This is a genomic window from Streptomyces sp. NPDC050759, assembly GCF_044456945.1.
In the GTDB taxonomy this organism is placed as follows: Bacteria; Actinomycetota; Actinomycetes; order Streptomycetales; family Streptomycetaceae; genus Streptomyces.
The window spans coordinates 54,701-110,449 of sequence record NZ_JBITGI010000002.1; the positions used below are offsets into that span (position 1 = coordinate 54,701).

51 protein-coding genes and 10 pseudogenes (1 of these 61 running past the window's edge) are annotated in these 55,749 nt (G+C 68.1%); 42 read left to right on the forward strand and 19 right to left on the reverse strand.

What is annotated here, in order from left to right; translation table 11 throughout:
* The 3 genes and pseudogenes from ACIBJB_RS05995 to ACIBJB_RS06005 form a co-directional block, all read right to left on the reverse strand.
* Nucleotides 1–664 carry the 5' portion of an XdhC family protein gene (locus ACIBJB_RS05995; protein WP_398926964.1) on the reverse strand. Its footprint begins 497 nt before the window's first position, so 664 of the gene's 1,161 nt are visible here — the first part of the coding sequence; it begins with the start codon at nt 662–664; the stop codon falls past the left edge of the window.
* Nucleotides 657–1,148, reverse strand: a pseudogene (locus tag ACIBJB_RS06000) (molybdopterin cofactor-binding domain-containing protein); the annotation flags it as partial. The pseudogene ACIBJB_RS06000 and the gene ACIBJB_RS05995, both read right to left, overlap by 8 nt.
* A gap of 194 nt (nt 1,149–1,342) precedes the next feature.
* Nucleotides 1,343–2,167, reverse strand: coding sequence for a helix-turn-helix domain-containing protein (locus ACIBJB_RS06005; RefSeq protein WP_398926966.1), 825 nt, complete (start codon nt 2,165–2,167; stop codon nt 1,343–1,345).
* A 903-nt stretch (nt 2,168–3,070) separates the two neighbouring features.
* Here ACIBJB_RS06005 and ACIBJB_RS06010 point away from each other — a divergent pair.
* From ACIBJB_RS06010 to ACIBJB_RS06105, 20 genes and pseudogenes are all read left to right on the forward strand, one after another.
* Entirely contained in the window at nt 3,071–3,373 is a 303-nt protein-coding gene (locus ACIBJB_RS06010) for a transposase (protein ID WP_398926968.1), read from the forward strand.
* Between the two features lie 39 nt (nt 3,374–3,412).
* A pseudogene (locus ACIBJB_RS06015) lies at nt 3,413–3,730 on the forward strand (helix-turn-helix domain-containing protein); the annotation flags it as partial.
* A 14-nt stretch (nt 3,731–3,744) separates the two neighbouring features.
* A complete protein-coding gene (locus ACIBJB_RS06020; RefSeq protein WP_398926970.1) occupies nt 3,745–4,659 on the forward strand; it encodes an NADP-dependent oxidoreductase in 915 nt (304 codons plus the stop codon).
* A gap of 470 nt (nt 4,660–5,129) precedes the next feature.
* On the forward strand, nt 5,130–5,336 hold the full coding sequence (locus ACIBJB_RS06025) for a hypothetical protein (protein WP_398926973.1): 207 nt from the start codon (nt 5,130–5,132) through the stop codon (nt 5,334–5,336).
* 136 nt (nt 5,337–5,472) lie between these two features.
* Complete coding sequence (locus ACIBJB_RS06030; RefSeq protein WP_398926975.1) at nt 5,473–6,117, forward strand: isochorismatase family protein; 645 nt, start codon at nt 5,473–5,475, stop codon at nt 6,115–6,117.
* 81 nt (nt 6,118–6,198) lie between these two features.
* On the forward strand, nt 6,199–6,951 hold the full coding sequence (locus tag ACIBJB_RS06035) for an SDR family NAD(P)-dependent oxidoreductase (RefSeq protein WP_398926977.1): 753 nt from the start codon (nt 6,199–6,201) through the stop codon (nt 6,949–6,951).
* Between the two features lie 47 nt (nt 6,952–6,998).
* Nucleotides 6,999–8,348: an FAD-binding oxidoreductase gene (locus ACIBJB_RS06040; protein WP_398926979.1), complete on the forward strand. Its 1,350-nt coding sequence runs from the start codon at nt 6,999–7,001 to the stop codon at nt 8,346–8,348.
* 21 nt (nt 8,349–8,369) lie between these two features.
* Complete coding sequence (locus ACIBJB_RS06045; RefSeq protein WP_398926981.1) at nt 8,370–9,464, forward strand: hypothetical protein; 1,095 nt, start codon at nt 8,370–8,372, stop codon at nt 9,462–9,464.
* Between the two features lie 49 nt (nt 9,465–9,513).
* Nucleotides 9,514–10,686, forward strand: coding sequence for a DUF5624 domain-containing protein (locus tag ACIBJB_RS06050; protein WP_398926983.1), 1,173 nt, complete (start codon nt 9,514–9,516; stop codon nt 10,684–10,686).
* Between the two features lie 61 nt (nt 10,687–10,747).
* On the forward strand, nt 10,748–11,608 hold the full coding sequence (locus ACIBJB_RS06055) for an alpha/beta fold hydrolase (protein WP_398926985.1): 861 nt from the start codon (nt 10,748–10,750) through the stop codon (nt 11,606–11,608).
* 298 nt (nt 11,609–11,906) lie between these two features.
* Entirely contained in the window at nt 11,907–12,785 is an 879-nt protein-coding gene (locus ACIBJB_RS06060; protein WP_398926987.1) for an LLM class flavin-dependent oxidoreductase, read from the forward strand.
* A 647-nt stretch (nt 12,786–13,432) separates the two neighbouring features.
* Nucleotides 13,433–14,074 carry a (2Fe-2S)-binding protein gene (locus ACIBJB_RS06065; RefSeq protein WP_398926989.1) on the forward strand — a complete coding sequence of 214 codons (642 nt, stop codon included), beginning with the start codon at nt 13,433–13,435 and terminating at the stop codon, nt 14,072–14,074.
* 8 nt (nt 14,075–14,082) lie between these two features.
* The gene (locus ACIBJB_RS06070) at nt 14,083–15,066 is read left to right on the forward strand and encodes an FAD binding domain-containing protein (protein ID WP_398926991.1); all 984 of its coding nucleotides are present in this window, start codon (nt 14,083–14,085) and stop codon (nt 15,064–15,066) included.
* Nucleotides 15,063–17,255, forward strand: a complete 2,193-nt coding sequence (locus tag ACIBJB_RS06075) for a xanthine dehydrogenase family protein molybdopterin-binding subunit (RefSeq protein ID WP_398926992.1) — start codon at nt 15,063–15,065, stop codon at nt 17,253–17,255. The genes ACIBJB_RS06070 and ACIBJB_RS06075 overlap by 4 nt, the downstream gene beginning before the upstream one ends.
* 369 nt (nt 17,256–17,624) lie before the next feature.
* Entirely contained in the window at nt 17,625–18,017 is a 393-nt protein-coding gene (locus tag ACIBJB_RS06080; RefSeq protein WP_398926994.1) for a nuclear transport factor 2 family protein, read from the forward strand.
* Between the two features lie 413 nt (nt 18,018–18,430).
* Nucleotides 18,431–18,742, forward strand: coding sequence for a zinc-binding dehydrogenase (locus ACIBJB_RS06085; protein WP_398926996.1), 312 nt, complete (start codon nt 18,431–18,433; stop codon nt 18,740–18,742).
* Nucleotides 18,743–18,774: 32 nt separating this feature from the next.
* Nucleotides 18,775–19,725 (forward strand): alpha/beta hydrolase, encoded by a 951-nt coding sequence (locus tag ACIBJB_RS06090; protein WP_398926998.1) that lies wholly within the window; start codon nt 18,775–18,777, stop codon nt 19,723–19,725.
* Nucleotides 19,726–19,870: 145 nt separating this feature from the next.
* The gene (locus ACIBJB_RS06095) at nt 19,871–20,446 is read left to right on the forward strand and encodes an SRPBCC family protein (protein ID WP_398927000.1); all 576 of its coding nucleotides are present in this window, start codon (nt 19,871–19,873) and stop codon (nt 20,444–20,446) included.
* Between the two features lie 5 nt (nt 20,447–20,451).
* A pseudogene (locus ACIBJB_RS06100) lies at nt 20,452–20,715 on the forward strand (IS110 family transposase); the annotation flags it as partial.
* Nucleotides 20,716–20,822: 107 nt separating this feature from the next.
* A complete protein-coding gene (locus tag ACIBJB_RS06105) occupies nt 20,823–21,698 on the forward strand; it encodes an aldo/keto reductase family oxidoreductase (RefSeq protein WP_398927002.1) in 876 nt (291 codons plus the stop codon).
* Here the strand turns inward: ACIBJB_RS06105 and ACIBJB_RS06110 are convergent.
* Together ACIBJB_RS06110 and ACIBJB_RS06115 are read right to left on the reverse strand one after the other, a co-directional pair.
* On the reverse strand, nt 21,606–22,016 hold the full coding sequence (locus ACIBJB_RS06110; protein WP_398928389.1) for a TetR family transcriptional regulator: 411 nt from the start codon (nt 22,014–22,016) through the stop codon (nt 21,606–21,608). The two genes, ACIBJB_RS06105 and ACIBJB_RS06110, sit on opposite strands and share 93 nt — an antisense overlap.
* Before the next feature lie 774 nt (nt 22,017–22,790).
* Nucleotides 22,791–23,675, reverse strand: a complete 885-nt coding sequence (locus ACIBJB_RS06115) for an aldo/keto reductase family oxidoreductase (protein WP_398927004.1) — start codon at nt 23,673–23,675, stop codon at nt 22,791–22,793.
* Nucleotides 23,676–23,768: 93 nt separating this feature from the next.
* On the opposite strand from ACIBJB_RS06115, the gene ACIBJB_RS06120 reads away from it, so the two are divergent.
* Both ACIBJB_RS06120 and ACIBJB_RS06125 read left to right on the forward strand, forming a co-directional pair.
* The gene (locus tag ACIBJB_RS06120) at nt 23,769–24,632 is read left to right on the forward strand and encodes a LysR family transcriptional regulator (RefSeq protein WP_398927006.1); all 864 of its coding nucleotides are present in this window, start codon (nt 23,769–23,771) and stop codon (nt 24,630–24,632) included.
* A gap of 253 nt (nt 24,633–24,885) precedes the next feature.
* The gene (locus ACIBJB_RS06125; protein ID WP_398927008.1) at nt 24,886–25,872 is read left to right on the forward strand and encodes a helix-turn-helix domain-containing protein; all 987 of its coding nucleotides are present in this window, start codon (nt 24,886–24,888) and stop codon (nt 25,870–25,872) included.
* A 730-nt stretch (nt 25,873–26,602) separates the two neighbouring features.
* Here the strand turns inward: ACIBJB_RS06125 and ACIBJB_RS06130 are convergent.
* Both ACIBJB_RS06130 and ACIBJB_RS06135 read right to left on the reverse strand, forming a co-directional pair.
* Nucleotides 26,603–26,836: a hypothetical protein gene (locus tag ACIBJB_RS06130; protein ID WP_398927010.1), complete on the reverse strand. Its 234-nt coding sequence runs from the start codon at nt 26,834–26,836 to the stop codon at nt 26,603–26,605.
* Between the two features lie 75 nt (nt 26,837–26,911).
* Complete coding sequence (locus ACIBJB_RS06135) at nt 26,912–27,580, reverse strand: transposase (RefSeq protein ID WP_398927012.1); 669 nt, start codon at nt 27,578–27,580, stop codon at nt 26,912–26,914.
* A gap of 35 nt (nt 27,581–27,615) precedes the next feature.
* Between ACIBJB_RS06135 and ACIBJB_RS06140 the strand changes: the two are divergent.
* Both ACIBJB_RS06140 and ACIBJB_RS06145 read left to right on the forward strand, forming a co-directional pair.
* A pseudogene (locus ACIBJB_RS06140) lies at nt 27,616–27,948 on the forward strand (transposase); the annotation flags it as partial.
* Nucleotides 27,949–27,965: 17 nt separating this feature from the next.
* Nucleotides 27,966–28,235 (forward strand): annotated as a pseudogene (locus tag ACIBJB_RS06145) (transposase); the annotation flags it as partial.
* Between the two features lie 173 nt (nt 28,236–28,408).
* Here ACIBJB_RS06145 and ACIBJB_RS06150 read toward each other — a convergent pair.
* Together ACIBJB_RS06150 and ACIBJB_RS06155 are read right to left on the reverse strand one after the other, a co-directional pair.
* Nucleotides 28,409–30,610: an NACHT domain-containing protein gene (locus ACIBJB_RS06150; RefSeq protein ID WP_398927014.1), complete on the reverse strand. Its 2,202-nt coding sequence runs from the start codon at nt 30,608–30,610 to the stop codon at nt 28,409–28,411.
* Nucleotides 30,611–30,836: 226 nt separating this feature from the next.
* Nucleotides 30,837–31,767, reverse strand: a pseudogene (locus ACIBJB_RS06155) (IS5 family transposase).
* A gap of 76 nt (nt 31,768–31,843) precedes the next feature.
* Between ACIBJB_RS06155 and ACIBJB_RS06160 the strand changes: the two are divergent.
* The 5 genes from ACIBJB_RS06160 to ACIBJB_RS06180 all read left to right on the forward strand — a co-directional run bounded on the left by ACIBJB_RS06160 (nt 31,844) and on the right by ACIBJB_RS06180 (nt 35,959).
* Complete coding sequence (locus ACIBJB_RS06160; RefSeq protein WP_398927016.1) at nt 31,844–32,686, forward strand: helix-turn-helix domain-containing protein; 843 nt, start codon at nt 31,844–31,846, stop codon at nt 32,684–32,686.
* Between the two features lie 49 nt (nt 32,687–32,735).
* A complete protein-coding gene (locus tag ACIBJB_RS06165; RefSeq protein ID WP_398927018.1) occupies nt 32,736–33,485 on the forward strand; it encodes a class I SAM-dependent methyltransferase in 750 nt (249 codons plus the stop codon).
* A 97-nt stretch (nt 33,486–33,582) separates the two neighbouring features.
* Nucleotides 33,583–33,759 carry a hypothetical protein gene (locus ACIBJB_RS06170; protein ID WP_398927020.1) on the forward strand — a complete coding sequence of 59 codons (177 nt, stop codon included), beginning with the start codon at nt 33,583–33,585 and terminating at the stop codon, nt 33,757–33,759.
* A 149-nt stretch (nt 33,760–33,908) separates the two neighbouring features.
* Entirely contained in the window at nt 33,909–34,121 is a 213-nt protein-coding gene (locus tag ACIBJB_RS06175) for a hypothetical protein (RefSeq protein WP_398927022.1), read from the forward strand.
* 599 nt (nt 34,122–34,720) lie between these two features.
* Nucleotides 34,721–35,959, forward strand: coding sequence for a pentapeptide repeat-containing protein (locus tag ACIBJB_RS06180; protein WP_398927024.1), 1,239 nt, complete (start codon nt 34,721–34,723; stop codon nt 35,957–35,959).
* Nucleotides 35,960–36,086: 127 nt separating this feature from the next.
* Here the strand turns inward: ACIBJB_RS06180 and ACIBJB_RS06185 are convergent, their stop codons facing one another.
* Nucleotides 36,087–36,350, reverse strand: coding sequence for a hypothetical protein (locus tag ACIBJB_RS06185; protein WP_398927026.1), 264 nt, complete (start codon nt 36,348–36,350; stop codon nt 36,087–36,089).
* Nucleotides 36,351–36,643: 293 nt separating this feature from the next.
* Between ACIBJB_RS06185 and ACIBJB_RS06190 the strand changes: the two genes are divergently transcribed.
* From ACIBJB_RS06190 to ACIBJB_RS06210, 5 genes are all read left to right on the forward strand, one after another.
* Nucleotides 36,644–37,039: a DUF2267 domain-containing protein gene (locus ACIBJB_RS06190; RefSeq protein ID WP_398927028.1), complete on the forward strand. Its 396-nt coding sequence runs from the start codon at nt 36,644–36,646 to the stop codon at nt 37,037–37,039.
* A gap of 166 nt (nt 37,040–37,205) precedes the next feature.
* Nucleotides 37,206–37,601, forward strand: coding sequence for a luciferase family protein (locus ACIBJB_RS06195; protein WP_398927030.1), 396 nt, complete (start codon nt 37,206–37,208; stop codon nt 37,599–37,601).
* A gap of 25 nt (nt 37,602–37,626) precedes the next feature.
* Nucleotides 37,627–37,833, forward strand: coding sequence for a three-helix bundle dimerization domain-containing protein (locus ACIBJB_RS06200; RefSeq protein WP_398927032.1), 207 nt, complete (start codon nt 37,627–37,629; stop codon nt 37,831–37,833).
* A gap of 282 nt (nt 37,834–38,115) precedes the next feature.
* On the forward strand, nt 38,116–38,322 hold the full coding sequence (locus ACIBJB_RS06205) for a DUF6207 family protein (protein ID WP_398927034.1): 207 nt from the start codon (nt 38,116–38,118) through the stop codon (nt 38,320–38,322).
* A 131-nt stretch (nt 38,323–38,453) separates the two neighbouring features.
* Nucleotides 38,454–38,933 (forward strand): hypothetical protein, encoded by a 480-nt coding sequence (locus tag ACIBJB_RS06210; RefSeq protein ID WP_398927036.1) that lies wholly within the window; start codon nt 38,454–38,456, stop codon nt 38,931–38,933.
* 836 nt (nt 38,934–39,769) lie between these two features.
* Here the strand turns inward: ACIBJB_RS06210 and ACIBJB_RS06215 are convergent.
* The 5 genes and pseudogenes from ACIBJB_RS06215 to ACIBJB_RS06235 form a co-directional block, all read right to left on the reverse strand.
* Entirely contained in the window at nt 39,770–40,456 is a 687-nt protein-coding gene (locus tag ACIBJB_RS06215; RefSeq protein WP_398927038.1) for a DUF402 domain-containing protein, read from the reverse strand.
* Between the two features lie 636 nt (nt 40,457–41,092).
* On the reverse strand, nt 41,093–41,293 hold the full coding sequence (locus tag ACIBJB_RS06220; protein ID WP_398928391.1) for a hypothetical protein: 201 nt from the start codon (nt 41,291–41,293) through the stop codon (nt 41,093–41,095).
* Nucleotides 41,267–41,518 (reverse strand): annotated as a pseudogene (locus ACIBJB_RS06225) (ATP-binding protein); the annotation flags it as partial. The pseudogene ACIBJB_RS06225 and the gene ACIBJB_RS06220, both read right to left, overlap by 27 nt.
* Before the next feature lie 49 nt (nt 41,519–41,567).
* A complete protein-coding gene (locus ACIBJB_RS06230; protein ID WP_398927040.1) occupies nt 41,568–42,611 on the reverse strand; it encodes a methyltransferase in 1,044 nt (347 codons plus the stop codon).
* Nucleotides 42,612–43,312: 701 nt separating this feature from the next.
* Nucleotides 43,313–43,428: pseudogene (locus ACIBJB_RS06235) on the reverse strand (DUF4235 domain-containing protein); the annotation flags it as partial.
* Here ACIBJB_RS06235 and tpg point away from each other — a divergent pair.
* Nucleotides 43,429–43,991, forward strand: a pseudogene (tpg, locus tag ACIBJB_RS06240) (telomere-protecting terminal protein Tpg); the annotation flags it as partial.
* 123 nt (nt 43,992–44,114) lie between these two features.
* Here tpg and ACIBJB_RS06245 read toward each other — a convergent pair.
* Nucleotides 44,115–44,546: a hypothetical protein gene (locus ACIBJB_RS06245; protein WP_398927042.1), complete on the reverse strand. Its 432-nt coding sequence runs from the start codon at nt 44,544–44,546 to the stop codon at nt 44,115–44,117.
* Between the two features lie 732 nt (nt 44,547–45,278).
* On the opposite strand from ACIBJB_RS06245, the gene ACIBJB_RS06250 reads away from it, so the two are divergent.
* Nucleotides 45,279–46,661, forward strand: a complete 1,383-nt coding sequence (locus tag ACIBJB_RS06250; RefSeq protein ID WP_398927044.1) for an SMI1/KNR4 family protein — start codon at nt 45,279–45,281, stop codon at nt 46,659–46,661.
* 69 nt (nt 46,662–46,730) lie between these two features.
* Here the strand turns inward: ACIBJB_RS06250 and ACIBJB_RS06255 are convergent, their stop codons facing one another.
* The gene (locus tag ACIBJB_RS06255; RefSeq protein WP_398927046.1) at nt 46,731–47,774 is read right to left on the reverse strand and encodes an Lrp/AsnC family transcriptional regulator; all 1,044 of its coding nucleotides are present in this window, start codon (nt 47,772–47,774) and stop codon (nt 46,731–46,733) included.
* 153 nt (nt 47,775–47,927) lie between these two features.
* Here ACIBJB_RS06255 and ACIBJB_RS06260 point away from each other — a divergent pair, with 153 nt between their 5' ends.
* Nucleotides 47,928–48,644 carry an SDR family NAD(P)-dependent oxidoreductase gene (locus tag ACIBJB_RS06260; protein ID WP_398927048.1) on the forward strand — a complete coding sequence of 239 codons (717 nt, stop codon included), beginning with the start codon at nt 47,928–47,930 and terminating at the stop codon, nt 48,642–48,644.
* Nucleotides 48,645–49,273: 629 nt separating this feature from the next.
* Here the strand turns inward: ACIBJB_RS06260 and ACIBJB_RS06265 are convergent.
* Nucleotides 49,274–50,707: an MFS transporter gene (locus tag ACIBJB_RS06265; RefSeq protein WP_398927050.1), complete on the reverse strand. Its 1,434-nt coding sequence runs from the start codon at nt 50,705–50,707 to the stop codon at nt 49,274–49,276.
* A 200-nt stretch (nt 50,708–50,907) separates the two neighbouring features.
* Between ACIBJB_RS06265 and ACIBJB_RS06270 the strand changes: the two genes are divergently transcribed.
* Nucleotides 50,908–51,570, forward strand: coding sequence for a TetR/AcrR family transcriptional regulator (locus ACIBJB_RS06270; protein WP_398927052.1), 663 nt, complete (start codon nt 50,908–50,910; stop codon nt 51,568–51,570).
* A 173-nt stretch (nt 51,571–51,743) separates the two neighbouring features.
* Nucleotides 51,744–51,830, forward strand: a pseudogene (locus ACIBJB_RS06275) (integrase); the annotation flags it as partial.
* Nucleotides 51,831–51,898: 68 nt separating this feature from the next.
* On the opposite strand, the gene ACIBJB_RS06280 reads toward ACIBJB_RS06275, so the two are convergent.
* Complete coding sequence (locus tag ACIBJB_RS06280) at nt 51,899–52,546, reverse strand: DUF6368 family protein (protein WP_398927054.1); 648 nt, start codon at nt 52,544–52,546, stop codon at nt 51,899–51,901.
* A gap of 538 nt (nt 52,547–53,084) precedes the next feature.
* Here ACIBJB_RS06280 and ACIBJB_RS06285 point away from each other — a divergent pair.
* The 3 genes from ACIBJB_RS06285 to ACIBJB_RS06295 all read left to right on the forward strand — a co-directional run bounded on the left by ACIBJB_RS06285 (nt 53,085) and on the right by ACIBJB_RS06295 (nt 55,274).
* The gene (locus ACIBJB_RS06285) at nt 53,085–53,396 is read left to right on the forward strand and encodes a hypothetical protein (RefSeq protein ID WP_398927056.1); all 312 of its coding nucleotides are present in this window, start codon (nt 53,085–53,087) and stop codon (nt 53,394–53,396) included.
* A 249-nt stretch (nt 53,397–53,645) separates the two neighbouring features.
* Entirely contained in the window at nt 53,646–54,698 is a 1,053-nt protein-coding gene (locus tag ACIBJB_RS06290; protein ID WP_398927058.1) for a hypothetical protein, read from the forward strand.
* Nucleotides 54,699–54,830: 132 nt separating this feature from the next.
* Nucleotides 54,831–55,274, forward strand: a complete 444-nt coding sequence (locus ACIBJB_RS06295) for a nuclear transport factor 2 family protein (RefSeq protein WP_398927060.1) — start codon at nt 54,831–54,833, stop codon at nt 55,272–55,274.
* Nucleotides 55,275–55,749: the final 475 nt, after the last annotated feature.

Below are 55,749 nucleotides of genomic sequence, written 5' to 3' on the forward strand. Positions count from 1 at the left end.
CCGCCCGCACGAGCGCCGCCGCGAAGTCGATCGCCCCGAAGACGATCATACGGGGCGGTTGCACACTGGACTCGACGAAGAGCGTCACACCGCCCGGGCAGTGTGAGCCGTCCTCCGAGATGTCGACCGTGCCGGTGCGACCGGTGTCCAGCAGCGATCGAGTCTCGTCGGCCGCCGTCCGGTCCAGCTGCGGACCGCCGCCGAGACCGCCCTCGTGCGCCCCGTCGGCACGGACCAGCAGCGCGTGGCCGAGCAGTTCGGCCGGCCCCCGGACCGCACGGGCGACGGCAGCGGTCTCCCCACCGGCGGCGGCCGAGAGCGCCGCCTCGAACACCTGCCGGCCCGGCGCGTCCCTGCGGATGGGGCTGACCAGGACATCGATCACCCCGCCGCAGGTCAGACCCACCGAGAAGGCGTCCTCGTCGCTGTAGCCGAACTGCTCCCGCACCACGCGGCCGTCCTGGAGCGCCTGGACGCACAGGTCGTACACCGCGCCCTCCACACAGCCGCCGGAGACCGAGCCGACAGCCGTGCCGTCGGCGTCGACGGCGAGCGCCGCGCCCGGTGGGCGGGGAGCGCTGCCGCCGACAGTCACGACCGTGGCCACGGCGAAGTCACGGCCCTCCGCCGCCCACCGGTGCAGTTCGACGGCGATGTCAAGCATCTCGGCCGGCCATCAGTATGCGGTCGGGGCGGATGGGCAGGTGCCGATGGCGTACGCCGGTCGCGTGCCAGACCGCGTTGGCGATTGGCGCCGCGGCTCCTACGATCCCCATTTCGCCGATGGCCTTGATGCCGACTGGGCCGTCCGGGTCGGGGTCGTCGACCCAGTCCGCCTCGATGACGGGGACGTCCGCGTTCGCGGACAAGTGGTAGCTCGCGAGGTCCGCGCCGACGTGTCCACCCGTGGCCCGGTCCCTGACCGCCTCCTCGTGGACTGCCATGGACAGGCCCCAGACCATCCCGTCGACGAACTGGCTGTGTGCGGTCAGCGGGTTGACGAGCTGGCCCGCGGCGGACCTCCCGAGCATCCGCCGTACTCGGACCTCGCCGGTGGTGACGTCGACGGTGACCTCGGCGCACTGTCCGCCGAAGGAGTACCGCTCCTTGCTCGTCAGCCTGCCGATGGCCTCGGCGGTGCTCGAGCGGCGTTTTTGGCAGCTCTTCAACACCACCGCCCTGACCATCAGCCGTGGGGTCAAGGACGTCCGCCCGCTCGTCGAAGCACACGGCATGTGCATTCCTTCCGCAACTGCTCGTTTTCGCACACCCGTCGACATCGCCAGATTCCTGGAATCAGACAACACCGAGATCAAACCAGCGTGTTGATTCCCGGCAAGCCTTAAGCGCCTACGGCTGCCAGGAGTTGGAGTTTTTCGTAGTCCGGTGAGCCGGGTACGGCGGAAAAGACCAGCAGCTCCTGAAGCTGGTCGGGGTCCACCAGCCGCTGGCAGTACAGCTCCATCTCGCCCAGCTCCGGATGCCGGTAGCGCTTGAGGTCGTTGTGGTGGGTGACGTCCACCTCGTGCAACCGCCAGAGTTCGGTGAACTCGGGGCTGACCTCCAGCAGTGCCGCGACGATGTCGCGGGCCCTGCTCTGAGGGTCCGCCGTGTACGCCACCCGGATCTCCACGGTGAAGACTCTGCCCCGCAGTTCGTGGTCCTCGGCGGGGTAGAGCTCGCGTTGGGCCGGGTCGGTGAACCAGCGATAGACCAGGTAGCGGGACATTCCGTTGAAGCGGGTGTAGTCGCCCAGCAGAGCGACCGCCGGGCGGTTCTGGAGCAGGGTCTCACCGAAGCGGGACATCACCAACGCGGGTGTGTCCGAGAGCCGCTCGACGATGCGCGTCATGGTCGGGCTGACGTGATCTTCGCGCAGTACCCGCCGCGGCGCAGGGTGCCCGGCGAGGTCGAAGAGGTAATCCCGCTCACTCAGTCTGAGATGCAGTCCCCGGGCGAGCGCGGCGAGCACCTGCTCGGACGGCATCGGGCCACGCTGCTGTTCGATCCGGCTGTAGTAATCAACCGACACACCAGCCAGCGCCGCCACCTCCTCACGCCTCAGCCCACCAGTACGACGCCGAGAACCGCGGGGAAGCCCGACATCCTCCGGTTGCAACACCTCCCGGCGTGCCCGAAGAAAATCGGCCAACAATGCCCGGTCCATCTCAACCTCCGCGAAGGATACGCATCCGGGTCCCCGTACTGATGGAAACGCACTGCCTTCATGTGTCTTTTCTGCTTTCGCCCGAGAGGTCGCGGTGGCGTCGCTTGGCACGCGAAGCAAGCCATGCTCTTTGTGGCGCCGGGTGCATCCGCAGGCTGTTGATCGTTGACGGTTGAAGTGCAGCCAAGGATAGGAACAGCCGCGCGAGGAAAGCGTGTACTTCTGCGACACCAGATGGGATTCCGGCGACATCTTGAGGGAGACCTGTACCCCTGCCGGAATTCAGTGCTTCCACGGCCGACGGCTTCCAGGGAACGATGTGCTCGGTGACCCTGCAGGACACCGCGGTCAACGAACTCTGGGGCTCCTCCCCCGTGAGCACCCGCGCAGTCGGGAGAACATGAGCACGATGAGAATCAGGCTGTACGCCGGGCTGCGCGGCGCAGTGGCCCTGCAGGACCCACACGATCAGGGCGGTGACGCGTACGTCTCGGCCGGCACCTACTTCATGCACCATGTCGCGACGGAGAAGCACTCCACACCACGCCCGAGATCGGCACCCGTCTTCATCTTTCCCGGCGACGCCCTGCGCTCCCTGTCGCCGGGAAACCACGCGCCGGGCAGGCCAACTCGCCCGCGGCGCAGATCCTCATGGCACACACCAGCATGGCCCAGCGGACCGTGCGCGACCTCAGCCCGGCGGGCGCGCACGAATCCCGCAACGTAGTGCTCGAACTCTGCCGAAGAACTGGCAGGTCGGCGCAATCCACCGAACCGGAAAAGGCCTTGCGCGCAGTCGGATCACCTTAACTTGACCTCAGGCCTGCGGCGTGGTCGTGAGGTGGTGCCTTGCTCCTTGAGACACGAGACACTGGATCCTGGGGATCCGAGAACGGGCATCTCGTGATCACGAAGCGCTATACGCCGCAGTTCAAGGCGGACGCTGTCGCGCTGTACAGGTCGCGGCCCGAGGCGACGATCCGGCAGGTCACTGCCGGTGTGGGAATCAACCCCGAGACCTTGCGTGACTGGGTCGGGGCAGCTGGCGCGAGCCGGCCGCGGTGGCACCGGGCGGAGGTGCCGACCGAGCCGCCGACACGATGGGAGACGGAGAACGCCGTTCTGTGCCAGAAAACGTTGTGTGACGACAAGCGACTCATCCCTCCCCATCGCGTGGTTTGCCACGGACAACTTGTCCGTGGATAAGTACGGCCTTCATCCGGGTTGTGGGTCACGCGATGCTTGATCAGTCGCACACGGGAGGTTGAGACAGATCGGGCATTGTTGGCCGATTTTCTTCGGGCATGCCGGGAGGTGTTGCAACCGGAGGATGTCGGGCTTCCCCGCGGTTCTCGGCGTCGTACTGGTGGGTTGAGGCGTGAGGAGGTGGCGGCGCTGGCTGGTGTGCCGGTTGATTACTACAGCCGGATCGAGCAGCAGCGTGGCCCGATGCCGTCCGAGCAGGTGCTCGCCGCGCTCGCCCGGGGGCTGCATCTCGGACTGAGTGAGCGGGATCACCTCTTCGACCTGCCACCTAATCAGGGTCACCAGTCAAACCATCGAAGGAGACAGCAGCTATGAAGGCCATCGTTTTCGACACGTTCGGCGGCACGGAGGTCCTGCACGAGGCGGAGACCGACATCCCCGAGCCCGGCCCCGGCCAGGTCCGCGTACGCGTCCGGGCGGCCGGCGTCAACCCCGTCGACGGCAAGATCCGCTCCGGGATCATGGAGGCCATCTTCCCCACCACGCTGCCCGCCGTCCCCGGCGGGGAGATCGCCGGGGTCGTCGACGCCCTCGGCGAAGGCGTCGACCTGCTCAAGGTGGGCGACGAGGTGCTGGGCTGGTCCGACACCGGCGCCTACGCCCAGTACGCACTGGCCGACGCGGCCGTCCTCGCCCCCAAGCCGGCCGGCCTGGACTGGACGCACGCCGCCGCGCTGCCGGTGGCGAGCGACGGCGCCGACCGGGTCCTGGACCTGCTCGACGTCAAGGCCGGCGAGACCCTGCTGATCCACGGCGCGTCCGGCGCACTCGGCACCGTCGCCGTCCAACTCGCCGTCGCCCGCGGCGCACACGTCATCGGCACCGCCGGCCCGGCCAACCAGGAGTACGTGACCTCCCTCGGCGCCACCGCGCTGGTCTACGGAGAAGACTTGGTCGAGCGGGTCCGCGCTCTCGCCCCGAGCGGCGTGGACGCCGTGTTCGACGCTGCGGGCAAGGGCGCGCTGGAGGACTCCATCACCCTGCGCGGCGGCACCGACCGGATCGTCACCACCGCCGACTTCCGGGCCCGCGAACTCGGTGTCGTCTTCGCCGAGGGCCCGGCGCGGCGCTCGGCCGCCCGGCTGGCCGAACTGGCCCAGCAGGCCGCCGACGGCGCACTGGTGACCACGGTCGGCGCGACCTACCCGCTCGCCGACGCTGCCAAGGCCCAGCAGACCAGCGATGCCGGCCACAACCGCGGAAAGCTCGTCCTCACCGTCGACTGACCCCCTCTCCCACGAGCCGGCTCTTGCACCTGCGAGACCGGCCCCGTACGGCCGCCTGCAACCAGCCGGCGGGCCCGTGTCCGCACGCACCCGTCGTGCGTCCAGACCGCACCCTTCCGTATCCCTTCCGCGTCGAAGGAATCGCTCATGCTCACCACCGACCTGAACCCCTGTGGCAGCCCATCCGCGCCGGAGACATCCGGCTGCCGCACCGGCTCCCCATGGCCCCGATCGGGTACATACCGAGCCGCGACCGGGGCCCGAATCCGGTCGACACCGCCTGGGAAGGAGGCAGCCATGTGTACGTCCGGGTCGACTTCCGGGCACCGCATGGTGCAGCTGGACGAAACTCCTGCATGGCGGCAAACAGCCGTTTGGCGATCTCCTCTTCTGCGGCCACGGCACGGAGCAAAGTCACGGAGGAGTCGTTGCCACCGCTGAGGGTCATGCGTCGGACGCAGGACCGGCCGATGCGCGTCGGCAACGACTTGGGATCGCCGGCCACCTCTGCCATCAGCCCCAGCTCGGCGAAGGCGGCCCGTGCGGTGGTGACGATCGCGGCCCCGCGTTCTGCAGGGGCCCGTCGGCGCTTCGCCGGCGGCTCGACGACGCTCGCGGTGTTGCTCCCTGTCGGCGATGGTCCCTCCATACCGAAAGCGCACATCCAGATTCAGTGATCGTCTCGAAATTGGGCCCGGGGTCGGCGCACCTCCGTCAGTGACCAAGCGGTCACCCGTGCGCCACGGGCACCTGCCCACCGCTGCGCGATCAATGCGCCGCTGTCCTCCTCTTCGATCAGAAAGAAGTTCCGTCATGACTCCTGAGCCCCTCACCCCCGCCAACACCACCGTCGTTCTCGTCGACTACGCCGTCGGTTTCGCGAACCTTCTGCGCTCCCACAACCTCGCCGAACACATCAACAACGTCGTGGGCCTGGCGAAGACGGCGAAGTGGTACGAAAGCGGTCTGGTCGTGACCAACGGCCAGTCGAGCAAGCCGTCCGGCCCGCTGTACCCGGAACTGATGGAGGCCATCGGTGACCAGCCGGTCATCGAGCGTGCCGTCGACTTCAACTCCTTCCTGGACGAGTCGTTCGCCCAGGCGGTCCGGGCGGAAGGCCGGGAGAACCTGGTGATCGGCGGCATAGCCACCGACGGATGCGTGCTGCAGACGGTGCTGGGCGGCCTGCGCGAGGGCTACCGCGTGCACGTGGCCGTCGACACCTGCGGCAGCCCCTCGCTCGAGGCCCACAACGCGGCGGTGCAGCGCATGGTCCAAGCCGGCGCGGTACCGGTCACCTGGTTCTCCCTGGCCGCCGAGTTCCAGCTCGACCCCAAGTTCCACGACGCCCCGCACCGCATGCGACTGATGCAGGAGAACGTGCCGTCCATGGGCATGAGCGCCCGGACCTTCTTCCACGCCCTCGAACTGGGCAAGCGCGCCGCCACGGCCGTCTGAACCCCCTGGGGGCGGGCTCCGGCCCGCCCCCACCCCCACCCTGCGGGGGCCGCCCCCGCCTTCAGGAAAGGGAGCTCGCCCGTGAACGACATACAGGGGAACTTGCCGCTGTCCGGACGGACCGTCGTGGTGGCGGGAGCGACCGGCGGCATCGGAGAGGGGATGACTCTCGCGCTGCTGCGCCAGGGAGCCACCGTCGTAGCTACCGGCCGCAGCGAGGAACGACTGGCCGGCCTCGTGGCTTACGCCAAGGGCGCCGGTGAGGGCACCTTGATCACCCGCACGGTCGATGTCGGTGACGCGGACAGCGAGTCGGTGCGCGCCCAACTGTCCGCGTACGGTGCGCTGGACGGCGCCGTCATCACTATCGGCGACTGGGGCAGCCCGGAGCGCACCGGCATCCTCGAGACATCCGACGCCGAGTGGCAGTCGATGATCGCGTCGAACCTGACGAGTCATTTTCACGCGTTGCGAGCGCTCACCCCGCTGCTGTCCCGGGACGGTGCCCTGGTGCATCTGAGCGGGTTCAGCGCGGAGATCCCCTACCCGTTCGCTGCACTCGTGGGCGCGACCAACGCGGCGAAGAAGTCGCTGGTGAGCTCCCTCACGGCGGAACTGGGTGGCGCCGGTCCCCGTGTCCACGAGCTGATCATCGGGCCCATCCGCACCCGCCCGCGTGCCGCGATAGGAGCGGACAGCCCCGCTTGGTTCAGTGCCGAGGACCTCGGCCGGCACGCGGGCCGCCTCATCGCCGGCGACGGCTCACACACCAAAGACCCGCTCCAGTACCTGGTGACCCGCGCTCACGGTGTACAAACCACACCGCCGAAGTGACGGATGCACGCAAGCCCCTTCATCCACACGGACAATGCGGAGCACCGATGCAGACCACCGCCGGCCCACCGCCCGCACCCAAGCACACATTTCCCGAGAGCCTTGCCACGGTCACCATCCGGCCCGGCGACCGTGACTACGACGCCGTACGGCACACCTACACCCGCCTCGGATCCCCAGCTGCCGTGATCCGCGTCCGCGACCACCAAGACATAGCGGACACACTGGCTCATGCCCGCACCACCGGGGTTCCCGTGACCGCCCGTAGCGGCGGCCACGGAATCAGCGGCCGTTCCACCAACGACCAAGGCATGGTCATCGACCTCTCCCGGCTCAACACCGTGGAAATCCTTGACAGCCGGTCGGGCCTGGTACGCGTGGGAGCGGGAGCCCGTTGGGGAGACGTCGCCGCAGCACTCGCACCCCACGGCCTGGGGCTGTCCTCCGGAGACACAGGAGACGTCGGGGTCGGCGGACTGGCCACCGCCGGCGGTATCGGCCTCATGTCCCGTCTGCACGGTCTGACCATCGATCACATGCGTGCCGCCGAACTCGTCCTGGCCGATGGGTCTCTCATCCGCACCGACACCGAACACAGCCCGGACCTGTTCTGGGCCGTGCGCGGGGCGGGAACCAACTTCGGGGTGGCGACGGCCTTCGAGTTCCAGGCTCAGCCGGTGCGCGATGTGATCGTCGCCATGACCGTCTACGACGCCGCCGACACCGCCGCGTTCCTCACCCGGTGGGCGGCAGCAGTGGAGGCGGCCCCCCGCTCGCTCACCAGCTTCCTGACGCTCGTCGCAGGTCCCGGCGGGAGAGCAGCTGTGGCCCAGGCGATGACCGTGTACGCCGGCACCGACGGGACGCAGGCCGGCGCGGCTCTCGCCCCCCTGTTGTCGGCCGGGCCGGTCCTGCGCAACCACGCAACCGTCACTCCCTACCACCGGCTGCTGCCCGCCGGACACGAGCCGCAGCACGCGCAGCAACCGCTCACCGTGTCGCGCTCCGGACTCCTGGACCACATCACCCCGCCTGCCGCCGAGAGCATGGCAGCGCTCATGAAGGCGGCCGGCATGGTGCAGCTGCGCTCGGTCGGCGCAGCGGTCAACGACACACCGCCCACCGCCATGGCCTACGCGCATCGCACCCAGAACTTCTCCCTGATGGCCGCCACCGTGCCCGCACTGCGCGACGGCCTCGACGAGCACTGGGAACGGCTCCAGCAGCATGTGAACGGGCTCTACCTGAGCTTTGAAACACGTACCGGATGGAGGCAACTGCAGGACGCCTTTCCCGGCCCGGTACTCGACCGGCTCGTCTCACTCAAGGCGCAGTACGACCCCGACCACGTCTTCGACAACAACTTCGCCCTGCCGTCGGTGCCGTTCCCGCACTGAAACCGAGGAGATGACCGCCCGATGTCCAGCACACACCTGACCGAAATCCAGTCCGTCCCCACCTCCGGTGCACGAGGCGTCGAGCCCTTCGACCTGGACGGCATGCATCTGCTCGCCATACCGCAGCTCGCCTATGACATGCCGGACACCCCGGCGGACATGAACGGAGGAGACAGCGACACGGATCTGCTGTTGCTCAAGCGAGGGGAGCGAGGATACGAGCCGTTCCAGCGCGTACCGGCGCCTGGTGGCGAGGACGCGGAGTTCTTCCGCATCGGCGACCGTGCCTTCCTGGCCGTGGCCAGCATCCGTACGGGCAACGGCCCGTACCGGTATGCCACCTCGTCCCATGTCCTCGAATGGAACGGCACCTCCTTCGCCGAGTTCCAGTCCTTCGACAGTTTCGCCGCCAAGCAGTGGAGCCACTTCACCATCGGAGACCAGCATTTCCTGGCCCTCGCCCAAGGGGTCATCCTTCCGGAACAGGAGGCCGACAACCGGCCTTCGCAGATCTTCCTCTGGGACGGTGAACGCTTCGCCCACTTCCAGGACATCGACTCACGGTGGGCCTACAACTGGCACGCCTTCACCGTCGACGGTCACCATTTCCTGGCGCACGCCGAGCACGTGGGTCCGTCGGTGCTCTACCGCTTCGACGGTGAGGAGTTCCGGCCCCACCAGGAGCTGGCCGACCGGCACGGCCGCGCGTTCGCACACTTCACCGCAGACGGCGACTTCTTCCTGCTGGTGGCCCGGCTGCAGAGCGACTCGCAGCTGCTGCGCTGGGACGGCACCCGTTTCGTCGTCCATCAGACGCTGCACGGATCGGGAGCACGTGAGTTCGCCGTCGTGCCAGGTCCGGACGGGACCGTGTACATCGTCCGCGTGAACTTCGTGCTGGGCACACCGGCAGAACCGACCACCGACCTCGACTCCGAGATCTACCAGTGGCGAGACGGGCAGCTGGTGCAGACGGAGACCTTCCCCACGACGGGTGCCACCGACGTCGCCACCCTGCACGACGACGAAGAGGGTCTGCTCATCGCCGTCTCCCACAGCCTCACTGCCGACGTGCGCTTCGCCGCCCGCACGGTCCTCTACCGCTTCACCCTCTGAGTTCTCCGATTCCTGTGCCCGCTCCTCCAGTCAGCGACAAGGAACGTCCATGACCGCCAACGAAAGCCCCGAGCTCGTCGACCTGTTCACCACTTACACGGCCGGTCCCACCAGCATCGGCTCCCACCTCACCCGTACCGCCGCCTCCGACACGGCCGACGCGCCACTGATCGTCGCCACCGGCACCGACTTCGCGCTCTACCCCGGCGGCGGCAAGCCCCCCACGGTCGAGGGCTTCCGCTTCTCCACCAAGGGCTTCAAGGAACTCGCCGGGATCTCCCACCTCGGCCCCGCCCTCGCCACCCTGTTGCAGCTGCGGAAGAAGTACGGCGCCCTCGGCTGGCGCGCGGACGCGGAGCGGCTTCTGGCCCAGGTGCGGCGCAGCCGGGAGGCGAACAGCGTCGAGCTGTGGCGCGACACCATTGCGGTCGAGACCTACCGCGGCCGTGAGCAGGCCATCACCGACATGGCCGACTACACCTTCGCCGTCACCGACCGCTTCCTCAGCGCGGCTCTCGATGACGAGAGCCGTCTCGATCCCGCCACCCTGCGCGGCGAGTACCTGGAAAAGGGCAGTGCCGAAGGGCACGGAACCATCATTCACATGATGATCGCCACGTTCTTCCTCACCGGGTTGGACATCTCACACCGGATCATCAGCTGGTTCCGTGAGCAGGAGATCGACTGGAGCCAGGCCATGGCGGTCATCGCCGGCAAGCAGGGGCGTCCCACCGCCGGTGTCACCTGGAACACCTCCAGCGTCGCCACCATGCTCCTGGGCGCCTCCGGCTACCAACTGCCTCTCGAACGCCTCTACATGGCACCCCATGCGCCCACCTTCACCACGCCGCTCAACGGTGACCTGTCCGAGGTGGCAGCTCTGGAAGAGCCGCTGCGCCAGATCTGGTCCAGCACCCGCGCCACCGTGGAACTCGGCGATCTGATGTTTCCCGGACTGCCCCGCTACACCCCCGGACACCTCACCCTCCCAGACGTCTCCGACCCGTCCGTCGACGAGATAAGCGAGATGCCCGTCATTCACGGCGCGGACGACTGGCGCGCCATGACCACCCGCCTGCGCATGGTGCTGGAGGACCCGAGGCAGCTGCTGTCCGGCTCGGTCACCGACTTCGCCGTCAGCCAGCTCGTCGCCGCCGACAACAATCCGGCCAAGGTGACCGTACCCGGCCTGGACAACGTCACCTACCCGACCGGCCTGTGATCACCGCAAGCGGAAGGTCCCGTGCCGCGGTACCTTCCGCCCGAAACCAGGAGCACAGCACATGCCCCCGTTGACCTTCGACCAAGCCCACCATCTCGACGTGGACGGCGGCCGGATCGCCTACTACGAGACGGGCACCGGCCACCACCCCGTCGTATGGGTGCACGGCCTGCCCCTGGACTCCCGCTCTTGGGCCGCCCAACAGGAGTACTTCGACCCTCACGCCCACAACGTCTTCCTCGATCTACGCGGCTACGGGGCTTCCGACAAACTGCCCCCCGCCGTGGACAGCGTCACCGCGCTGTACACCGCCGACCTCGCCGCCCTCATCACCCACCTCGGCCTGCAGAGCCCCACAGTGATCGGTTTCGCCTCCGCAGGGCACGTCGCCCTGAGATTCGCCGCTCAACACCCCCAGCTGCTGGGCAAGTTGGCCGTCCTCAACGGCTCACCCAAGTTCCGTCGCAGCGACGACTGGCCGTACGGTTTCGACGACATCGGCATCGCCCACTTCACCGATGCCGCCCGTGACAACGGAATCGCGGGAATCACCGACGCAGTCCTCGACCCGAACCTGGTCTTCGCCGATATCGGCCCTGACCGCGCCGCGGAACTCGGCTCGTGGTTCCGCGACATGAGCCACAACGCGGGCGTTGCGACCCTGCTCGGCTTCTTCAACGACATCTCACTCGACGACGACCGTCACCTGCTGCCCGCCATCACGGTCCCCACCCTGGTGATGAGCAGCACGATCGGCCAGGAGGTACCTGCGAGCGTCTCCCTCTACCTCCGCCGGACCATCCCCCATGCGCGTCTGGCCGAGCTCCCCGGCGCCGACCACTTCGCCTTCGCCACGCGCCCTGACCTCGTCAACTCCCTACTGCTCTCTTTCATCGACGATCGCCCCGTACCCGGCCGATGATCAGTGACTGCTGGTCCGTCCGCCTGCGGTCTTCGTCGAGGTCGACTCCGCGGAGACGGTTTCGAGAGCCCCACATCCCTCCTGGCAGAAGCATCCGAGCTCTACGGCGGCGTCATCCTCGGCCCGCCGCGCTGAACCGCTCACTGACCCGAGTGCCCGTGCCGGGACACCCGCCACCCCTGGCTGCCGCCCGGTCTCGAAGGCGCTGCCTCCGAGGCGACGGCGGGCCCGTTTCCTTTCCCGCTCCCGACCACCGCGGCCGACGTCGAGCAAGCGCCGGTCGCTTAAGGAGACTTTCATGCCCCTCCCTGTCCTGTTCGGCGCAAACGTAGAGCCAAACACCCTCCCCGTCGGCCGCTCCAGTGAGCAGGCACTACTCATCGACCGCCTCGGCCTTGACCTTCTCACCATCCAGGACCATCCGTATCAAGCGGCGTTCGACGACACCTGGACACTGCTCACCTTCCTGGCCGCGCGGACGCGACATGTCACGCTCGTCCCGACGGTCAGTTCCCTGCCGTTGCGTCCGCCGGCGGTACTGGCGAAGGCTGCGGCGACCTTGGACAGACTGACCGGCTCCCGGGTCCAGCTCGGCCTGGGTGCCGGCGCTTTCTGGGAAGCCATCGAGGCCATGGGCGGCTCCCGTCGCACGCCCAGAGAGGCCGTCGACGCACTTGAAGAGGCGATCACCGTCATCCGGGCCATGTGGAGTGGCGAGCGCAGTGTGCGGACGCACGGCGCGCACTACTCGCTGGCCGGCGTCCACCCCGGTCCGGCGCCGAGACCCGGTCTGGGGCTGTGGCTGGGCACGTACGGGCCCCGCACGCTGGCTCTGACCGGTGCGAAGGCGGACGGCTGGCTTCCCTCGCATGCCTACCTCGGACTTGACGCGCTGCCCACGGCTGTCCGCCGCATCGACGACGCAGCTCTGGCGGCGGGCCGCGATCCGGACACGATCCGCCGGGTCTACAACATCGCCGGGGTCATCCAACCGGAGTCGGCCGGCCCGTTCCAGGGGCCCGCCGCCCAGTGGGCCGAGCACCTTGTCGCGCTCGTGCGCACCGTCGGAATGAACGGTTTCGTCATCTGGCCCGAACGAGACCACACCCGACAGATCAGCGCGTTCGCCGCCGAAGTCGTACCCGCAGTCCGCGAAGCCCTGGCACGCAAGACCTGACCACTCCCTGCGCTCGGGCCGGGCAGCACCCTGACACAACGGCACCGGCTGTACCCGTCACAGTCCTTCCCTCCCCAGCGCAGTGTCTTGCTTCTCACCGGCCACCGCTCTTCGCCGAAATGACCGTGCGGCCGCGCGACGCTGCCCAGTCCGACGCCCTGCTCGCGGCGCGAGGCGTCGCCTCGGAGCACCGCAGCGCTCTGGATGACGTGGAACGAACATCCGGTGCCGTGGGACGACAGGCGGGTCATCTCTCCTGCATCGCATGGTTTGCCACGGACAACTTGTCCGTGGATAAGTACGGCCTTCATCCGGTTCCTGGATCACGCGACGCTTGATCAGTCGACCACAGGAGGACGTATGTGGAAGCAGCCATCCGCCCGCCGCGCGTGTCCAGTCAGCCGAGAACGCCGGCGCTATCGGTGTGGGCAGTGCTGAGCACCAGTGAACACCGCAAGACGCAAAGACCGGGCAGCGGTGCAAGGCAGGGTGGGAGGCAGGAGGATGGCACCGCCGCCCACGGCCCTCGATGGACCAGCCATGACCATCCTGCAGCCCCCCCTCGAACCGAGGAACAGGCACGCCGCTCCCCGAACCCACACCGAAAAAACTCCACAGCTCTCACCCTGACGCGAAGGAGAGTGAGCGTGTCCGTCGAAAATCCCGAGCCTGACAGATCTGTCACTGCCGAGGCCACTTCGGCACCGTCTCGGCGCACGTTCATCACTACGGCCACGGCCGTGTCAGGGGCCGTCGTCGCCGGCGGACTGGTCACGGCGCCGGTTGCCCTCGGTGGCCGGGAGGCAGTGGCCGCCGAAGGGCCTCCTGGCGGCACCGTTCACCTGTCGATCAACGGCGTCCGGCACGCTGTCACCGTCGACAACCGCACCTCTCTGCTCGACCTGCTGCGCGAACACCTCGACCTGACCGGTTCAAAGAAAGGCTGCAATGCCGGAGCCTGCGGCGCCTGCACCGTCCTGGTCGATGGCCACCGCGTCAACTCATGTCTGACCCTGGCCGTCCGGCTGGACGGCGTCGAGGTCACCACCATCGAGGGACTGGCTGACGGCGACCAACTGCATCCGTTGCAGCAAGCGTTCATAGATCAGGACGCCTATCAGTGCGGCTTCTGCACCTCGGGCCAGATCGTGTCCGGTGTCGGCTGTATCAAGGAAGGCCACACCGGAACGTCCGACGAGATCCGGGAGTGGATGAGCGGGAACCTCTGCCGCTGTGGCTGTTACGTCAAGATCGTTCGCGCGGTCGAGCAGGCCGCGGGCCAGAACTGAGGTGGCCGATGCACCCCTTCACCATCACCAAGGCATCCGACACCACGGAAGCCCTCGAGGCCGGTGGGCGCGGCGGCCGGTACATAGCCGGCGGCACCACCCTCGTCGACTTGATGCGCGAAACCGTGGAGCGCCCTGATGTCCTGGTCGACATCACCGCTCTGCCGCTGCACGATGTGGACCGCACCGAGGACGGCGGCTTACGCATCGGCGCCTTGGTCCGCATGGCGGAAGCCGCAGCTCACCCCGCCATACGTGACAGCTACCCGGTCATCTCCCAGGCTCTGGAGCTGAGCGCCTCCGCCCAGCTGCGCAACATGGCCACCATCGGCGGGAACCTGATGCAGCGCACCCGCTGCACGTACTTCCGGGACGTGACCGCCGACTGCAACAAACGCGAGCCGGGTTCCGGCTGCGCCGCCTTGAACGGCTTCAACCGCAGCCATGCGATCCTCGGCACCTCCGACCAATGCGTGGCCACACATCCGTCCGATCTGGCTGTCGCGCTCGCCGCGCTGGAGGCGAGCGTCCACCTGATGGCTCCGGACAAGGGCAGGCGCACCATCCCCTTCACGGACTTCCTGCTGCAGCCCGGCAGCACACCTGACCGCGAACAGGCGCTTCAGCCAGGCGAGTTGATCACGTCGGTGGAGATTCCTGCCCTGCCCCGCCCGCTGAAGTCCGGGTATCTGAAGGTCCGCGACCGCCAGTCCTACGAGTTCGCGCTGACCTCGGCAGCGGTGGCCCTCCACATCCGCGGCGGGATGATCCTCGATGCGAAGGTCGCCGTCGGCGGTGTGGGCACGGTGCCCTGGAAGCTGCCGGCCGTCGAACAAGCCCTTATTGGCGAGCGTCCCTCCGACCGGCTGTGGCACAAGGCCGCCGGCCATGCGGCCGAGGGCGCGCACCCCCTCAGGCACAACGGCTTCAAGGTTGAGCTCCTCAAACGTACCGTCGAGCAGCAACTGCGCACCGTCGGAGGCACCTCATGAGCCAGCCACAAGCCGCCGTCGGCGCGTCCGTGGCCAGGGTGGACGCACGGCTGCGGGTCACCGGGAAAGCGAAATACGCCGGCGACAACAACCCCGACGGCGTCGTTCACGCAGTCATCGTCGACAGCAGCGTCGGCCGCGGCCGCATCACCGCCGTCGACGCAGGTCCCGCCCTAGCCCAGCCCGGTGTCCTTACGGTCATCAGCCACCTCAACGCGCCCAGGCTTCCGCCCGTCGAAAGCAACGGCTACCCACCAGGCGAGCCGCTGAGGGCCTTCCAGGACGACCAAGTGCGCTTCTTCGGACAGCCCGTCGCGGTCGTGGTGGCAACGACGCTCGAGGTCGCCCAGCACGCCGCGAGCCTGATGCAGGTCACCTATCACGCCGAGCGCCCCTCGACCGACATGAGCGCGGCGCCTCCCGCCGACGACCCTGAGACCTATGCACGGGGCGACGCGGACCAGGCACTGAAATCCGCTGACGTCCAGCTCGGCCTGGCGTACCGGATGGCCCGCCAGCACCACAACGCGATGGAACCAGCCGGCATCGTCGCCCGCTGGGACGGGGACAAGCTCACCCTCTGGGAGAAGACCCAGGCGGTCCAGTTCGCCACGTTCAACATGGCAGGCGAATTCGGGATACCGCCGGAGAACATTCATGTCATCTCGCCCGTGCTCGGCGGTGCCTTCGGCAACGCCTTCCGTACCTGGGTGCACTCCGTCATCGCGGTCATGGCCGCCCGCCAGGTGGACCGTCCCGTCAAACTCGTCCTCACACGCAGGCAGTTGTACTTCGGGATCGGCTACCGGCCCGCGTACTCATATGGGCTTCGGATGGGCAGCGACCGGCGGGGCCGTCTGACCGCTGCCGTGCACGACGTCGACTCCGAGACATCCAGCTATGAAACGCACCTGGAGGACACTCTCGTCCCCGGGCGGATGCTCTACAGCACGCCGAACGTCAAGCAGATCCACCGGTCCGTCCCCCTGGACGTCAACACACCGACGTGGATGCGTGGCCCGGGATACTCCAGCGGTGCCTACCCCTTGGAGTCGGCGATGGACGAACTCGCCCATGAACTGGGCATGGACCCGATCGAACTGCGCCTGCGCAACGAACCCGTGGACGACCAGTCCAACGGTCTTCAGTTCTCCACCCGCCGCCTGCGCGAGTGCTACACCACCGGCGCCCGAGAATTCGACTGGAAACGGCGGAGCTTGAAACCCGGCTCCAGGCGCGACGGCGACTGGCACCTCGGCATGGGCATGGCCGCCGGCGTATATGACACCCAGCGCGCCGCAGCCCAGGCTTCCGTGCGGCTGAATGCCGACGGCACCGCCCTGGTCCAGTCCGGGACCAGCGACATGGGGCCCGGCACCGCCACCTCCATGACACAGGTCGCCGCTGACGCCCTGGGCCTGACCATGCGCCGGGTGATCTTTCGACTCGGCGACTCGACCCTGCCTCCGGCCCCGGGACACTTCGGATCGCAGACCATGGCGAGCGTCGGATCCGCCGTGCAGGACGGTTGCGACAAGCTGCGGAAAAAGGCCATCGCCCTCGCCGTCGGAGACGAGGGCTCTCCGCTGCACGGGGCCGACCCCGCCAATGTCCAGGTGCGCGGCGGCCGGCTGTACGTAAAGGACGCCCCGGGGAGGGGGGAGACGTACCAGCGCCTGCTGGCCCGCAACAACTCCACCTACCTCGAAGAACTCGGCTCATGGGCTCCGCCGGAAGGACCCGCAAGGTACTCCCTGTACGCCTACGCGGCGACGTTCGCGGAGGTCGCCGTGCACTCCCGGCTCGGCCTGGTGCGGGTCCGGCGCATGCTGGGCGTCTACGACGCCGGCCGTATCATCAGTCCCGCGCTCGCCGACAGCCAGGCACTCGGCGCAATGATCGGCGGATTGGGCGCGGCCCTGCTCGAACACACGATCACCGACCATCGCGACGGCCGAATCGTCAACGCCAACTTCGCCGACTACCTCGTTCCTACGCATGCCGACATACCCGACATCAGGGCGATCTACCTGGCGGGCGGCGAGGACCGCATCGCCGACCCGATCGGGGTGAAGGGACTCGCCGAGATCGTCTGCATCGGTGTCACGCCGGCCATTTCCAACGCCGTCTTCAACGCCACGGGCCGACGCATCCGCCAGTTGCCCATCACCCCCGAGCTCCTGCTCTGACCCCCAGGGCTGATGCGTTCTCAGCCGGCGAGATGAGCAGATTGCTGCGTATGCGCCGCAGCGTGTGGTTCGCCCGTTTCGGCAAGGAGGGACGCGACTCCTGATGATCAGGGGTGCCGAATCCTTTGATCACGAACAGGGGCCGCGTTCGCGTGTCATCTTCCCTGATCGGTGTCCTGCAGCGCCACCACGAGGACATCGACTCCGCTGGCCCGGTCCGGAGTCGCAGCAGTTCACCGCCCTGGCCGAAGTGCTGGGGCGGATACCCGATCCCCGGCGGGTCCGGGGCCACCGTTACCGCCTAGCCCCGCCTGATCACCAGGCCTTCTTTTCCGTATCCGATTCCCCCATCCCCGCAAGGAGCGCACCATGTCCGACTCCCCCGACCTCGCCCTCATCCGCCGGGTCTACGAATCCCGAATGGCGCCCGAGGTCATCAAGGAGGTCATGCCCCCGGACTTCGTCTGGGACATCACCCCGGGCTTTCCGAACAGCGGCGTCTACCACGGCTGGGACAGCGTGGCGAAGGACTTCTTCGGCACGCCGATGCCGAACATCGCGTCCTTCGGCCCGGGGCCCGAGGAGTTCTACGCGGACGACGAAGGCCACGTCTTCGTGTTCGGGCACTATCACGCCGAGACCAAGAGCGGGGACAAGGCCGATGTCCGGTTCATCCACCTGTGGACCGTCCGTGACGGCAAGGCCGTCAGCATGCGGCAGGTCGCCGACAGTCACATCCTCCAGGAAGCCCTCAAGGGCTGAGACGCCATCCGCCTATCGATCACGGGGATGGCTTCGTCGAAAAGGTTCCTGATCGGGTGATCGCGCGAGGACCGACGCATGACAGCGGCCTCTTGGTAGTGACAGAGCACCCCGGCCGTTACAGTAAGCGACGTTCGCGCCGGGACCGCGAGCACACTGCAGCTCACCGACGCCGATTCCGACAACCTCCACGTCCTCGGGTGTACCGCACCGGTCCCAAGCCGACTGCACCGGCAAGACGTCCGCCACTTGCCGATGACGTGGAATGAACATCTGGCGCGCCGTGACGAACAGGCGGGTCATCTCTCCTGCATCGCATGGTTTGCCACGGACAACTTGTCCGTGGATAAGTACGGCCTTCATCCGGATTCTGGTTCACGCGATGCTTGATCAGTCGAGCACGGGAGGACGAGATGACTCGGGTACTGCCGGCCGACTCACTTCGGGTACGCCGGGAGGTGCTGCAGCCGGAGGACGTCGGACTTCCCTGCGGCCGGACCACGCTGCTACGCGATCCGGCTGCAGTAATCGACCGGCGCGGCGTCGACCTGTTCCTCAACAGCGACGCCGAACAGCTGTCGCGGCTGGTGGCGCTGATCGACTCCGGCGAGCTGCGCGTCGACGTCGCGCAGCGAGTGCCGCTGGCGGAGTTGTCGGCAGTCCACGCCCAGGCCGCCGCGGGCGAGCTGCACGGCAAGGTCGTCATTGTCGCGCCCGCCACCTGACACCGACCGACCAGCCTCGAAAGGAAACGACCATGACACTGTCCCTGGATCCCGAGATCGCCGAGGCGCTGGCCCCGATGGCCGGCACGATGGCCGAGGTCAAGCCGCCGCCTGTGGGCGACATCGCAGGCCGCCGCGCCATGTGGGAACCGATCATCGGCGCCGCGGGTGGCGCGCAGCCGATCCCGGCCGACGTGACGACTCGCGAGCACTACGCGACCGCCGACGACGGCGCACAGATCAAAATGCGCTGGTACGTCAAGGACGGCGCGACGCCCGGGCCGGCCGTGCTGTTCTTCCACGGCGGCGGATACATCTTCGGCCACATCGACCTGTTCGACGGCCCGGTCTCCCGCTACGTGTCCTCCAGCGGCGTGCCGATGCTGTCCGTCGAGTACCGCCGCGCCCCCGAGCACCCCTTCCCGACCCCGCTCGAGGACGCCTACACCGCGCTGCGCTGGCTGCACGAACACGCCGCCGAGCTGGACGTCGACGCCAACCGCATCGGTGTGATGGGCGACAGCGCCGGAGGCGGCATGGCAGCGGCCCTGACCATCCTCGCCCGCGAGCGCGGCGGCCCGCAGATCGCCCGGCAGATCCTGCTCATGCCGATGCTCAACGACCGCACCAACACGCCCGACCCGCACATCGAGCCCTACCTGCTGTGGTCCTACGACGACAGCCGCACCGCATGGCCGGCACTGCTCGGCAAGGCCGCCGGCGGTCCCGATGTCCCGCCCACGGCAGCTCCCGCACGTCTCGAGGATGCGACCGGCCTGCCGCCGGCCTACATCGAGGTCGGCCAACTCGACGTGTTCCGCGACGAGGACACCGCCTACGCGACCAAGCTCAGCCGCGCCGGTGTGCCGGTCGAATTCCACCTGCACCCCGGCGCCCCGCACGAGTTCGACTCCATCGCCTTCACCTCCGACGTCGCGCGACGTGCCATCGCCGATCGGGTCCGGGTGCTCAAGTCGATCTGAGCCGTGACCAGCGGCCTGCTGTCACGCACGCCTACATAGGGGTGATGAGGAGACGTCTCCGTTTCAGGTGGCGGCGACAAGGCGCGCAATACAGAACCGTTAATGCTTCACAGCGGATTCACATCACCAAGACAGGAGAACATCGATGTCCGACAAGAAACCGATCGCGGGGACGAAAACGACCGAGCCCCAGGGGGTCGCAGCGGTCCAGGCGATACCCCTCCTTATCGGCTCAACCGACAACACTGTTCCGATCACAGTCCAGCGGCGAACTTCGGTGGCGCCCGCCAACGCGTTCCGATTGATCGTTCCCATCGACCTGCCGAGCGTTTTTCACCGGGTGGCACCCTTTCCCGGTGTCAAAGGTGTGGCAAACCAGACCGAAGCATGGGATCACGTCGGTCCCACCAGGAACCCGCAGTTCGACGACGGGTCGCAGGCCGACGAACAGTTGATCGAGTACACGGAAGGCTCTAGCTTTGCGTATCAGCTGACGGGATTCACGAACATCCTCTCCCGACTCGCGGCCGGCGTTCGAGGTGAATGGAACTTCAACCCCGACGGCGATGGCACCCTCATTCGGTGGACCTACGAATTCAAGCCTCTTCCGGGTCGTCGCTGGATTCTCGCCGGTCCATTCACTCCCCTCTGGCGCCGATACATGGTGGCCGCCCTCGCGAGGTGCGTGCAAGTGATCGAATCGGAAGAAAACCGCTCGTAGGCGTAGTTGGGGTCAGGACAGTAGCCCGCATCCTCATCGACGCCGGCGACGCCAGCACCTTCCCGACCGCCGCCCACCTGGCCTCCTACGCGGGCCTGGCTCCCGCGACCAGAAGTTCGGGCTCCTCGATCCCCGGTGAACAGCCCTCCCGCCGCGGCAACAAACAGCTGAAGCGGGCCTTCTTCCTCTCCGCGTTCGCCTCCCTGGCCGACCCGGCATCACGGGCCTACTACGACAAGAAACGCGCACGTCCACGTCGTCCCACGGCAGATCAGACACACCGCCATGCTGCCTGGGCTCACGTCTCTGATGCAGCCCGATTCCCTTGATGAACCACATAGGGGCACCCCCCACGTGCACGACGAAAGGCAACAGCATGAGCACACCCTCCCTCTCTCTTCCCGGCGGCACCTGGACTCTGGGTGACCTGACCGTCACCCGGTTCGGCTACGGCGCCATGCAACTGGCCGGTCCGTGGGTCATGGGGCCGCCCACCGATCGCGAGGGCGCCCTGGCCGTTCTGCGCGAAGCGGCGGTCGACCTCGGTATCACCCACATCGACACCAGCGACGCCTACGGGCCGCGCGTCACCAACGAGTTGATCCGCGAGGCACTGCACCCCTATCCCGAGTCGCTGCACATCGTGACCAAGGTGGGCGCGACCCGCGACGAACAGGGTGGCTGGCCCACTGCTCGGCGACCCGAAGATCTGCGCCGCCAGGTCCACGACAACCTCAGGTCCCTCCGGCTCGACGTACTCGACCTGGTCAACCTCCGACTCGGGAACGCCGAAGGTCCCCAGCCCGGCTCGCTCGCCGAGGCGTTCGAGACGCTCGTGGAACTCCAGCAGCAGGGCCTGATCCGCCACCTCGGGGTCAGCAACGCCACCGAGGAGCAGGTCACCGAGGCGGTGAGTATCGCGCCGATCGTGTGCGTGCAGAACATGTACAACCTCGCCCACCGCCACGACGACAAGCTCATCGACCGGCTCGCCATCGAAGGCATCGCGTACGTGCCCTTCTTCCCCCTCGGGGGCTTTACCCCGCTCCAGTCCTCGGCGCTCTCGGCGGTCGCCGCTCGATTGAAGGCGACACCGATGTCCGTCGCACTGGCCTGGCTGCTGCAGCGATCACCGAACATCCTGCTCATCCCCGGCACGTCATCGACAGCGCACCTGCGCGAGAACATCGCCGGCGCGGGACTCTCCCTCTCGCATGAGGACTTGACCGAGCTGGACGACATCGGCCGCTGAATGCCCCGTAGCTGAACGGCCCACAAGCCACAAGGAGTCGTTGCCGCCGCTGAGGGTCATGCGTCGGACGGAGGACCGGGCGCTGCGCGTCGGCAACGACATGGGATCGCCGGCCACCTGTGCCATCAGCGTGCGGGGACTGGGCACCGCGGCAAGGAACAACTGCTCCTTGGACCCGAAATGCCGTATCACCAGGCCGTGCGTCACCCCCGCCCGGCGTGCTACCTCAGGGGCCCCTCGGCAGTCGACGATCTTGCCGCTCGCGGTGTTGCTCCCTGTCGGCGATGGTCCCTCCTTCCCGAAAGCGCACTTCCAGATTCAGTGACCAGGGCACTCACCGTCTGGTCAGCCGGTCCGCTGCCGGTGAGTGAGACCTTTTCGGTGATCGTGTGGCGGGTGACGCCCGATGCACGCTCCGAGACGGCCGACGCGTTCTGGGGCGCGACCGCGACGGCGGTGACGAGCAGCGCGGCGGACGCCGCGCCCACGATGCAAAGGGCCACTGGGTTTCGGGGCTTGGTCGAGGACATGGAGAATCCCTGCTGTCTTGGCCGAGCGCGCTCTCGGATGAGGCCTCAGCAGGCGTCGCGGCTCACGGCGAGTGGGGTGTTGGTCGAGCCGTGGCTACCGGTAGGCAGGTCGGCCTGTCATCGGAGCGGCCGCAGGAGCGGCCTGAAAGGGGTGGGGCGGCGGTCACGCACCGGTAGTGGTGGACCGTGTGCCTGATCTCGGTGCCTGGGGTGATGGCCGGCCACCAGTTTCTGCAATGACGCGATCTGTCTTCGTTGATGGGGGGCGTGGTGTCGCGGCCCCAGCTCGCGAGCAGGCCGACGTCAGCGCTGGTCATCGTGGACTGTTCGTTGGCGGCCTGGGCTCACCACTGGGCCGTCGGCATGCTCGTGAACGCCGGTGCCTTCATCTGCCCTCAAGAAGGCGGTCGACCACGCGAGGAAAGGGCGGAGTGGTGGCGTGCGCCGACCATGCCGACCGGGACGCGCAACAAAGTCACTGCCGTCCCGGCCGGCATGCCGTTTCGCGGCTCCTGCTCCGGATCCGCGGCTCGACCTCACCGGGCGGACGCCCCGGGCAGGTTCAGCGGCCGATCTTGTCCAGCTCGGCGAGTTCCTCCTCGGAGAGCGAGAGTCCCGCACCGGTGACGTTCTCGCGCAGGTGGGCCACCGACGAGGTGCCGGGAATGAGCAGAATGTTCGGTGACCGCTGCAGCAGCCAGGCCAGGGCGACCGACATCGGCGTCGCATCCAGCCGGGCGGAGACCGCGGTCAGCGCCGCGGACTGCAGCGGGGTGAAGCCGCCGAGCGGGAAGAACGGAACGTAGGCGATGCCCTTGGCGGCAAGGTCGTCGATCAGTTCGTCATCCTGGCGGTAGGCGAGGTTGTACATGTTCTGCACGCACACGATCGGCGCGATCGCCTGCGCCTCGGCGACCTGCTCCGGCGTCGTGTTGCTCACTCCCAGGTGCCGGATCAGGCCCTCCTGCTGGAGTTCGACGAGGGTCCCGAACGGCTCGGCGAGTGAGCCGGGCCGGGGGCCCTGGGCGTCGCCGAGCCGGAGATTGACCACGTCGAGAGCGTCGACTCCGAGGTCCTCAAGGTTCTCGTGTACGGCGCGGCGCAGATCCTCGGGCCGCCGGGCAGGGGGCCAGCCGCCCTGCTCATCGCGGACCGCGCCGACCTTCGTCACGATGTGAAGTGATGCGGCATAGGGGTGCAGCGCTTCACGGATCAGCTGGTTGGTGACGCGTGGTCCGTAGGCGCCGGAGGTGTCGATGTGGGTGATGCCCAGGGCGACGGCCTCACGCAGGACGGCGAGCGCGCCGTCGTGATCGGCGGGCATGCCCATGACGCCGGGGCCGGCGAGCTGCATGGCGCCGTACCCGAAGCGGTTGACGGTCAGGTCGCCCAGGGTCCAGGTGCCGCCGGGCAGTGACGGGGAGGGTGTGTTCGTGGTGTCGCTCATGCCGTCGATGGTCACTCCCGGACAGGAGTCGCATCCAATACCGATACGGTGCCCTGTCATACCCAGTGGGTATCACCGACGTATGCTGGGGTCATGGACACCTTGGACACCCGCGAGCTGAGGTACTTTCTGGCCGTCGCCGAGGAACTGCACTTCGGCCGTGCCGCCAAGCGCCTTGGCATGGCGCAGCCACCGCTGTCCCGGGCGATTCAGCAACTCGAGCGGCGCCTCGGCGTCGCCCTGCTGCAGCGCAACCGCCGCGGCGTCGCCTTGACCGACGCCGGAGAGATGCTGCTGCACGAGGGCCGCGCGGCCCTCGACGCGACCACCGCCGCCGCCCGCCGCACCCGCCGTGCCGGCGGCGCCGACCGTCCGGGCAGCTCCCGCAACCGCCTGGTACTGGCGGTGAAGGCCGGCTCATCCCACGAACTGTTGCACAAGCTCCTCGACGCCTACGCGGTCGAGCCCGACGCCGCCGAGATCGAGGTACTGCCGAGCGGCACGTGCGAGCAGGGCGAGATGCTGCGTGACGGCCGCGCCGATGTGGCGCTCATGCACGCGCCGTTCAACTCCCTCACCGGGTTCGACAGTGAGGAACTGATGACCGAAGGGCAGATCGCCATCTTGCCCGCCGGGCACCCCCTCGCCACGCACAGGACACTGTCCCTCGCCGACATCAGCGACATCCCCGATCTTCCGCTCGCCCGCTGGGCCCACGACGGTGCCTACCCACCCGGCCCGGGCCCCGAGATCCGCGACCAGACGCAGCTGGCCCAGTTGATCGCCCTCGGTCGCACCGTGGCCGTCTTCCCCGACTCCGCCCGCTCCTGGCTGTGGGCCGAGCACACCGCCGTCCCCCTGACCGACGCACCCCCCGTCGTCACCCACATCGCCTGGCCCGCGCACAGCCGCTCCCTCGCCCTCGCGGGGCTGATCAGCACAGCCACCCGGCTATGACCGGCCTCGGAGACCGTCGGATGACTCATCACAGCGTCCCCCTTTTGCCTTCATGGGACCGTGAAAATTCAATGGCCCTGTTCCGCAGTCGGCAGCGCACCAGGCAGTGGACGCCTTGCCGAACCGTGCGAAACGGTGTTCACGGCATTTGGAACTCGGCACGGCAGGCACTTGAACCGCAGCGGCGTCGGGACAGAACATGTACGCCACAAGAAAACGTGGGAACAGCGAACACGAGGTGGATCGACCGGAGATGAACAGCACTGGATCGGAGACCGACCTGGTGCCCGGGGCGTTCGTCGTGGATTCCAGGGTCCCGGGTGCCGTACCGCGAGGATTCGATGCCTTCCGTCGTGGATGGCAGACGCAGATCGGCGATTTCTTTCCCTTGCCGGCCTTCAGCCCGGCCACGGTCGCCGACTTCCGGATCAAGGGACGCGTCGCCAGGGTGCGCGATGTGGTGATCGCTGATCTCCACATGGCGTCGGCCACCCGGATCGCGGACCCCCCGGGCGGCGATCGGGACCTGGTGGAGCTCCACGTATTGCGGGGCGGCACATGGACGTTGGGCGGCCTGCCCGACCGCGACGAGCTCACCGTGCCGACCGGGCAGTTCCTCCTCCGGCACTTCGGGCGGCGGATGCCCTTCGAGACGGCGCCGCACACCACGGCGCAGTTCCTTTTCCTGCCCTCCGCGACGCTCAGATCCCTACTCGGGAACCGGACTGTCATCGGGCCGGCGGACTCAGCCGAGATGCGCCTGCTGACGGCCCACATGAACATGATCCAGAAGACGGTCACCGAGCTCGGCCCGGCCGGTGTGCACGCCGCCCACAGCACCCTGATCGAACTGGCCAAGGCCGTTGCGGTGCGCCGCTTCGACGACGTGGAACCGCAGCTGGCTCCCGCGCTCGTCCGGGCCGCGAAGGACCTCGCCAACAGCCACCTCGCCGATCCCGAGCTGTCCCCGACGATGCTGGCACGCGAGCTGAAGGTCTCTGTACGCACCCTGCAACGGGCATTCGCCACGGTAGGAGAGTCGGTGACCGCCTACATCCGCCACCGGCGGCTGGAAGAAGCCCGGCTCGCCCTCACATCGCCATCCGGCCGGTGGAGCATCTCCGGAATCGCCGCCCGCTGGCACTTCGCCGACAGCAGCCACTTCATCCGCGCCTTCAAGAAACACTACGGCCAAACGCCCACCGAATACGCCCGCTCGACCGGATCGGCCGCACGCTGAACCGACCTGAAGCAGGGGCCGACGTATGAACTGACCGATGACGCCGGGAAGTTGACCGGACTGTATTTACCAAATGTCACCAGCCCGCAGAACACCACGAGTTAAGGACGCTGTTCGCCTCTACGCCAGTTTGAGATTTGGCGTTCGCGACGCGTCCCAGCCCAATGAGCACCGTGCATCGTGAAGTTGCAGGTCTTGTGTCCTGAACATGAAAGGGAGTTGGTTGTAGGACAGCTTTCGGAAATGACGCTGTGCGGGAGATGAAGGATTTGTGGCCCTTTGAACGGCCGAGCGGTACGCCGTTCCAGGAGGATCAGGGTGGATCAGGAATTCTGACGCACGTGCTTCACAGCGACACTCCACGGTTCCCGTGGACGGTCCCCAGCACCACGCTGACCTGCGAGGTCACCGGCATCACAGAGGCGTCGGTTTCGGCCGGAACGAACCCCACCAGCGTCCCGGACCGACATCAGCCCATGTCAGGGCACACAAGAAGCACCTTGGCGCGCGCCACGGCATTGACCACGTCCCCCGGCGCGCACCGAAGGTGCGCTGGATCGCTGACCCGAGAAGTCAGAGCTTCCGGCGGCGATAGTGGTCACCTGCTGACAGCTTCGGAATCGAGCATTCCCGGGCTACCTAGCTCCCATTGAACTCGTAACACGATCTTGCTGGCGTGTGGCGGTGTTGAGTAGGTTGCCGGTGCCGAGGTCGTTCACGGGCTACGCCGTCATCCCGGGATGAAGCTCGGCCACCAGGGTGGGACATTGCCCTTGCACAGCGGGGCGGGGTAGGCGTCCGGCATCCCGAGCCAGGTGACAAGGAACCAGGTGAACCACAGGGTGAAGATGAGCCCTGCAGTCAGGGTTGTCCTGCGATGACGTGTTCCGATGGTGCTGTGCAGGATCACCCACGGAACCGCAGCGGCGATCCATATGAGAGGGGCGAGAAACAGCAAGGTCATGCCATTGATTTACGCCGTTGCCGATGTCACAAGCAGCCCATGCATTCCCTATGGCAGCAGTGGACACCACCGCGGTCAGTCCACCGACGAGGACGCCGAGGCCAGTTTCTCTGAACCAACGGCTCGGAGGACTCGACGGCACGGCTGCCATGATCGTCTCCCCGCCTCGCCGTAGGTGCGGAGGGTACCAACGTTCTGAAATAGCCCGCTGGGGTCCTGGCCTGCTCTGACACCGGTCAGTCGTTTTGTGCTTCCGAAGTCGTCGCCAGCAGATGAGACTGCAGGCCGGGAGACGAAGACGTCGTGGAGTTCGGTGAGGCGTTCCCAGCGGACGGCGAGGCGTTTGAAGTGGTGGAGCAGGGCTAAGGTCTGCTCCACGACGTAGCGGTGCTTGCCCATGCCCTTGATGTTCGGTGATCCCTTGCGGGAGATGACGGGCAGGATCCGTCGGCGACGCAACTCGTCGCGGTGGGCGTTGGAGTCGTAGCCCGTGTCGCCGAGCAGGGCTTCGGTCCTGCGGCGGGGCCGGCCGGGGCGGCCCGCGACGGGCGGGATGCCGTCGACCAGGACGAGGATCTGGGTGAGGTCGTTGACGTTGGCCGCGGTCGTGATGACCTGGAGTGGGGTGCCGCGTCCATCGCAGATCAGGTGGTACTTGCTGCCCGTTTTCCGCCGGTCGACCGGCGACGGACCGGTGTCGGCGCCCCCCCTTTTTTCGCGCGGATGTGAGAACCGTCCACGCACGCACGTGACCAGTCGAGTTCGCCGGCCGCGTTCAGCTTTGCGCTGCGGGAGAAAACCACAACCGCCTGACCAGCGAGGCGTCGTTCGCCGCGCTCTGCGGTGCGAGCCCCGTCGAGCATTCATCTGGCAAGAGCCTGCACCGCCGCCTCAACCGCGGTGGTAACCGGCAGGCGAACGCGGCGCTCTACCGCATCGTCCTCACACGCCTGCGACGCGAGGGACGAACCCAGCGCTACCTCGAACGACGCAGCACCGAGGGCAAGACCAAGCGTGAGGTCATCAGGTGTCTCAAGCGATACGTGGCGCGAGAGATCAATCAGCACATTCGGGCCGTCCCATTGCCACGACCGGAACCAGTGACCGGTTGACCGCACATAGGGGCATCAATCTGAACACGCACGTCAGCCGCGCCATGCGGCAGCTGATCGACGCCCGATTATGGCTGACGGTCTTCCAACTGCCGCCGTATGCTCCCGAATTCAATCCGGTCGAGGGCGTGTGGTCGCACCTGAAGCGGTCCCTGGCCAACCTCACCAAACACAGTCTCGACCAGCTCACCGCGCTAGTGAAGACCCGGCTCAAACGCATACAGTACCGATCCGGCCTCATCGACGGCCTCATCGCCAAAACCGGCCTCGACTTCCAACCGCCGTAACCTCAGCGGTTGAAGATCTCTAGTGTAGGTTCACATGTCAGATGGCCATTCCTCATCGGCGATGGCCCTTGTCCAGCCCGTGGGACGCCGATGTGAGACGAACGCTGAGTCCGCCCCCTCTATGAACCTGCCGCTCATCTATGCACCGTCACGCTCCAAAGCTGGTGTCGCGGTCATGAAGAGGGCTCAGGAGTGCGCGCGAGATACTCCTGGAGTTCATGGTGCCGGAACTGGTAGGCGACACCGGCTGCCCTGAGCAGGCCGGCCTGGTGACACCACCATAGGAATCGGCCGAGGCCCGTTGGCAAACGTCCTCTGGTGGACATCAGCAGGGCGAGATGCCTCACTCCCGCGAGCCCCGCTGATATTCCGAACCCGGCTCCCATGGTCAGAGCGCATGCGAGCACAAATCCGGGCGCCAGCGCCTCTCTCATGATCAGTGCGAGTGTGCAGCCCATGGTGAAGGCGGATGCGATCCCCAACCAGAGACTGTGCGATATGAGCTTGCGCGGGTCGGCGACGTAGTCGACGTTCTCCTCCACGACCGGACCATTGCGCAGGGCTGTACTGATGAGCCCCAGGAATGACAACGTCAATGGCAGCGCCACCGCCAGGACCGCCCATCCCACCGCCCTGATGAGGACGGCAGTTCCGACCAGCCCGCACACCGCCAGCCACGACAAGATCCACCCGCATCCCGCCTGGAACAGATCGATGCGGGCCGGCTTGGGCCAGATCTGTGCCCAATTCACGCTCAGCATCGCGACGGCCGAGACTGCTGCGACGGACAGGGCGCCGAGGTACTGCCAGGACATCCGGTCCGGCGCCTGGAGCAGCATGATCGAACCACCGGTCAGCCAGATGACAGCGACGGCTGCGAGGGTGACATATCGCGGCCGGCGGCCTGCGAGCGGCCACAGTTCGTGGAGGACGATGTCGGTTCCTGGCAGGAGGCGCCCGCCGACGGACCGCGAGGTGGCCTCGTTGTCCCCGAGGTAGCCGGCAAGTGTCGCGAGCCACATGTGGACCCGCCGGGGTGTGTAGGCGGTCTTCCGGCCTTCTCGGCCCGCCTTGACGGCGGCCGGGATGAACAGGCTGAGCAGATGATCTCGGATCTTGTCCTCGTCATCCAGCTCCGGGCGCAGCAGATCGGATGGATCGCGGATGTACGTCCGGGGGCCGTACTCCTGATAGACCGTCACGGCCAGATTCAACCGCCACGGCGTGGCGAGGCTGCGAGCCAAGGCCCCGTCCGGGTGGAAGTCGATTGCGTCAAGGACGTGTTGCCAGCGCGCTATGCCGTGCCGTCCCACCTGCGATTCCACGAACGTCAGCGTCTTGTCCGTGGTGACGGCCTGGATCTCCACGCTCGCCGCGTCCTCCATGGCCATCGTCACGGTCTCCAACGCCCTGTGGTGCTCGGTGCGACAGGTCACCACCAGCCCGGGGCTGCCCTGGGCGCTCTGGAAGGCGTTGAGAGCCTCAAGAGCCAGAACCGCTCGGGACTCGCTCTCAGGCGACGGGTCGCGATCCATCTCGTCCAGACCGTCCAGCACCGGCGTTATCAGCCGCGCCTCGACCAACGCGGCTGCTGTCCGCCGACGCAGTCCGTATGTCTGCGTCAGATGCTCGACTAGCCAACCGCCGATCGGCCGACGGCTGTCCCACGAGGAGGCGGACAACCGTACGGGGATGGGATCCGTGTCCTTGCGATCCGCCAGCAGCCCGCTGATGAGCGTCACCAGCAGGACCGTCTTGCCTGCTCCTGGCGCTCCCGTGATGATCAGACGTCGCGAGCGCAGGGTGCGGTAGTAGGACACCACGTCGTTCAACGTCCCGGCGTGCAGGGCGCCTTCGGCGTCACATCCTGGGGTGGGCCGCAGGACGAAGTCGATGTCGATGGTTCTCATGTTCCGACCGATGAGCCGGGCCAGTTCACGCCCTTCCATGTTGGCGACCTTGTTCGCCAGGCGTGGAGCCCAGTAGAGAGGATCGGTCGACTGCCAATGAAATGCCTGCAAGGACAAGTTCCCGCTCCACAGAGCGAGTGCCAGCGCGAGCGATGCGAGGACGGCGCTCAGCGGGTCGACCTGGCCGACGGAGGTGACCCGTAGTCCTCGCCACCCCAGCCCGACCGCGAGTAGGAGCAGGACCACACAGCCGAACCCGAATGCCCATCCCCAGCGACGATCTGTTCCCATGACCGGCATGGTGGCAGATTGCTGGGCCCAGCCCGAGAGCACAGGAGTCGTCACCTCAAGCCACCGGGTTCCGGGCGGCCACAGGTCCCGCACCGTATGTTCGCCAACTGCCGCCGTACAGCTCAGAAAGGACAAGGAAGTGAGACGAACACGCGAGAACTCCCACTGAGACATCCAGCATCGGAGCTGGTCAACGCTGTGCCAGGGGCATCGGAATCGAGAACCTACAGATCATGTAGGGTCTCAGATTTCGCCAAATCTCACGGTCGATGGCCAAGCGACAGCAGATCTGACACGAGTTTGAGATTGGCAGGTCAGGCCCTTCACTCATATGAGTGAGCAGGGTCTGATACCGCCCCGCTACGGAATCTGCGCCGAGGACTAGGAGTTGTCCGGTCGATCATGTTCGGAGCCAGATGACGAGTGCTGCCGCGGTTGCTGTTCCGAGGTAGACGTAGCCGCGCTTGTCGTATCGAGTGGCGACGGCTCGAGCGTTCTTGAGCCGGTTGATGGACCGTTCGACAGTGTTGCGTTTCTTGTACCGTTCCTCGTCGAAGCCGGGTGGCCGTCCGCCGCGTGAGCCTTTGCGCAGGCGGGCGGCTTGACTGTCGGTCTTCTCCGGGATGCTGTGCCGGATACCGCGTCGTCGCAGGTACTCGCGGCAGGGCCCGTTGCTGTATGCCTTGTCGGCCGCGAGGCTGTCGGGCTTCTTGCGTGGCCTGCCCGGCCCGATCCGCGGCACTCGGATCTTCTCCAGAACGACCTTGAACTGAGTGCAGTCCGCTTGTTGCCCTGGGGTGACGATAGGGACAGTGGGCGGCAGCGGCCGTCCGCACTCAGGTGCAGCTTGGTGGTGAACCCGCCGCGCGAGCGGCCCAGGCCCTCACCTCTTGCACCACCTCCACCAGGCGGGCGACGAGGCTCTGCCGCGGCGTCTCGTCCTGGTGTTCTGTCCGCACGTCCCCTTTTGCGCCGGGAGTCGGCGGCGGGTCGGTGCGAGCACCGGCGGCGTGTTGATGCGCCCGAACGATCGTGGAGTCGACCGAGACGTCCCAGTCGATCTCCCCGGACGCGTCGGCCTCGGCCTGGACCTGCTGGAGCAGGCTCTCCCAGGTTCCATCGGCCGACCACAGCCGGTGCCGTTCATAGACCGTCTTCCACGGCCCGACCCGTTCGGGCAGGTCACGCCACTGCACGCCGGTCCGCACCCGGTGCAGAATCCCGTCGATCACCTGCCGGTGATCCCGCCACCTGCCGCAACGACCGTTGCTTACCGGCAGGAACGGCCGCAACCGTTCCCACTCGGCATCCGTGAGATCACCCCGCCCCATGTGCAAATCAACGACCCAGGCAGGGAACAGTCACATAATCGACCGGACAACTCCTAGCCGCACCTAGCATGGACGTATGCGATCCGGCGCGGGGGAACGTGACGGTACGGACATGTGGGAGGTCGCTCTTCCGGAGCGGCCGCTGCAGGTGCCTGGGGTCCAGATGGCCGGCTTTCGGGACCGGGGGGTGGTGCCGATCGATCTGAGGGTGATTCCGCAGCCCGCGGTGAGTCTGGCGCTGGAGTTCGGTGCGGGGATGCCGTTCGTGGAACAGGACGGTGGGTGGCAGTTGCGGGGAAGTATCGTTGCCGGGCTCGGGGCCGGGGCGTCCGGCGCGGTGCGGGTGCGGGGTGGGAGTTACGAGGGTGTGCAGGTGAGGCTGTCACCGCTGGTCGCGCGTGCGGCGCTGGGGGTTTCGCCCGCCGAGTTGGACGGGGCCGTGTTCGGGCTGGAGGAGCTGTGGGGTCGGGAGGCCTCGCGGATCCGGGAGTGGCTGGACAACGCCTCCACCTGGGAGCAGCGCTTCGCGCTGACGGACGCGCTGCTGGCCCGGCGGATCGCCGAGGGGCCGGCTGTGGACGCCGAGGTGGGGTGGGCGTGGCGGCGGATCGTCGCGAGTCAGGGTGTGGTGAAGGTCGAGGGCCTGGCGACTGAGGTCGGCTGGAGCCGGAAGCGCCTGTGGGCCCGGTTCCAGGCGCAGATCGGTCTGCCGCCCAAGCGCGCCGCTGATCTGGTCCGGTTCGACCACGCCGTGCACCGTCTGACCGCCGGTGAACCCGCCACTCTGGTCGCGGCGGAGAGCGGCTACGCCGACCAGTCCCACCTGCACCGCGACATCGTGGCGCGGACCGGGGCGACCCCGGTGACCGTGGTGGGTGACCCCTGGCTGGAGGTCGACGACGTGGCCTGGAGCGACTGACGGAACATTTCTTCAAGACACCGGCCGCCGCACTGGTGATGCTGCGCGTATGTCGAACCCACACGATCTTCTCCCCCGCCCCCGCTACGGTGTCGACGCTCCGGCGTTCCCCGCCCTGACCGGCGCCGTTGGCGTCGCCTGCTGCCTCGCCGCCACCCGGTGGCGGCCGAGTCGACGTGGACGAGCCACCACGGCCGCCGTCGGCGCGGCGGTGCTCGCGTCCACCGGGGTGTACCTGCACACCACGCTGCGCGGCAAACTCCGCTTCTGGGAGCGGGAGCTGGACCGGATCGGCCTGAAGGGCGGCGAGCAGCTGCTCGACCTCGGCTGCGGTCGCGGCATGGTGCTGATCGAGGCAGCGACGCGGCTGCCGAAGGGACGTGCCCACGGCGTCGACCTGTGGACCGGCGACCAGAGCGGCAACAACCCCGAGGCCACCCTGGCCAACGGCGCGGCGGCCGGGGTGGCTGGCCGGGTCGAGGTGCACACGGCCGACATGACCGAGCTGCCGTTCGAGGACGCGTCCTTCGACGTAGTGACGAGCGCGATGGCCATCCACAACATCCCCTCGCGCGAGGCGCGCCGCAGTGCCGTGGACGAGGCGATGCGGGTGCTGCGCCCCGGCGGGCAGCTGGTCGTCGCGGACTTGTGGTGGGCGCTCAAGGACTACACAGCGCACCTCGGACAGGGCACGCTGCGCCCGCTCGGGCCCGGGTACTGGTACGGCGGGCCGTGGTTCGCCGTCACGCTGTTCCGTGTCGTGAAAGAGTCGGCCCCGACGGGTGAGGAGCCGTGCTGACCGCGCGACCGCAGCATTGGCTGCTGCTCCTGTCCTCGCTCGCGTCCGTCGCGCTGTTCACAGTCGTGACGGCCCCCCCGTCGGGCTGGCGGCCGCCGTGGCGCTGGACGCCTTCGTGCTGCGGACGGTGGTCGTCCCGGCGGTCATGCACCTGTGCGGACGCGCCAACTGGTGGTTGCCCGCCTGGCTGGACCGCCGTCTGCCGCACTTGACGGTCGAGCCGCCAACGGAGGAGGAGCAGCCCACCCACGCGCCGGGACCCGCCCTGGTGTGACGGGCCCCGGCCGCGGACGGGACGCTGACGCTGAACCGCGGACCAGTACATGATCGACCGGACAACTCCTAGCCGGAACCCGGGGAGGCGTTCATGGCTCACCGGCGGCTCCGCTCGGTCAACGGCGGCGGCGACGAACAGGAGGCGTTGTGCAGAGCAGTGCGGAGAACATCGATGTTGTGCTCAGGACCGTGGACACCATGGTCGCCTACCGGAAGGCGCACGGCGGCCTACCTGCCGACACGGACGGCCTTGAGGACATGGCCGTGGCGATCGTCGAGGCCCTGGAGCGCGACGACTTCCGCATCGTGGACGTCTTGAGCGGCAGCCGGACCGAGACGCCCACACCCGAACCGGCCTGACGGCATGGCAGCGGGGCGCCAGCCACTCCGGCCGGCGCCCCACTTGCGTTCTGCACTCCGTCAGTTGGTGGTTAGCCAGCAGCCAGCCGCCCCGAGGACTCGGACACGATCGTGAGACTGGGCGGCTGGCCAAGCCGTGAGACACGACGACAACTACCAGGTCACGGAACCGCCGCTGGCCATGGGCTGCGAGACCCTACATCCCAGCCCAAAAGCACCACTGGCACCAGGCACCCGAGCAGCAGCTGCCCGCCACCGCCGACGTCGGGGTTCGCCAGCGCGCTGACCTGCCGTGGTCGGCCTCCTGGTCGGGGTGTCCTCCACCGTCGTCGGCGTCTTGGGCGGGTCCTCCGCCGTGGTCGCGGCTAGGTTCCCATGCCGACTCTCGTCCCCGGACGGGTGAAGCCCGCGCGATCGCCAGAACCTTCACCGGCGCCGGCACGTCATGCCGCGTATGGGGCCGATCCATGACACGCATGTTGAACAGCCGGGCCTGGCCGTCGTCGAAGTCGAGGGGCATGCTAGTGCGTGGCTCAATTTCCTGCCCGTACATGAGAGTTGCCCGCATCACCTGACCGACGGCCGGACATGATGCACCCATGAAGCCGGAGGCCAGGCGGTCATGGGTATGGGTGGCGGGTGTCGCCGGGGCCGCCCTGTTCCTCGCGGCTCTCATCTGGGGGCCCTGGCTACTCGAAGGCCGCCACGTGCGTGACAAGAACGGCGACCTTTCCTCGTCCGCGGGCATCATCATCACCGGGCTGCGCACCGCCGTCATCGCCATCGCCGCCGGTGCCATCGCGGCTCTTGGCCTCTGGTACACCCACAAGAACCACGAGCTCAGCCGGGAAGAACAGGTCACCGACCGTTACGTGGAAGCCATCAAGCTCCTGGGCTCGGAGAACCTCCACGAACGGCTCGGCGGCATCTACAGCCTCGAACGCATCATGAAGGACAGCGAGAAGGACCACGCCACGATCATCGAGGTACTCGCGGCGTTCATCCGCACCCCGAGTTCGGACCAGTGGCAGCGGGACCTGGGGGTGGACGGTCCGTCCGATGAGGAGGGTGACATGGATGCGACCGTTGCACTGGCCGTCGACGTCTCGGCCGCCCTGACGGTCGTCGGCCGTCGCCCGAATCCCGACGCGACGCCCATCGCGGACCTGCGGCGAATCGACTGGAGCAACACCGACCTGGAGCACGCGAACCTCCAACACGTGGACCTCACGGGCGCGGACCTCAGAGGGGCCCGGCTCAAGGGCGCGGACCTCAGAGGCTCGGACCTCACTGGCGCACGCCTGAGGGGAGCAGACTTCCAGGGAGCGCACCTCACCGGAGCCGGCCTCAGGGAGGTGGACCTGAGAGGAGTGCACCTGCGAGGGGTCGACCTCACAGGGGTGGATATCAGAGGGCTCCGTCTGGGGCGCGTGGATCTCACGGGCGCCCAGTTGAGAGGTGCAGACCTCACGGAGGCCGATCTCAGGACCGCGCATCTGAGACAGGCGGACTTCACGGATGCGGGGCTCTCAGGGGCGAATCTCGGAGCGGTGGACCTGACCGGAACGGTGTTCAGGAGGGCCGATCTCAGGGGAGCGCACCTCGGGATGGCGCACCTGGTGGACGCGGACCTCAGGGAGGCTGACCTTAGGGGCGCACAGGGGCTGACGACCGAGCAGCTGCGGCTTGCTCGGCTCTACGACGACACGAAGATCCCCAAGGAATTCAAGGCCGAGCGCTCGATCCGGGAGCGCATCAAGGAGTGCAAGGCGGAGTCTCAATGGCGGGAGACCGCCACCCGATGGCGAGAGGAGGGCACCCGGCACGAACCGTCGTGACCAGCGCCGGCTTCCGCCTCCTGGGCCACCAGCTGCACAGCCAACCCCTCGACCACCATCGGCAACACCGACATCCAGCAGTACGCCAACCCTCTGCCCCCGTACGTCGACACGGTCAAGGCCCGCTTCATGGTGTACCGGGCAGAGCGGCAACCTCGTCGACCCCACCGTCGCTGTCTCCTCCGGCAACATCTGGCGGGAACTCACTGGGGACTTCGAGACGCTTGAGGAACTCCGGAGCGAGGACGCGGCCGCAGGGCGGCCGGCCGAGGTCGTCGCAGCGCTGGAGGAACGCAGGAACGATCTGTGCTGGCAAGTGGGAATGGGCGAGGCGTTCATCGGGGCAACCCGGCGGGACTTGGCCGCCGCGCACCTCGATGTCGTGCGGCATGGCCGGAACATCGACAACGTGCTGGGAGAGGGCCGATCAGGCCGCAGCGACGTGGAGGAATGAGGGTTCAGCTGGTCGGCGCCGGTTTCCGCGGCCAGCCGGGGGCGGCGCCTTGAGTGCCACGCACTCAGAGCAAGGTGCGGCCCTACCAGCGGGCCACGAGTACGACATCGCCGGCCGGGCGACATCAGGGCGGCGGCGATGAGAGAGGGCATCGGCTGATGGAAAGGTGAAAGGTTCACGCTCTGCGTGGAACCCGCCCGACAGGGCACGGCCTGCAAAGGAGGAAGCCAATGAGGTACGACGAGTTCATCGCGAGCGTCCGGGACCGCGGCGAGTACGCCACGGCACAAGAAGCCGAGCAGGTCACCGTGGCGGTACTGAAGGTGCTGGCTTCCCGTCTCACGGCCGCGGAAGCCAAGGACCTCGCCGCACAGCTGCCCGGCCCTCTGGGCGACGCCCTCGGGGAAATCCGCCAGGAGGGACAGGCCGAGTCGTTCGGCATACAGGAGTTCTGCCGCCGGATCGCGGAGCTGACCGGCGCCCGCCCCAGGACAGCGGAGTGGGACGCCGGCGCGGTTCTGTCGACGCTGGCCGACACCGTCTCGGGGGGAGAGCTCAACCAGATCCTGAGCCAGCTGCCCTCCGGATACGCGGACCTCTTCGGCAAACCGGAACTGAGCCAGTAGCCCCGCCGTGGCGGTGAGCCATGGCACCGGCAGGCATCCCGCTGCCGTTGAACAGCGACATCGACCCGTCGTGCGCCCCGGTGAATCGAGCCATTCGCCCGCTGCGGATCAGTTACGGATCCCTCACCTTCTGGTGGCGTAGAGGTGAGCTGGTCATGATGGGAACATGACCTTGGCCGCAGATGCCCTCACACAATTGGCCACCTGGCCCGACCTCACCGAGGCAGATCCGAGCTGCGGCACGGGCCGGGCCCTTCGTTCGCCCCACGGCGAGATCGTCCACTTCCACTCCGGCAACGACGTCGACGTCTACCTCACGGCCCGAGCCATCAAGCAGTTCCACGAGCACCTCACGGCATCGACTGCTGTCCGGCTGGTGCCCGGCTCGCAGTGGGTGACGCTGCGCCTCGATCTCACGGGAGACGTCCACCTGCTCATGACGCTGGTCAGCCTCGCCCTGCGGGCGCATCAGACATGGCCGGTTCCGGACGACGAGCCGGGAGCGGAATGCAATGATCACGACAGGGCGGCGCCTTCGCGCGAGCATCTCAGCGGAGGCTGAAAGACACCTTCAGGCAGATGGAGCCATGGCTGACAAGGCACGCGAAGACGAGGCCATCCGCGGGATCGTAGAGCGCCTGACGGACGCGTCCAGAGCGACACGCAGCCCAGCCGAAGTGCAAGCCGCCGTAGCCAAAGCGCACGCATCCTTCGCAGACCGGCCGGTGCGCGAATTCATACCCGTACTGGTCGAGCGCCAGGCACGGACGCTGCTGAACCAATCGTCCAACTGACGAGCCGCGTCCGGCCAACCAGTCCTCCTTGCAGGCCGCCGATGGCAGCATGAGGGTGACCGGTGCCGCGACTGGCCGAGCCTGTGCAGCATGTCGTGGTCGGCCTCGTAGACGCGACGAGGGAGGAAGAGCGGAACAGCGAAAAGTCTGCCGGGTCGGCCTCATGGTCGGGGTGTCCTCCACCGTGGTCGGGGCTGGGTTCACATGAGACTCCCGTCCCCGGACGGGTGAAGCCCGCGCGATCGCCAGAACCTTCACCGGCGCCGGCACGTCATGCCGCGTATGAGGCCGATCCATGACACGCATGTTGAACAGCCGGGCCTGGCCATCGTCGACGTCATGGCCGCCGACGATGCGACCGCCTTCGCCGTCCAGGACCTGCTCGCCGCCAGCTACGCAATTACACCGGGCGACCGCACAGTCCACAAGCCCGGAGAGCCCGGCGTCCGGCTGCGCCTCTTCCTGGACCGGCGCCAGGAGCCCGGCTAGCGCTGCGGGCGGCCGCGTCCCGCTGACCAGCCGTGGTCGGGCCGGTGGTCGGGTGCGCACGCGCCGCTCGGTCGCGGACGGACAGACCGGGTGGAAGGCATGGGGCTGTTACGTGGACGCTGCCGGGACCAATGCTCGCCGCCCCTGTGTCCGACCCGGCTCTGCTGCCCGGGTGGGCGGCAGAGCCCAAGTGGGACGGGTTCAGGGCTCTGTTGTCCGTCGACGCGGGCCGGGTGGTGCTGCTCTCGAGGCGAGGCACTGAGATGGCGGCGTCGTTTCCGGAGATCGTGGCCGGGGCCGTGCAGCTACCGGATGCGACCGCGTTCGACGGCGAGCTGGTCGTATGGGATGCCGCGGGCCGCCTCGCGTTCGAGCGGCTGCAGAACAGGATTGCCCGGCGCGGAGCCGGGGCGGCCCGGGCGGCACAGGAGTGGCCGGCCCACTTGGTCGCGTTCGATGTCTTGCGGCTGTCCGGGACGGACACGACCGGATGGCCCTACCGGCGCGGCGCAGAGCCGCCCTCGAGTCCGTGTTCGCCGCCCGCGCTCGCATCGCGCCGTGGGTGTTGTGTCCGTCGACCACCGACCCGGACACCGTGCGCGAGTGGCTGACGTGGACCTCGGTCGGGATCGAGGGCGTGCTCTTCAAGCGGCTGGACGACGCCTACCGCCCGTCGGTGAGGGGCTGGCAGAAATTCAAGGTGCACGAGACCACGGAGGCAATCGTCGCCGCGGTCACCGGATCCCTGACCGCTCCCCGCGCTCTGTTGCTCGGCAGGTACGACGACGGACGCCTGCAGTACACCGGCCGCACCACCATCCTCACCCAGACGGCCAGCACGACGGTCGCCGGACAGCTTGCCTCGGCGCAGCACGGTCATCCGTGGACGGGCTTGGTCGTTCACCGCCGGGTCGGGCAGCCGCGAGACACTGAACGTCACGCTGGTGGAACCCGAACTGGTGGTGGAAGTCGGCGTAGACGTCGCCCGCGACGCTGCCGGCCGGTGGCGCCACCCCGCCCACCTCCACCGCGCCCGCCCCGACCTATCCCCCACGGACGTCCCCCGCTGGACGTCACCTGAGCGTCGTAACACCCTCTGACCAGCCGTGGTAGCAGTCATGGATGGGGGCGGCGGCAGCGTGGTCGGCGCCGTGACCGGTCTACTCGGTGGTGTGGTCGGGGTCGGGGAGCTCCGGCGGGAAGTGCTGTTCCAGGATCTCCACCCATTGGTGCAGGCCGACGAAGCCTGTGGTGGCGGCCTGCGCCTGGACCAGTTCGGTCAGAGCCTCGATGAACGGCTGAGCAGGGGGTACCTGGTCCGATCGTGGCGGCGGCCCGTCGCAGACGTTCGTGCGCGGCCGGAGAACACCGCCAACTAGCTGACGGAAGGCCGGCCGTAGGCCATGGCGCCCAGCGGGCTGACGATCGTCAGGTAGGAGAAGCGGGTTCAGCTGCCCTCCGGTGCAATCCTCTCCGCGGCCCCCGTGGGCCGGGGCAGGCGCGGCGTAGGCCAAGCCGGCTCCCACGCCCAGGCCGCCCACCGCTCCGCGTGGGCGAAGACACCGGCGCGGTCGGCGAGCATCGCCAGCACCTGGGCGCGGGCGTCGTCGACGGCCTGGTGCTCGGTGTCGGAGACGATGCCGAGGCGGCGCACGTGCGCGTACTCGTCTTCGTCCTTCCACTCCCAGCCGGTCAGGTCGGGGTGGATGAGCAGGTCCACGGTGAGATCGAAGGTGTCGAACCCGGTCTCAGTACGGCGGGTGGGGTGCTCGAAGTTGACGTACCAGTTCCGCAGTCGCCGCCCGGCGCCGTCGGGGACGAAGAAGGCGTTGATGCTGAACCAGGCTGCCGGAGGCTTCCACAGCAGCAGGTCGGTCTCCTGCCACACCGCGTCCGCGAGCTCCCACCGGCCGGTCGCCATCGCCTCGAACGTCTCCGTGCGCATCGAGCGGTCCCCGTCGTCGCGGGCCTTCGCGTACAGGGCGGGCCAGCGGGCCTCCGCCCCGGGCGCACAGGCGGTCACCAGCGCGTCGTCGATGTCCGCGAGAACCCGCAGCGCCTGCTCGCTCCACACCCGGCCCGAGCGGTGCACGTCGCGCCGTACGACCGTCTCACCCGTCACGAAGCTTCGCACCACATCCTCCTCCACCGGCCACGGTCGGGATGTCCGGCCAGCCTTGCACACCTCGGCGCGCACCGGCCGGAGTGGACAATCCGCCGTCCGGGGCAGCTTGCCCAAGGTCCACTTCCAGCTTTCCCACTCCCCCAGAACACGCAGTTCCGGCAGTACGTGCCGGGTAGCCTCCGGGCAGAGTGCTGCTGAGCTTGGGGGTGGGCGTTGAGATTCACGATCGACACCGAATCCGATTCGTACGAGGACGCGATGCGTACTGTGCGCGCGGCCTATGGAAAGCCGCAGCCCCAGCCAAGCCAGGGGGCGGCCGGAGGTGTTGCCAGAGGTGGGCCTGGTCCACGTCGCCGGCGGGCGCCCGGTCGTCGGTGACGTGCGGCTCGTGGGCGGGGTCGGGCGTGAGATCGGCGGGCACGGTGTCCTCGGTTTCTCCGGCCTGCGGGCTAGGTCGGCGGTGGTCCCGGCCGCGCGCGGATCTGCGCACGGGCCGGGACCACCGTGAGGAAGCACCCCTTGTCCGCGGTCTGTTCATCCCAGCCCGCGGTGTCCGCTTTGACCCTTGACCACCCCTTGACCGGACGGTTCGTCAGTGGCCGATGCCACACCGCCGCAGCTTCGGGGCGGGAGAGGGCACAGAGCTCAGGGGCTGCCCGACTGGGTGACGTCCTGCGCGAGTTGGCCGACGACGTCGAGGATGGTCTGACCGAACGCGGTAGGGGCGATCAGCACGCCGAAAACCAACACGATCACGACAGTCAGCTTCTCGTCGTTCCGGCTCCGGGCCTCCGTACGCCTCCGCAGCCGCACGACGATGTGGGGGCTGGCATCGTGCACCGTCACCGTGACCGTCCCCGCACCGGCCGTCAGCTCGAACTGGGTCACCCCGTCGGCATGCCGCACCGCGTTGGTGCACAGTTCCGACACCACCATCAGCACCGTGTCCACGGCGTTGCCGCCATCCGGCGCGACCACCAGCAGAAAACCGCGGGCCACGTCAGTGGCCTGCCCAGCCGCCCGCACGCTGCCCTCGTCGAGAGGTTCGAGGCCTTCTTGAGGTGGATGCACCGTTAAGGTCTCAAGGCGATAATCACCCGCACCGGCCCGCGAGTTGGGTTCAACGCAGAGTTGCCTCGATCACGGAAAAGGGGGAAGTCGTCGGCACGATCCGGTCGACCGTGAAACCCGCGTCGCCGAGTAGCGCTTCGTACTCCTGCGCAGTGCGTTCACGACCCGTCAGCATGGCCAGCATCGTCAAGTCGATCATCTTCGCGAGATGAGGCGCGTCCCCCTCCGGCAGAACGGCTTCGATCACCACGAGCCGGGCTCCGGGGCTCGCGGCCCGCGCGATCGAACCGAGTATCTTGCCGGACGACGCGTCGTCCCAGTCATGCAGGATGTAGGACAGCACATAGACGTCCGCGGCCGGCACCGCGTCGAAGAAGTCGCCCCCGAAGACCTCGACACGGTCCGCGAGGCCGTGTCCCCGCAGCAACTCGTGTGCGTCGGACACGACATGCGGCAGGTCGAAGACGATGCCGCGCCGGTCCGTGTCACGGCCGAGCAGTTCGGCCATGACGGTGCCGTCGGCACCGCCGATGTCCGCCACGAGCTTCCCGTCGGGCAGGACATAGCCGTCGAACATCCCTGCCCGCAGGCCGCCCGTCACGTTCGCCATGGCGCCGGTCAGCAGGGCGGCGCGCTCCGGGTCCTCGGCCAGCCACTCGAAGAAGGGCTTCCCGTAAAGCGTCTCCGCGGCGGGTTTCCCTGTCCTCACAGTGCCCAGCAGCCCGCTGAACGGCTGATAGTGCGTCTGCATCCAGTACAGCGCCGCGTCCCGCAGCGAGGCCGGGTGCGACGCGGACAGCAGCTCACCGAAGGATGTCACCTCGACCGTGTCGTGCCCGACGTGACGGAACAGGCCGAGCGGTGCGAGTGTGCGCAAGAGGCGCCGTAGAGCGTCCTCGTCGGCGCCCGTCTCCGTCGCCAGCCGCCCGGGGGACCGAGGCCCCTCCGCGAGCCTGGTGGCGATGTCCAACTCGGCCACGACATACAGCGCCTGGGAGATCTGGAAGCCTGCCAGCATTTGGGTCATCAGCGCCGCCTCGGTCGGGGCCGCGGGTGCGGCTCCGACGGCATCGCTCGTTTCGATAGTGCTCAACACGTCTCATCTCCAGGAAACAACAGGAACTTCAGGAGCACAGGCGTCAGCGCTGTGCTGTGACAGGTGCCGCATGGGGCACTGCGTGGGCGCCTGCAAAATCTTTCCAGCGCGTGGCACCGTCGCAAGAGCAACACCTGCTCAACCAGTGCTCACTTCTGCCTACCGCCTCCGGGACGGGCTCACCGGCCGACGTCAGGGCCGCCGCCTGGGCCAGCGCGGGTGCCAGTCGTGCCTCGACGTCGTCGAACCCCCGTGTCAGGACTCCCTTGACCAGTTCGATCAGAGCGTTGCGGGCGGCCTGCACACCGGCCGGGGTGAGCTCGTTCAGCGTCGCGCCCGCGACTCACTCCCGCACTCCACTCGGCAGTCCTCCCCGCAGCACCGCGCTGGCCGGAGCCGGTATCAGCAGCGTGGGGAGCCTGGCGGCCACGCTGGCTGGCGCCCCCTGGGACATCGTCCTGGCCGTTGCTCTCAGCGGCCTGCTGATCGTGCTGGTGCAATCTGTCGTTCAGGGAACGATTCCCCAGGACTCAGCCGATCGTCTCTCCTGGTGGCAGGCCTACTGGAACCACCGCCGGGCACGCAGCCAGGCCACCGCCCCGCCCGAGCGCCGTCCCCCGGCATGACGACGCACGGCGGGTGGAGCGATGGCTGTTGACATGCGTCAGGCCTGTGTTGGGGCGGACGCCGACGGTCGGTCAGCCCGGCCAGGTGCCGGTAGGCGGCGGGTGGCGGTGGCGCCACCGCGGTCGACGGCGGCTTTCACACCGGCGAAGATAGCGCCCCGCAGGACGGCCGCAGATACCACCTCACGGCCGACCGGGAAGCCTTCACCCGCGAGCCGCCCAAGACGCTGAAGGGCCGGATCGGCTACCTGATCCGGCAGTTGGGCAGCGCAGCGCCCGCGCGGTCGCGCAGGAGATCGGCCTCAGCCAGCGGTCGGTGGAACGCTACCGCAAGGGCGAACGCAAGCACCCGCCCCAGGCCATCGCCGAACGGATCGACGCCGCCGTACGGCAGCGATGGCAGCCACAAGTGCGCAAGCGCCGGCAGAAGCAGGCCGCCACCGCGACCGGGATCACGGTGGAGACGAGGGCCCGGTTCGGGTACACCGCGCCCATCGGCACGACCGACGTCGGACGCTTCCGCCGCCTGACGGTGCGCCTCCCCCCGGCCTACGCACAACGCCTCTTCTACGCCCGCAACACCGGCGCCAGCGACCAACAGATGCGCCAGATCATCGCCGAAGGCTACAAAGAGATCTACTTCCAGGACAGCGGAACCCGCGCCACAGGACTCTCCGACGTCACCCTCAACGACATCGACTACCTCGACCTCGACCTCGACCTCGACCTCGACCTCGACCTCGACTACTGACTCGACGCCGACCGGCGGGCCCGGCACCTGCTTGGGTGAGACGATGCAAGGTAGTTGTCACAAAGGCAGCCTTGTTGTCACCGAGCCAGCGGGCATCCCCCATCGAACCCGGGAACGTGCCCCTCAACGGGCCGCCGCCAGGCGCTCCGGGAGTCGCGTGATCGCGGCGGCCACCACGAACCCGAGTGTGACGCCGGCGGCGGAGGCGATGGTCGCCGCCCAAGCCGCTTCGAGGGAGCCGGGCAGGACGGCGCTGGTGAGCCGGCTCGCGCCGGACAGGGCCGCCAGTGCGGCCAGTGCGGCCAGTGCGGCCGGCCAGCGGTGCCGTACCCCATCGATGATGTCGTCGACGACATTCCAGAGGAGCATCACAGCCATGATGTAGGAGCCGCCGAATTCATCGTCCCAACCCACCGCGGTGACCGTGGCCCCGAAGGCGAGCACCAACAGCCAGACTCCTATCAGCCGCCAATAGGGAGTGGGTTGCTGCCGTCCTGCACCACGGGGGATCCAGAAGAACCGTGTGATGCGTTGGACGACCGTGTCCTTCTGCATGGTCCGCGTCCCGTTCCCCCGTGGCCGACTCCGGTTGGAGCTCAAGAGTAGGACGTACGGCAGCGCGCCGCGGTTGTGGAGTCTCACTGCGAATCAGCGCGGCACGGTCGCCCTCATTCCCCGGAGGGGCACGTCAGACGGTGACCGGTGTTTGCGACTGTGCCCTTTACCCAGGAGTTCCGCGCCGCCGTCGCCGCGGCGAGCCCTTTGGGAGCCGCCCGGGAGTCGTTGGCCAACTCGGCCCTCTGCCGGCGTGGTGTGCCGGTGACAGTAACCCTGCCGATTCCATCGCCGGTGACGAGTAGCGTGCCGATGCCGGAACAAATACCGTGCTTCGCCGACGCGGCGCCGCAGGTCGGCGTTCGTCGCTGGTGACACCTATCGTGCGTCCTCTCATTGGGTGACTGAGCGCTTCAGTTGGCGAGTGAGCGTGACACTTGGCGAGCTGAGCGTTCAGTGTCGATCTTTGCCGCAAGGCGGTTGGCGTCCTCGACTTCTGTGGGGCCGGCGCAGAGGCCGGCGGTGTGAGAGTTCGGTATCGAGGACGGCCTGGCTCCGATGGGGCTCCGGCACGTTTCTTGCCTCGCCAGGAGCGCCGCGCCGACAGGAGGACAGATTCAACTGCCGGCTATGTCTCTCGCTGTTGGACAACACCGGACGGCTGACGGGATTGTCGGCGGCGGACGACATAATCACCACCGTCATGATCACCGAGCCGGCTGGAGGCTGCTGTTGTCCTCGCTGCATGATTTCACCACCTGGGAGCCTCTGCTGGGGCTCCTGCGGACAGCCCACACGGAGGCCCTCGCGGCGCCGGGCGGCAACGTGTCGGGGAGTATCGGTCGGGGCTCGTGGAGCGTGCCCGTACAGCAGCGACGCCCGCAGCCCGGGCGTGCCCTGCTGGTGTCGGACATGCAGGAGGAGTTCGACGCGATCGAACGGGTGCGGAACGCGCTCACCGCGGCGGAAGTTGCCCACATCGCGTTCACCGTGGAGATCGAGCCGAGCGGGAAGACTGTGCTTCATCTGTTTGATCCCAGCCCTGCTGCGGATCCCGGCCTCGGCAACGCTCACCCGGGGGCGCTGCTCCTGGTCGAGGGGGCGGTGCCCGAGCCGTGGCGCCGCCTGCCCGAGGCCGTGCCCGGGGCGCGGCCGGCTCCGTCCGTGGATCTGGCATGGCTGGAACGGACGCTGCGCGAGCGGATACCCGAGGCGATCGGCGCCACCGAGGCGGAGATCGTCGCGGCGGAGGCCCGTCTGGGAGTGGCGCTGCCCGGGGAGATCAAGGTGCTCTACCGGGTGACGCGCGCGCGGTGGGCGGACTGGGGTGACGACAACGAGGCGGCGCAGCGCGTCTTCGACGCAGTTGGCTTCGAGCTGGGCTCCCTGGACGACGTTTCCATCGCCGACAGATCGTGGCGTCCGTTCCGTTGGGAACACGCGGCGATGGAGGCAGCTGTCACCGGGCCGGACGCCGCCGTGCAGGACCTGGTCGGCTCGCCCGGATGGATCGTCATCGGCGACACCGGCGGCGGGGATCGGGTCGCCGTCGACCTGACGCCGGGCCCGTGCGGCCACACCGGACAGATCATCGTGCTCGACCACGAGCAGAGCGTCGGAGCCCAACTGTTCGCCGAGTCCCTCACCGCCCTGGTCCAGGATCCGGAACGGGACTGGTACTCCGGGCACCGCCGGGCCGAACTTCCCTGCGTGGCGTGGGTCAACTACCAGAGTATCAGGAGCATTGAGGCCGCGGCCCACCCCGAACTGGAAGCACTGAGCCTCGGCGTCTGGGACGGCGAACCGTTCAGCCTGGCACCCGTTATCGGGCTGCCACGCCTGCGTACCCTCTCCTGCTACGCCGGAACGCTTGCCGATCCACTGGAGATCGCCGGGCTGACAGGGCTGGAGTTCCTCGAACTCACGCCGGAGGACTGGCGAGTCCTGCTCGACGCCGGTGCTGTCCCGCGCGGCCTGGCGGCCGCCGCTATCAAGGCGTATGGCGACCGGGACACGCGCGCGATCGTCGCCATGGCGAACGAGATCCTCGCTCTCTGGGACCGCCCCCCGATCCCCGAGACCATTGTCCACGGCGACCTTGGGCCCCTGCCGTAGTGACCGTGGCAGCAGTGCTGAACGCTTCACTGGCGAGTTTTGCCAACTGAAGCACTCCGTCACGGTTGTTCAGGCTCGACGTTGTGCCTCGACGAGGCGATCGCCATACAGGAGCGTGCCTGCCTGCTTGACGTGTCGCAGCACAGGTGAGACTTCCATGCTCTGCAGGCCGGTCAGGGACCCGATGCGGTCGGTGGTGAACTCGAACAGTTCGTCAAGGTCGCGGCAGTGCGCGACGGCGTGGATGTTGTAGGTGCCGGACACGGCCGCAGCAAAGGCAATCTCGGGTTGCTGCGCAAGTGTGCGTCCGATGTTCTTAACGGCCGACGGATGTACGCGCAGCCAAAGGTTCGCCCGCGTGTGATAGCCCAGTGCGGCTGCGGCGATCTCGACGTCGAGGTGCACGGCGCGACGCTCCAGCAGAGCGTGAAGGCGACGTGATACACGACCTGGAGTCGAGTCCGCCGCCGCGGCGAGGTCGACGAGACTGGCGCGACCGTCTGCGGCGAGAGAGCCGAGGATTTTCCCGTCCTCTGCGGTGAGGCGCACGGGATCGCGGGCGACGACCGGGGCTTCAGCGAAAGGCGGACCTTCACTGCCCAGCATGGCTTCCTGCTCCGGAGACAGGACGCCGTGCAGCGCGGCCCAGTAGTGGCCGCGGCCTCCCAGGAACTGACGGAGCATCGCGAAGGCGTTGACGTCGAGTACGGCCGCGGTACGCGGAAGCCGCTTTCCGAGCAGGTCTTCGCGCTGCTCACGGGTCCGTGACTGAGTCGCGCAGGTGATTTCGCAGCCGGCCGCGCTCAAGGCGACCCAGTTGACATCGTCACGCTTGGCAAGTGCGTCGGCGATCGCCGAGACGCTGCCGGGGCGGCAGCGCAGTCGCACCAGCCACCTGCTCTGCCCCAGCGCGCCCGGATTCACCATGCCTGCAACGCGGATGACGCCGTCGGCGCACAGGCGCCGGTAGCGGCGCTTGACGGAACCTTCCGTGAGGCCGAGCGCGTTGGCGATCGAGGCGAACGAAGCCCGCGGAGCGACCTGGAGCGCTCGAATGATTCGCACATCATCGGGCTGCACGACGCCGGATTCACACATTCGCATACCTTCCATGAAGAGAATCCTATGAAAGAAGCCCCTTTATTCGCTCCGATAACAGCGCGGCGAGCAGACTCGCGAAGCGCTGCGGGACAGCCGCAGCAGCCCGCTGAGACGGCATCCCGCTGCACGAAGTGAGCTCGCCGCGTAAGAACGGAGATGACCTGTATGCCATCAACTGGCGCAGATCAAGACAGGCCGACAGCACTCATCGTCGGGGCCTCGCGTGGCCTCGGCCACGCGATGGCGGCCGAACTCCTCGACCGGGGATGGAGTGTCATCGGTACGGTCCGCGACACCACCACCGGAACGCCTCTGCATGATCTCGCGGACCGGTCTGGCGGGCGCGTGAGTGTCGAGCACCTCGACATCAACGAGCCGGACCACCTGGCGCCCCTGCATGAACACCTCGCCCACCGCCAACTCGACCTGCTCTTTGTCAACGCCGGCACCACGAACAACGAGCAGACCCCGATCGGGGCGGTTCCGGCATCGGACTTCGTCCACGTGATGATCACCAACGCCCTCAGTCCCATGCGCGTGATCGAAGCGCTCGAAGACCTCGTATCCCCCACCGGACTGATCGGCGCGATGTCCTCCGGGCAGGGCAGCATCACGAACAACACGACCGCTGGCCGCGAGGTCTACCGCGGAAGCAAAGCGGCCCTGAACATGTTCATGCGCAGCTTCGCGACCCGGCAGTCCGAGACGCAGCGCGCCTTCGCCCTCCTGGCACCAGGCTGGATTCGCACCGCCCTGGGTGGGCCGGACGCACCGTTCACCGTCGAGGAAAGCGTCCCCCTGCTCGTGGACGTCCTGCTGTCCAAGCTGGGCGTACCCGGTCTGGCATATCTGGACCGATCAGGTCAGACCGTGCCCTGGTGAATGCGCGCCTTCAAGCCATGCCAACGAAAGACGAGGCCACTTCGACGGGGAGCCAATCTGGCAGGGGGTGCGAACGGATCCGCAACTTGATGACACGTACACGCAGTGGCTGAGAAGCCCGTTCCAGTCGAGGCATGCCTCGAGGAGGTGGTCTGGTGACGGTGGAGGTGCAGGAGGCCAGTTCGGCCCGGCCGCTGCCGCTGGATGCCGGGGAGCCGGGCGGGTGCGGCTGGCAACTGGTGCGGGAGCCAGCGACGGAGGCGCGGCCCCACATCCATTGAGCGCGCGTTCGGCCTTCGGACTCGGCTCCGGCCCCCGGTCGGCGAGAGCGCCGACCGGGGGGCGGTAGACGGAGGGCGTGTGGCACCTTGCGGCCCTTACCGCCTGAGTGCGCAGGTCCGCATCTGCCTGCGGTGGCTCATGGGCTACTTCGCTTGGCTGCGCCTGCGCTCCCCGGGCAGTGGCAGGCCGTCGAGGCTCACGCGGGCTGGGGCAGTTGGGCCGTGCTGCGGCGTCGGGCCGTGTGACGTCCGGCCGCTGCATCTCTCTGCCTGGTCCGGGCCTGCGGTGGTGGGCAGTTGCGGGAAGCGGGAGGTGAGAAGCCCGTGCCGGCCGCCTTCGTAGACGTGTCAGTGCACGTGCGGGCCCCCGGTCATCTGCGGCTTGCCGGGTGGTACGAGCCCCAGGGCCAGCGCAGCAGCCACCGCCGCCGCGAGAGCGCAGACGGTGAAAGCGTCCGTGAATCCGCCGATGGAGCCGGACTCGATGCCTGAGGCGGCGACCGTGGAGACGACCGCCACGCCGATCGAGCCGCCGACTTCGTGGAAGGTGTTGACGACGCCGGAGGCGAGGCCCGCCTCGTGGTGTTCGATCATGCCCAGCGCGGTGGTGGTGGCGGTGACGAAGACCGTGCCGAGGCCGAAGGAGGCCAAGACGAAGCCGGGCAGCAGACCTGCATACACACTGCCGTCGGCGGACAGCCGTGTCAGAGGCAGGGATCCGGCGGCGGCGATCGTCATGCCGGCCGCGGCGACGGCGCGGCTGCCGATCCGGCCGACGAGCCGGGAGGCAAGGTGGGCGCCGAGGCCAGTGGCCAGGGCCACCGGCAGGAACAGCAGGCCGGTCTTCAGCGGGCTGAAGCCGCGGACGTGCTGGAGGTAGACCGAGCCGAGGAAGAAGTAGGCGACCAGCAGCGCGGTGGCGATCAGCATCAGGAACGCGCCGGCGAGCACCGGCCGCCGGGTGAACATCCGCAGGTCCATCAGCGGGGCCCGACTGGCCCGTTCGACCGCGGCGAACCCTGCGTACAGTGCCACCGCGGCGGCCAGCGGCAGCAGAGTGGCCGCGTCGGACCAGCCGGAGTCGCCCGCCTCCACCAGGCCGTAGATGAGCAGGCCGGTGCCCGCGGTGACCAGCAGTGCGCCGGGCAGGTCGAGCCGGGCCGGCTGCGGAGCGCAGGCGGGGACGAGCGCGGGCAGGGCGGCGAGAACGGCGAGGCCGATCGGGACGTTGATGAAGAAGACCCACTGCCAGCCGGGCCCGTCGGTCAGCGCACCGCCGATCAGGACGCCGGCGGCCGCGCCCGAGCCGCCGATCGCCGCCCACACGCCCAGCGCCTTGTTGCGCTCGGGGCCGTGGAAGGCGGTGGTGACGATCGAGAGCGCCGCTGGGGAGAGGAGGGCGGCTCCGACGCCCTGGGCGATCCGCCCGCCCAGGAGCATGGCCGCGCCGCCGGCGAGCCCGGTGACCAGCGAGGCAGCGGTGAAGAGGGCGAGTCCGGCGAGGAGAGTGCGGCGGGCGCCGAGGGCGTCGGCGAGGCGGCCGCCGAGCAGCATCAGCCCGCCGAAGCACAGGGTGTAGGCGGTGACCGCCCAGGTCAGTGTCGTCCGGTCGAGGTGGAGGTCGGCGGCCATGTCGGGCAGCGCGACGTTCACCACGGTGACGTCGAGGATCAGCATGAACTGCGCGACGCAGATGAGGGCCAGCCCCGCCCAGCGGCGCGGGTCGGCCGACGGGTGTTGCTGTTCGGGCGCCTGGTGTGCGGCGTTCGCGGAATGGGTCATGACGCGTCCTTGTCGCGAGAGGCGGAGGCGGAGAAGTCCGGGACGGGGGAAGGCGGCACGGCGGCGACGCCGAGCACGGTGACGTCCGCCCCCACGGCCTGAGCGCGGGTGGTGGCAGCCCGACCCGTCCATAACTGAACTGTACGGCCCAGTACATATGAACTCAACTGTTCAGTTCAGTCGGTTGCTAGAATTGCCCCATGAGCGTGGACAACGTCAAGCAGCCCCCCAGCGGCCCCCGGGCGGAGCTGAAACGGCAGGCCATCGTCCGGGCGGCGCGCGAGCTGTTCCTGCGGGAGGGCTTCGGCACTGGTATGGACGCCATCGCCGCCGAGGCGGGCGTGTCCAAGGTGACCGTCTACAACCACTTCGGCAGCAAGGAGGCGCTGTTCACCGCGGTCATCACCAGCGCGCTCGACGAACCCCTGGGCCAGGCCTCCTCGGCCGCGCTCGAAGGACTGGCCGGAGCCCAGGATCTGCGCGCGGCCCTCATCGACGCCGCCCGCGCCTGGGTGCATGCCGTCAGAACCAACAAGGACGTCATCGCCCTGCGCAACCTGGTCGCCGCCGAACAGCACCGCTTCCCAGAACTCGGCCGCGCCTGGAACAGCCATGGCCCCGAGGGCCACCATCCGGCCGTCGCCGGCGCCCTGCGCACGCTCGCGGACCAGGGCCGGCTGGCCATCCCCGACCTGGAAGTCGCGATCATCCAGCTCTACGCGCTGCTGGTCTTTCCCCACATGGTCTTCAGCACGTACGGCACACACATGGACGAGAGCCTCACGGACCGCCTCATCGTCAGCGGCGTGGACATGTTCCTCGGCCACTACGGTCCGAGAAGGGCGACAGGCACCCAGAAGTGAGGCAGCGGACCGGCCGCGTTCAGAGCCTCGCCCCACCGGACTCCAGCGCAGGTTCAGGTGCGACTGGATGAAGTCGTGCAGCTCCGGGTTCTGGCCGATCTTCCCGGTCTTGGGGCGGGGCCGGCGGGCGTCGGCGCGGCGCTGGGCGGTATAGGGCCGGTACTGCCAGCGGCCACCGCGACGTCCTGGCCGCCGAACGCAAGGAACGCGCCCGTGTCCGCAGCGAGAAGGGCATCCGCTGGGGCGGCCGACCCCTCTCGCCGCAAGATCAGGCAACTGGGCGACCGTTCCAGGGCACAGCACGACCTCCGTCGCGGATGTGTCTGGGCTACTTGACCAGCCGGAAGGCGGGATGCCCGACCCAGGCCCGCAGGAACTCCGCCGTTCCCAGCGCCATCCAGTCGTCGTCCGCGATCCCCGACACTCCCGGAAGGCCAGCGACGAGCGACGCCTGTCCGTCCTGCAGCTCGGCTTTGGCCACGCCTCCGATGACGTCCATGACAGCAGCGGTCAGCAGGGCCGTGGTCACGTGGTCGATCTCGCGGTTGCAGCAGGCGCTGACATTGACGGCATGGGTCGGCCTGAAGCCGAGGATGGCCTCCACCTCGGGCTCGTCCGCGTGCTCAGCCTCGAAGGTGCTCTCGTCGCCGACACCCGGTCCCATCAAGTAGACCAGGAACGGCCGACGCCAGTCCTCGCGCTGCGGATTGAATCCCACCAGGGCTGTGAGCTCCTCGTCCGCGATAGTGTCGCCGAGGAGCCGCAGCGGGAACGGGTTTCGCCAGTCCTTCTCTTGCCTGTCCTTCTCTCGCCTGTCCTCGACGCCCAGTCGCTCTGCGGGCACGTTGACGTCGAAGAACCCGGGCCGCTTCTCGTCGAGGTGGGAGGAGAGCCTCACCATCAACGCGCGGAACTCCCGCAGCACAGCCGGGGAGAGCGGCTCCGCCAACTCAATCACCAACGTCGGACCAGACATGCTGGGAGCCTAGTTTGACCGGCTCCGCGACCACTCAAGTTCTTCCCACACCCCGGCCCCCTGGCAGCGGGGCAGAGGGAAAGGGCTGACGCGGTGTGCGGGTGGCGGCCGGTCGGCCGCACATCCACACCATGGCCGTGCTGTGCAGGTTATGAACGCACTATGAGCGTTCCGTTACCGTTCGCACATATTGCTGCAACTTTCGCCTGTAACATCCATCTATATGCCTTATACGAGAAGTTGACACCCCGCCAGACAGACCCCGTACGAGCCCTGGCCGGCCCGCAGCTATCGCCAGGACGCGCCATCCCAGCAACCGCGCGACCGTCACCCAAAAGTGCGTAACAGCCCCTCGAACTCTGCGCCGGTGCCGGCGCCGAGTCGCTGGTCACGCGCGGCCGGCGTGCCGCGGTGTTGGTCGAAAAGACGATGAGCCGCCGATGACGCCGTCGGCATGACATCGCCCCACAACCGCAACCACACATGGCCGTGTGCGGCTCTCCCCCTGCACATCCACTCACTACCGGAGGAGACCGACGTGACCATCACCCTTGAACACCACACACCGCAGACCTTCATCGACCCCTACGCCGCCGACCCGGCCCAGACCGTCTGGCCTCCGGCCGCCACCGGGCAGGACACGGACTACCTGCTGCCGCCACCCAACCCCTCCGAGCGCCTGAGCATCCTCATCACCCCCCGCGACGAGCGCCGCCTGGCGCTGCACGCCGCGCTGACCGTCGCCGGTATCCCGCCCCGGCCCGAGGACCGCGACGCCATCGACCAGCTCAGCGCCCTGCCCGCCGGCATCAACACCACCCTGCAGCGCTGGCTGCACCACACGACATGAAACGGACAGAAACCCGCGAGGTCCCTACGCGCTGGACGCGCACGGAACCCAGAACCAAGTGACCGGCGCGAGAACCCATGGGGCGCTGGCATGGTCGAAGCCGTGAATCACGAGCCTGGGCGTCGGGCCCGGCGCAGGTCGGACTCTTGGCGACGAGAGAAGCCCTGGGTGTGTGAGGGTGGGGCAGCGCCGTCTGGAAGCGTCAGCGGCGGTGGACTGAGCTGAGCCGGGGAAGTACGGGGAACTGTGATGAGCCAGGTGCTGTATAGCGAGCGGTCGTGGAATCCACTGGCGCGGACCGTGGAGTTGACCGAGGACGGGCTGCGGGTGGGCGGCTGGACCATGCCGCTGAGCGAGCTGAACCTCGGTGCCATGGCCGAGGCTTTCCAGCAGGGGTGCTGGCTCGGGGGCGGCGGGACCGAACGGCCCCTGCAGTTGTTTTCGGAGGGGGCCGGGGTCGTCCCGGTGACCCGGGTCACCGGGACCGCCAGGCCGGTGCGGGTGCGGCAAGCCGCCCAGTTCGCCCGTGAGCTGGGCGCGATGGCGGTACGGCAGTGCGGCGGGCCCCAGCAGGTGGCCGCCCTGGCAGCCCGCGCCCAGGCCGAGGGTGTACCGCTGTGGATCGCGCGGCGGCACACGCTGGGGCCTGCGGGCCCGGTCACCGTCGCCCTCGACCGGCGTCTGGGGCGCGTGGACGTGTGGGGACCGCACGCACCCGTCGTACGGATCCGGGCGCCGCACGGTTTCCAGCCCGATGCCGCCGACCCGTCCAAGGGCCTGCGTCTGACCGTCGGCGATGTTCCGGCGCAGCTCAGCCTGAACAAGAAGAAGCGCAAATCCAAGAGTTCCGTGGAGGTGCGGCTGCCCGAGCGGCAGTGGGTGCTGCGGCGGGAGAGCGCGCTCACTTCGTGGCTGCTGGGCGGTGAGCGGCCGGTCGCCCTGCTGACGTGTCCCCCGCGCCGCCCGGTGCTCGCGCCGGGCACGCTGCTTCGGCCGCTGGCCGACGTGCCGTACGAGAGCACCGACCCGCTGGATGCCGTTATGGCGCACGTCTTCGCCGTCGCTTTCGGGCTCGGGGACGCGACGGGCATGGCGAGGTTGGGGCCGGAGCGGCGCCCGACGGTCGCCGGGGGCGAGCCGTTCGCCACCGACGCGACGTGGGACCGCCCGTGGTTCAGCAACCTCGGGAGCGGCAGTTATGACAACGAGCCCGGTGGCGGCGACGGTTGGGGCTGGGACGGCGACGGGGTGGATTCCGGAGGGAACGACAGCTCAGGCGGCGACGGAGGTGGAGGCGACTAGGGCGTGTACCAAAAGTAGATCTTGGTGATGGCCTCGCCTTACTTCAGAGGTAATCGTCTCCGCGTGCCCACGCTGGCAGGGTTGATGATCTCTCCGCGTCGGAGGACGCGGACCAGGACGGAGAGGTCAGCCATGTCCATGGCCGCACTTACGAACACGCGCACCGTGGTTGAGGAGTTGCTGCGCAGAATTGGCGAGGGCGAGCCCGACCGCATCGCCGAGCTGTATGCCGAGCAGTGTGATTGGAAGCTCGACTGGCCGGATGCCGAGCACGGCCGTACGGCTACGCCGTGGATCCGGCACCGGTCCACCCGGGCCGACGCGGCCGCCCACTATCGCGAGCTTGCCGAGCACCACGTGCCGGAGTATGTGGCAACTAAGGTCGAGCGCATCCTTATCGACGGAAGCAACGCGGTCGTGCTCGGCGAGATCCGTCAGACCGCCCGGCCCACGGGACGTGCCTATCAGGCGCGGTTCGCTCTGCATCTCACCGTCGAAGACGGCCTTGTCACCCGGCACCATGTCTACGAGGACAGCCTGGCCGTCGCCCAGGCCTTCGAGGCGGAGAATCGGTGAAAGACCACCGGTCCAGCGAGATGCTGCTCACAGCCACTCGTTGATGGCCGCGACGAGGACGGTCGCCTCGTAGCGGACCGCGAGCTTGTCGTCCCTCGTGGCCACGGCCCGGTGCCTCTTGAGGCGATTGATGCCGCACTCGACCGCGCGCCGCGCCTTGTAATCCTGCGGGTCGAACTTCGGTGGCCGGCCGCCGCGCGAGCCGCGCTTCTTGCGGTTGCGGGCCTGGTCGACCTTGGCCGGGATGGTGCATCGGATCCCGCGGCGGCGCAGGTAGGCACGGCTCTTCCGGGAGGCGTACGCCTGTCGGCGCGCACCCGCCTGGGTCGGTTGCGCGACCTGCCCGGCCCCAGCCGGGGAACCCGGATGCGGCCGAGGACGGCCTCGAACTGCGGGGAGTCCCCGCGCTGTCCGGCGGTGATCACGATGGACATGGGCTTTTGCCCCTGCTCGACGGCCAGATGCACCTTGGTGG

Excerpts from the sequence above, each read along its gene's own strand:
- ACIBJB_RS06005 (WP_398926966.1), bottom strand. The coding sequence starts at position 2,167 with ATGGACCGGGCATTGTTGGCCGATTTTCTTCGGGCACGCCGGGAGGTG.
- ACIBJB_RS06020 (WP_398926970.1), top strand. The coding sequence starts at position 3,745 with ATGAAGGCCATCGTTTTCGACACGTTCGGCGGCACGGAGGTCCTGCAC.
- ACIBJB_RS06025 (WP_398926973.1), top strand. The coding sequence starts at position 5,130 with ATGCGCGTCGGCAACGACTTGGGATCGCCGGCCACCTCTGCCATCAGC.
- ACIBJB_RS06030 (WP_398926975.1), top strand. The coding sequence starts at position 5,473 with ATGACTCCTGAGCCCCTCACCCCCGCCAACACCACCGTCGTTCTCGTC.
- ACIBJB_RS06040 (WP_398926979.1), top strand. The coding sequence starts at position 6,999 with ATGCAGACCACCGCCGGCCCACCGCCCGCACCCAAGCACACATTTCCC.
- ACIBJB_RS06045 (WP_398926981.1), top strand. The coding sequence starts at position 8,370 with ATGTCCAGCACACACCTGACCGAAATCCAGTCCGTCCCCACCTCCGGT.
- ACIBJB_RS06050 (WP_398926983.1), top strand. The coding sequence starts at position 9,514 with ATGACCGCCAACGAAAGCCCCGAGCTCGTCGACCTGTTCACCACTTAC.
- ACIBJB_RS06055 (WP_398926985.1), top strand. The coding sequence starts at position 10,748 with ATGCCCCCGTTGACCTTCGACCAAGCCCACCATCTCGACGTGGACGGC.
- ACIBJB_RS06060 (WP_398926987.1), top strand. The coding sequence starts at position 11,907 with ATGCCCCTCCCTGTCCTGTTCGGCGCAAACGTAGAGCCAAACACCCTC.
- ACIBJB_RS06070 (WP_398926991.1), top strand. The coding sequence starts at position 14,083 with ATGCACCCCTTCACCATCACCAAGGCATCCGACACCACGGAAGCCCTC.
- ACIBJB_RS06075 (WP_398926992.1), top strand. The coding sequence starts at position 15,063 with ATGAGCCAGCCACAAGCCGCCGTCGGCGCGTCCGTGGCCAGGGTGGAC.
- ACIBJB_RS06080 (WP_398926994.1), top strand. The coding sequence starts at position 17,625 with ATGTCCGACTCCCCCGACCTCGCCCTCATCCGCCGGGTCTACGAATCC.
- ACIBJB_RS06085 (WP_398926996.1), top strand. The coding sequence starts at position 18,431 with ATGACTCGGGTACTGCCGGCCGACTCACTTCGGGTACGCCGGGAGGTG.
- ACIBJB_RS06090 (WP_398926998.1), top strand. The coding sequence starts at position 18,775 with ATGACACTGTCCCTGGATCCCGAGATCGCCGAGGCGCTGGCCCCGATG.
- ACIBJB_RS06095 (WP_398927000.1), top strand. The coding sequence starts at position 19,871 with ATGTCCGACAAGAAACCGATCGCGGGGACGAAAACGACCGAGCCCCAG.
- ACIBJB_RS06105 (WP_398927002.1), top strand. The coding sequence starts at position 20,823 with ATGAGCACACCCTCCCTCTCTCTTCCCGGCGGCACCTGGACTCTGGGT.
- ACIBJB_RS06115 (WP_398927004.1), bottom strand. The coding sequence starts at position 23,675 with ATGAGCGACACCACGAACACACCCTCCCCGTCACTGCCCGGCGGCACC.
- ACIBJB_RS06120 (WP_398927006.1), top strand. The coding sequence starts at position 23,769 with ATGGACACCTTGGACACCCGCGAGCTGAGGTACTTTCTGGCCGTCGCC.
- ACIBJB_RS06125 (WP_398927008.1), top strand. The coding sequence starts at position 24,886 with ATGAACAGCACTGGATCGGAGACCGACCTGGTGCCCGGGGCGTTCGTC.
- ACIBJB_RS06130 (WP_398927010.1), bottom strand. The coding sequence starts at position 26,836 with ATGACCTTGCTGTTTCTCGCCCCTCTCATATGGATCGCCGCTGCGGTT.
- ACIBJB_RS06150 (WP_398927014.1), bottom strand. The coding sequence starts at position 30,610 with ATGTCTCAGTGGGAGTTCTCGCGTGTTCGTCTCACTTCCTTGTCCTTT.
- ACIBJB_RS06160 (WP_398927016.1), top strand. The coding sequence starts at position 31,844 with ATGCGATCCGGCGCGGGGGAACGTGACGGTACGGACATGTGGGAGGTC.
- ACIBJB_RS06165 (WP_398927018.1), top strand. The coding sequence starts at position 32,736 with ATGTCGAACCCACACGATCTTCTCCCCCGCCCCCGCTACGGTGTCGAC.
- ACIBJB_RS06180 (WP_398927024.1), top strand. The coding sequence starts at position 34,721 with ATGAAGCCGGAGGCCAGGCGGTCATGGGTATGGGTGGCGGGTGTCGCC.
- ACIBJB_RS06185 (WP_398927026.1), bottom strand. The coding sequence starts at position 36,350 with ATGCCGCACGACATCGAGGTGCGCGGCGGCCAAGTCCCGCCGGGTTGC.
- ACIBJB_RS06190 (WP_398927028.1), top strand. The coding sequence starts at position 36,644 with ATGAGGTACGACGAGTTCATCGCGAGCGTCCGGGACCGCGGCGAGTAC.
- ACIBJB_RS06195 (WP_398927030.1), top strand. The coding sequence starts at position 37,206 with ATGACCTTGGCCGCAGATGCCCTCACACAATTGGCCACCTGGCCCGAC.
- ACIBJB_RS06200 (WP_398927032.1), top strand. The coding sequence starts at position 37,627 with ATGGCTGACAAGGCACGCGAAGACGAGGCCATCCGCGGGATCGTAGAG.
- ACIBJB_RS06205 (WP_398927034.1), top strand. The coding sequence starts at position 38,116 with ATGAGGCCGATCCATGACACGCATGTTGAACAGCCGGGCCTGGCCATC.
- ACIBJB_RS06210 (WP_398927036.1), top strand. The coding sequence starts at position 38,454 with ATGCTCGCCGCCCCTGTGTCCGACCCGGCTCTGCTGCCCGGGTGGGCG.
- ACIBJB_RS06245 (WP_398927042.1), bottom strand. The coding sequence starts at position 44,546 with ATGCAGAAGGACACGGTCGTCCAACGCATCACACGGTTCTTCTGGATC.
- ACIBJB_RS06255 (WP_398927046.1), bottom strand. The coding sequence starts at position 47,774 with ATGGAAGGTATGCGAATGTGTGAATCCGGCGTCGTGCAGCCCGATGAT.
- ACIBJB_RS06260 (WP_398927048.1), top strand. The coding sequence starts at position 47,928 with ATGCCATCAACTGGCGCAGATCAAGACAGGCCGACAGCACTCATCGTC.
- ACIBJB_RS06265 (WP_398927050.1), bottom strand. The coding sequence starts at position 50,707 with ATGACCCATTCCGCGAACGCCGCACACCAGGCGCCCGAACAGCAACAC.
- ACIBJB_RS06270 (WP_398927052.1), top strand. The coding sequence starts at position 50,908 with ATGAGCGTGGACAACGTCAAGCAGCCCCCCAGCGGCCCCCGGGCGGAG.
- ACIBJB_RS06280 (WP_398927054.1), bottom strand. The coding sequence starts at position 52,546 with ATGTCTGGTCCGACGTTGGTGATTGAGTTGGCGGAGCCGCTCTCCCCG.
- ACIBJB_RS06290 (WP_398927058.1), top strand. The coding sequence starts at position 53,646 with ATGAGCCAGGTGCTGTATAGCGAGCGGTCGTGGAATCCACTGGCGCGG.
- ACIBJB_RS06295 (WP_398927060.1), top strand. The coding sequence starts at position 54,831 with ATGTCCATGGCCGCACTTACGAACACGCGCACCGTGGTTGAGGAGTTG.